The sequence below is a fragment of the Sporosarcina obsidiansis genome (assembly GCF_009651005.1).
In the GTDB taxonomy this organism is placed as follows: domain Bacteria; phylum Bacillota; class Bacilli; order Bacillales_A; family Planococcaceae; genus Sporosarcina; species Sporosarcina obsidiansis.
Genome location: NZ_WHVW01000003.1, coordinates 173,014 through 229,910, shown reverse-complemented (window position 1 = coordinate 229,910; position 56,897 = coordinate 173,014). Strand labels below are relative to the sequence as shown.

54 protein-coding genes and 1 other annotated feature (1 of these 55 running past the window's edge) are annotated in these 56,897 nt (G+C 42.4%); of the genes, 18 read left to right on the top strand and 36 right to left on the bottom strand.

What is annotated here, in order from left to right; all coding sequences use genetic code 11:
• From GD002_RS04645 to thiW, 3 genes are all read left to right on the top strand, one after another.
• The coding region (locus tag GD002_RS04645) for a bifunctional hydroxymethylpyrimidine kinase/phosphomethylpyrimidine kinase (protein WP_194841470.1) at positions 1–283 on the top strand (283 nt) is incomplete at its 5' end.
• Positions 284–937 carry a thiamine phosphate synthase gene (gene thiE / locus GD002_RS04640; protein ID WP_153731168.1) on the top strand — a complete coding sequence of 218 codons (654 nt, stop codon included), beginning with the start codon at positions 284–286 and terminating at the stop codon, positions 935–937.
• Positions 938–1,068: 131 nt separating this feature from the next.
• Positions 1,069–1,557 (top strand): energy coupling factor transporter S component ThiW, encoded by a 489-nt coding sequence (gene thiW, locus GD002_RS04635; RefSeq protein WP_153731167.1) that lies wholly within the window; start codon positions 1,069–1,071, stop codon positions 1,555–1,557.
• A 139-nt stretch (positions 1,558–1,696) separates the two neighbouring features.
• Here thiW and GD002_RS04630 read toward each other — a convergent pair whose 3' ends face one another.
• The 5 genes from GD002_RS04630 to ytxJ all read right to left on the bottom strand — a co-directional run bounded on the left by GD002_RS04630 (position 1,697) and on the right by ytxJ (position 6,562).
• Complete coding sequence (locus GD002_RS04630; RefSeq protein WP_153731166.1) at positions 1,697–3,007, bottom strand: D-serine ammonia-lyase; 1,311 nt, start codon at positions 3,005–3,007, stop codon at positions 1,697–1,699.
• A gap of 54 nt (positions 3,008–3,061) precedes the next feature.
• Positions 3,062–3,679: a response regulator transcription factor gene (locus GD002_RS04625; protein WP_153731165.1), complete on the bottom strand. Its 618-nt coding sequence runs from the start codon at positions 3,677–3,679 to the stop codon at positions 3,062–3,064.
• A gap of 5 nt (positions 3,680–3,684) precedes the next feature.
• The gene (locus tag GD002_RS04620; RefSeq protein WP_153731164.1) at positions 3,685–4,812 is read right to left on the bottom strand and encodes a sensor histidine kinase; all 1,128 of its coding nucleotides are present in this window, start codon (positions 4,810–4,812) and stop codon (positions 3,685–3,687) included.
• Between the two features lie 111 nt (positions 4,813–4,923).
• Positions 4,924–5,970 (bottom strand): fatty acid desaturase, encoded by a 1,047-nt coding sequence (locus GD002_RS04615; protein WP_153731163.1) that lies wholly within the window; start codon positions 5,968–5,970, stop codon positions 4,924–4,926.
• Between the two features lie 262 nt (positions 5,971–6,232).
• Complete coding sequence (ytxJ, locus tag GD002_RS04610; RefSeq protein WP_153731162.1) at positions 6,233–6,562, bottom strand: bacillithiol system redox-active protein YtxJ; 330 nt, start codon at positions 6,560–6,562, stop codon at positions 6,233–6,235.
• 141 nt (positions 6,563–6,703) lie between these two features.
• Between ytxJ and GD002_RS04605 the strand changes: the two genes are divergently transcribed.
• Complete coding sequence (locus GD002_RS04605) at positions 6,704–7,354, top strand: phosphatase PAP2 family protein (RefSeq protein WP_194841469.1); 651 nt, start codon at positions 6,704–6,706, stop codon at positions 7,352–7,354.
• A gap of 6 nt (positions 7,355–7,360) precedes the next feature.
• Here GD002_RS04605 and GD002_RS04600 read toward each other — a convergent pair whose 3' ends face one another.
• Positions 7,361–7,633 (bottom strand): hypothetical protein, encoded by a 273-nt coding sequence (locus GD002_RS04600; protein ID WP_153731160.1) that lies wholly within the window; start codon positions 7,631–7,633, stop codon positions 7,361–7,363.
• Between the two features lie 94 nt (positions 7,634–7,727).
• Between GD002_RS04600 and mscL the strand changes: the two genes are divergently transcribed.
• Complete coding sequence (gene mscL / locus GD002_RS04595) at positions 7,728–8,114, top strand: large conductance mechanosensitive channel protein MscL (protein WP_153731159.1); 387 nt, start codon at positions 7,728–7,730, stop codon at positions 8,112–8,114.
• 21 nt (positions 8,115–8,135) lie between these two features.
• Here the strand turns inward: mscL and GD002_RS04590 are convergent, their stop codons facing one another.
• From GD002_RS04590 to GD002_RS04495, 20 genes are all read right to left on the bottom strand, one after another.
• On the bottom strand, positions 8,136–10,040 hold the full coding sequence (locus tag GD002_RS04590; protein WP_194841468.1) for a DUF2207 domain-containing protein: 1,905 nt from the start codon (positions 10,038–10,040) through the stop codon (positions 8,136–8,138).
• A 419-nt stretch (positions 10,041–10,459) separates the two neighbouring features.
• The gene (locus tag GD002_RS04585) at positions 10,460–11,152 is read right to left on the bottom strand and encodes an ABC transporter ATP-binding protein (protein ID WP_228548298.1); all 693 of its coding nucleotides are present in this window, start codon (positions 11,150–11,152) and stop codon (positions 10,460–10,462) included.
• Positions 11,145–11,513, bottom strand: a complete 369-nt coding sequence (locus tag GD002_RS04580; protein ID WP_153731156.1) for a GntR family transcriptional regulator — start codon at positions 11,511–11,513, stop codon at positions 11,145–11,147. Before GD002_RS04580 ends, GD002_RS04585 begins: the two co-directional genes overlap by 8 nt.
• Positions 11,514–11,515: 2 nt before the next feature.
• Complete coding sequence (locus tag GD002_RS04575; RefSeq protein ID WP_153731155.1) at positions 11,516–12,310, bottom strand: hypothetical protein; 795 nt, start codon at positions 12,308–12,310, stop codon at positions 11,516–11,518.
• Positions 12,311–12,312: 2 nt separating this feature from the next.
• Entirely contained in the window at positions 12,313–13,080 is a 768-nt protein-coding gene (locus GD002_RS04570; RefSeq protein WP_153731154.1) for a hypothetical protein, read from the bottom strand.
• A 131-nt stretch (positions 13,081–13,211) separates the two neighbouring features.
• Positions 13,212–13,691, bottom strand: a complete 480-nt coding sequence (locus GD002_RS04565; RefSeq protein ID WP_153731153.1) for an acyl-CoA thioesterase — start codon at positions 13,689–13,691, stop codon at positions 13,212–13,214.
• A 187-nt stretch (positions 13,692–13,878) separates the two neighbouring features.
• Positions 13,879–14,778, bottom strand: a complete 900-nt coding sequence (locus tag GD002_RS04560) for a C40 family peptidase (RefSeq protein WP_228548297.1) — start codon at positions 14,776–14,778, stop codon at positions 13,879–13,881.
• The gene (locus GD002_RS04555) at positions 14,771–15,880 is read right to left on the bottom strand and encodes a mandelate racemase/muconate lactonizing enzyme family protein (RefSeq protein WP_153731151.1); all 1,110 of its coding nucleotides are present in this window, start codon (positions 15,878–15,880) and stop codon (positions 14,771–14,773) included. The genes GD002_RS04560 and GD002_RS04555 overlap by 8 nt, the downstream gene beginning before the upstream one ends.
• The gene (locus GD002_RS04550) at positions 15,881–16,810 is read right to left on the bottom strand and encodes a S66 peptidase family protein (protein ID WP_153731150.1); all 930 of its coding nucleotides are present in this window, start codon (positions 16,808–16,810) and stop codon (positions 15,881–15,883) included.
• A 163-nt stretch (positions 16,811–16,973) separates the two neighbouring features.
• On the bottom strand, positions 16,974–18,713 hold the full coding sequence (opp4A, locus tag GD002_RS04545) for an oligopeptide ABC transporter substrate-binding protein (protein WP_153731149.1): 1,740 nt from the start codon (positions 18,711–18,713) through the stop codon (positions 16,974–16,976).
• Positions 18,714–18,727: 14 nt separating this feature from the next.
• Entirely contained in the window at positions 18,728–19,627 is a 900-nt protein-coding gene (locus tag GD002_RS04540; RefSeq protein ID WP_228548296.1) for an ABC transporter permease, read from the bottom strand.
• Between the two features lie 23 nt (positions 19,628–19,650).
• A complete protein-coding gene (gene opp4B, locus GD002_RS04535; protein ID WP_153731147.1) occupies positions 19,651–20,619 on the bottom strand; it encodes an oligopeptide ABC transporter permease in 969 nt (322 codons plus the stop codon).
• Between the two features lie 13 nt (positions 20,620–20,632).
• Positions 20,633–21,559: an ATP-binding cassette domain-containing protein gene (locus GD002_RS04530; RefSeq protein WP_153731146.1), complete on the bottom strand. Its 927-nt coding sequence runs from the start codon at positions 21,557–21,559 to the stop codon at positions 20,633–20,635.
• Positions 21,537–22,565 (bottom strand): ABC transporter ATP-binding protein, encoded by a 1,029-nt coding sequence (locus GD002_RS04525; RefSeq protein WP_153731145.1) that lies wholly within the window; start codon positions 22,563–22,565, stop codon positions 21,537–21,539. Before GD002_RS04525 ends, GD002_RS04530 begins: the two co-directional genes overlap by 23 nt.
• 286 nt (positions 22,566–22,851) lie before the next feature.
• Positions 22,852–23,643 carry a tryptophan synthase subunit alpha gene (gene trpA, locus GD002_RS04520; protein WP_153731144.1) on the bottom strand — a complete coding sequence of 264 codons (792 nt, stop codon included), beginning with the start codon at positions 23,641–23,643 and terminating at the stop codon, positions 22,852–22,854.
• A complete protein-coding gene (gene trpB / locus GD002_RS04515; protein WP_153731143.1) occupies positions 23,643–24,833 on the bottom strand; it encodes a tryptophan synthase subunit beta in 1,191 nt (396 codons plus the stop codon). Before trpB ends, trpA begins: the two co-directional genes overlap by 1 nt.
• On the bottom strand, positions 24,814–25,449 hold the full coding sequence (locus GD002_RS04510; protein WP_153731142.1) for a phosphoribosylanthranilate isomerase: 636 nt from the start codon (positions 25,447–25,449) through the stop codon (positions 24,814–24,816). Before GD002_RS04510 ends, trpB begins: the two co-directional genes overlap by 20 nt.
• Entirely contained in the window at positions 25,446–26,234 is a 789-nt protein-coding gene (gene trpC, locus GD002_RS04505) for an indole-3-glycerol phosphate synthase TrpC (RefSeq protein ID WP_153731141.1), read from the bottom strand. Before trpC ends, GD002_RS04510 begins: the two co-directional genes overlap by 4 nt.
• Positions 26,234–27,268: an anthranilate phosphoribosyltransferase gene (gene trpD, locus GD002_RS04500; RefSeq protein WP_153731140.1), complete on the bottom strand. Its 1,035-nt coding sequence runs from the start codon at positions 27,266–27,268 to the stop codon at positions 26,234–26,236. The genes trpC and trpD overlap by 1 nt, the downstream gene beginning before the upstream one ends.
• A gap of 41 nt (positions 27,269–27,309) precedes the next feature.
• The gene (locus tag GD002_RS04495) at positions 27,310–28,692 is read right to left on the bottom strand and encodes an anthranilate synthase component I family protein (RefSeq protein ID WP_228548295.1); all 1,383 of its coding nucleotides are present in this window, start codon (positions 28,690–28,692) and stop codon (positions 27,310–27,312) included.
• Between the two features lie 97 nt (positions 28,693–28,789).
• Positions 28,790–29,029, bottom strand: a binding site (T-box leader).
• A gap of 170 nt (positions 29,030–29,199) precedes the next feature.
• Here GD002_RS04495 and GD002_RS04490 point away from each other — a divergent pair.
• The 3 genes from GD002_RS04490 (at position 29,200) to GD002_RS04480 (ending at position 34,103) form a co-directional block, all read left to right on the top strand.
• Positions 29,200–29,904 (top strand): pseudouridine synthase, encoded by a 705-nt coding sequence (locus tag GD002_RS04490; RefSeq protein WP_153731138.1) that lies wholly within the window; start codon positions 29,200–29,202, stop codon positions 29,902–29,904.
• 271 nt (positions 29,905–30,175) lie between these two features.
• On the top strand, positions 30,176–32,593 hold the full coding sequence (locus GD002_RS04485) for an EAL domain-containing protein (RefSeq protein WP_228548294.1): 2,418 nt from the start codon (positions 30,176–30,178) through the stop codon (positions 32,591–32,593).
• Between the two features lie 202 nt (positions 32,594–32,795).
• Positions 32,796–34,103 (top strand): uracil/xanthine transporter, encoded by a 1,308-nt coding sequence (locus GD002_RS04480; RefSeq protein ID WP_228548293.1) that lies wholly within the window; start codon positions 32,796–32,798, stop codon positions 34,101–34,103.
• A gap of 396 nt (positions 34,104–34,499) precedes the next feature.
• Here the strand turns inward: GD002_RS04480 and GD002_RS04475 are convergent, their stop codons facing one another.
• From GD002_RS04475 to GD002_RS04465, 3 genes are all read right to left on the bottom strand, one after another.
• Complete coding sequence (locus tag GD002_RS04475; protein WP_153731136.1) at positions 34,500–35,111, bottom strand: SAM-dependent methyltransferase; 612 nt, start codon at positions 35,109–35,111, stop codon at positions 34,500–34,502.
• 63 nt (positions 35,112–35,174) lie between these two features.
• Positions 35,175–36,749 carry a sensor domain-containing diguanylate cyclase gene (locus GD002_RS04470; RefSeq protein WP_153731135.1) on the bottom strand — a complete coding sequence of 525 codons (1,575 nt, stop codon included), beginning with the start codon at positions 36,747–36,749 and terminating at the stop codon, positions 35,175–35,177.
• Between the two features lie 138 nt (positions 36,750–36,887).
• Entirely contained in the window at positions 36,888–37,505 is a 618-nt protein-coding gene (locus GD002_RS04465; protein ID WP_153731134.1) for an NAD(P)-dependent oxidoreductase, read from the bottom strand.
• Positions 37,506–37,742: 237 nt separating this feature from the next.
• Here GD002_RS04465 and GD002_RS04460 point away from each other — a divergent pair, with 237 nt between their 5' ends.
• Complete coding sequence (locus GD002_RS04460; RefSeq protein ID WP_153731133.1) at positions 37,743–39,473, top strand: methyl-accepting chemotaxis protein; 1,731 nt, start codon at positions 37,743–37,745, stop codon at positions 39,471–39,473.
• A 39-nt stretch (positions 39,474–39,512) separates the two neighbouring features.
• Here the strand turns inward: GD002_RS04460 and GD002_RS04455 are convergent, their stop codons facing one another.
• The 4 genes from GD002_RS04455 to GD002_RS04440 form a co-directional block, all read right to left on the bottom strand.
• Complete coding sequence (locus tag GD002_RS04455; RefSeq protein ID WP_153731132.1) at positions 39,513–40,964, bottom strand: phospholipase D family protein; 1,452 nt, start codon at positions 40,962–40,964, stop codon at positions 39,513–39,515.
• 92 nt (positions 40,965–41,056) lie between these two features.
• On the bottom strand, positions 41,057–41,833 hold the full coding sequence (locus tag GD002_RS04450; protein WP_153731131.1) for an ABC transporter ATP-binding protein: 777 nt from the start codon (positions 41,831–41,833) through the stop codon (positions 41,057–41,059).
• 65 nt (positions 41,834–41,898) lie between these two features.
• The gene (locus tag GD002_RS04445) at positions 41,899–43,563 is read right to left on the bottom strand and encodes a BCCT family transporter (RefSeq protein WP_153731130.1); all 1,665 of its coding nucleotides are present in this window, start codon (positions 43,561–43,563) and stop codon (positions 41,899–41,901) included.
• Positions 43,564–43,743: 180 nt separating this feature from the next.
• Positions 43,744–44,991 (bottom strand): EAL and HDOD domain-containing protein, encoded by a 1,248-nt coding sequence (locus tag GD002_RS04440; protein ID WP_153731129.1) that lies wholly within the window; start codon positions 44,989–44,991, stop codon positions 43,744–43,746.
• Between the two features lie 481 nt (positions 44,992–45,472).
• Between GD002_RS04440 and GD002_RS04435 the strand changes: the two genes are divergently transcribed.
• The 5 genes from GD002_RS04435 to GD002_RS04415 all read left to right on the top strand — a co-directional run bounded on the left by GD002_RS04435 (position 45,473) and on the right by GD002_RS04415 (position 50,468).
• The gene (locus GD002_RS04435; RefSeq protein WP_153731181.1) at positions 45,473–45,691 is read left to right on the top strand and encodes a spore coat associated protein CotJA; all 219 of its coding nucleotides are present in this window, start codon (positions 45,473–45,475) and stop codon (positions 45,689–45,691) included.
• The gene (locus GD002_RS04430; RefSeq protein WP_194841467.1) at positions 45,688–45,957 is read left to right on the top strand and encodes a spore coat protein CotJB; all 270 of its coding nucleotides are present in this window, start codon (positions 45,688–45,690) and stop codon (positions 45,955–45,957) included. Before GD002_RS04435 ends, GD002_RS04430 begins: the two co-directional genes overlap by 4 nt.
• Positions 45,958–45,996: 39 nt before the next feature.
• Complete coding sequence (locus GD002_RS04425; RefSeq protein WP_153731127.1) at positions 45,997–46,566, top strand: manganese catalase family protein; 570 nt, start codon at positions 45,997–45,999, stop codon at positions 46,564–46,566.
• Between the two features lie 107 nt (positions 46,567–46,673).
• Positions 46,674–48,341: an ABC1 kinase family protein gene (locus tag GD002_RS04420; RefSeq protein WP_153731126.1), complete on the top strand. Its 1,668-nt coding sequence runs from the start codon at positions 46,674–46,676 to the stop codon at positions 48,339–48,341.
• A gap of 69 nt (positions 48,342–48,410) precedes the next feature.
• Positions 48,411–50,468, top strand: coding sequence for a catalase (locus tag GD002_RS04415; protein WP_153731125.1), 2,058 nt, complete (start codon positions 48,411–48,413; stop codon positions 50,466–50,468).
• Between the two features lie 138 nt (positions 50,469–50,606).
• Here GD002_RS04415 and GD002_RS04410 read toward each other — a convergent pair whose 3' ends face one another.
• On the bottom strand, positions 50,607–51,491 hold the full coding sequence (locus GD002_RS04410; RefSeq protein WP_153731124.1) for a LysR family transcriptional regulator: 885 nt from the start codon (positions 51,489–51,491) through the stop codon (positions 50,607–50,609).
• Between the two features lie 112 nt (positions 51,492–51,603).
• On the opposite strand from GD002_RS04410, the gene GD002_RS04405 reads away from it, so the two are divergent.
• From GD002_RS04405 to GD002_RS04395, 3 genes are all read left to right on the top strand, one after another.
• Positions 51,604–52,794, top strand: a complete 1,191-nt coding sequence (locus GD002_RS04405) for a coenzyme F420-0:L-glutamate ligase (protein ID WP_153731123.1) — start codon at positions 51,604–51,606, stop codon at positions 52,792–52,794.
• Between the two features lie 134 nt (positions 52,795–52,928).
• Positions 52,929–53,741 carry an alpha/beta fold hydrolase gene (locus GD002_RS04400; RefSeq protein ID WP_153731122.1) on the top strand — a complete coding sequence of 271 codons (813 nt, stop codon included), beginning with the start codon at positions 52,929–52,931 and terminating at the stop codon, positions 53,739–53,741.
• Between the two features lie 3 nt (positions 53,742–53,744).
• Positions 53,745–54,689, top strand: coding sequence for a GGDEF domain-containing protein (locus GD002_RS04395; protein WP_153731121.1), 945 nt, complete (start codon positions 53,745–53,747; stop codon positions 54,687–54,689).
• A 69-nt stretch (positions 54,690–54,758) separates the two neighbouring features.
• Here GD002_RS04395 and GD002_RS04390 read toward each other — a convergent pair whose 3' ends face one another.
• Complete coding sequence (locus GD002_RS04390; RefSeq protein WP_153731120.1) at positions 54,759–55,949, bottom strand: MFS transporter; 1,191 nt, start codon at positions 55,947–55,949, stop codon at positions 54,759–54,761.
• A gap of 12 nt (positions 55,950–55,961) precedes the next feature.
• A complete protein-coding gene (locus tag GD002_RS04385; RefSeq protein WP_153731119.1) occupies positions 55,962–56,381 on the bottom strand; it encodes a MarR family winged helix-turn-helix transcriptional regulator in 420 nt (139 codons plus the stop codon).
• 190 nt (positions 56,382–56,571) lie between these two features.
• On the opposite strand from GD002_RS04385, the gene GD002_RS04380 reads away from it, so the two are divergent.
• On the top strand, positions 56,572–56,897 hold the 5' end (the start) of the coding sequence (locus tag GD002_RS04380) for a dicarboxylate/amino acid:cation symporter (protein ID WP_153731118.1). The gene runs 910 nt beyond the window's last position; 326 of the gene's 1,236 nt are visible here — the first part of the coding sequence; the start codon lies at positions 56,572–56,574; the stop codon falls past the right edge of the window.

Below are 56,897 nucleotides of genomic sequence, written 5' to 3'. Positions count from 1 at the left end.
CCGTAATGATGTGCTCGAGGCAAAGGATTACTTTGTCGATTGTGATGGTCAATCGTTCACGATGACTACACCTTGGGTCCATACGAAAGATACGCATGGAACAGGCTGTACCTTTGCAGCTGCCTTGACTGGGTTTATTGCCAAGGGCTGTTCTATTTCAGACTCGGTTGCAGAGGCAAAACAATTCATTCAAGCTGCGATTGAAGATGGCTTACGAATTGGCTCAGGCCACGGCCCGACTAACCACTGGGCGTATGCGAAGTTGAAAAAGGAGATGCTCTGATTGAGAAACGATGAAGTGCGAAAAGCATTGAGTCTTTATTTTGTTATGGGGACTCCAAACGCTAAAGAACAAGAGCCCCTAGCCGTTTTAGAAGCAGCACTTCGCGGAGGCATTACTTGCTTTCAGTTGCGCGAAAAAGGAGAACATGCATTAGAAGGAGATGCCTTACTCGGTTTCGCGAAAAAATGCCAGGCATTGTGTCGATTGTACCGCATTCCTTTTATTATCAACGATGATGTGGATTTAGCATTAGCTATTAATGCAGACGGTGTACATGTCGGTCAAGATGATGAGCTAGCGAGCAGCGTCCGCAAGCGTATCGGCCCTGACAAATGGCTAGGTGTTTCCACTCATAATGCTAACGAGGTCCAACTGGCGCAATCGATCGGTGCCGACTATGTAGGACTCGGGCCTATCTATCCTACAGCAACGAAGTTAGATGCTTCGGCTGTTGTCGGTTCTACACTCGTCAAGGATATTCATACATCTTTTCCTGACATGCCAATTGTAGGGATCGGTGGTATCTCCATTGATAATTTTGCTCCTGTTCTGCTAGCGGGTGCTGACGGAGTCGCAATTATTTCTTCTATCGCATCTGCTGATGAACCAATGAAAGCGACGCAGGCCTTTTCTGAAGCCATACAGTCCATCTGAACTAATCCATTACACCTCGGCATAGTTGCAGCCGGAGTTTGAACTCTCACTGAACATAAAAAATGCTTGCATTCTTCCCGCCACTTATAGAAGTGGCGGTCTTCTGCTGAATGCAGATAAATGAGGTCATCATGAATACACGTAAAATGATTTTTATGACAATGTTTGTCGCAATTGCAGTTGCCGGGTCTGCCTTTATTTCATTTCCAGCTGGCATTGCAAGAGCGTATCCAATCCAGCATGCCGTCAATGTGATCGTTGCGATCATCATGGGACCAGGAGCTGCCGTCATCGTCGCTTTTCTGACAGGGCTCGTTCGCGTGCTGACCGGAACTGGGTCACTACTTGCATTTCCAGGTGGTATGATAGGTGCATTCTTGGCAGGCGTTTTGTATCACAAAATTAAAAAACGTTGGAGTGCAGGTATCGGAGAAGTGATTGGAACTGGCTTTATTGCCCCCCTATTTGCTGTTCCATATGCAAAAATCTTGATGGGGACAACAGTGACTACTTTTTTCTTCCTACCACCATTCCTAGTCTCCACAGTCAGTGGTACGATCATCGGACTGTTACTGGCACCTCGGCTTTTAAAATTGAAGGTATTTCGAGATTTACATTGATATAGGCTGAAGGGCAGTCACATAATGTGGTTGTTCTTTTTTATAAATGTAATAAGAACTAACCTCTATAAATTAAAAAAGCCACAGAGAAAAAATTCTTCTCAGTAGCTTTTGTCGATTTCCCGGGAAATAAGGCGAATTAATTTTCTCCTTGCTGGTAATAACTTTGCATTTCCTCTTCTGGCACCATGTTCCCCCCTGTTGCCCATACAAGGTGCGTGGCTTTTGAAGAATCTGCCGATGGTATATTGGACATGATAACTTGTACAGGACCAGCCATTCCGGCAAGTGCAGACGGCTCTAACCAAATGTTTTCACTGTCCGCTAGCTCTTTTAATAATTTGAATAATGTACGATCCTTAACTGTGTAGCAACCTGCCAGGAAAGGTTCCATTGTCTTACCAACAAAGGCAGAAGCTGTGCCAACTGCTAGACCGTCAGCTACTGTTTTATTATCCAAACTGAAATCTGCCACAGAGATTTTATCATGTAGCCCTGTCATCATGCCGATCATCATGCACGGAGAGTGTGTAGGCTCTGCAAACAGACAATGGACATGATCACCAAATACCAATTTTAAACCGAACGCCACACCGCCTGGCCCCCCGCCTACACCACAAGGTAAGTAGACAAAAAGAGGATGGTCTTGATCCACGACAATATGTTGTTCTTTCAATTGAGCTGCAACTCGCTCACCAGCAACTGCATAGCCCATGAATAGATCTGTTGAATTTTCATCGTCTATGAAGTGGCAAGATGGATCCGCGTCTGCTTGGCGTCTACCCTCTTCCACGGCTTTACTATAATCATCTTTATACTCTACGACATGTACACCCTTGGAGCGCAATAAATCTTTCTTCCATTGCTTTGCATCGGCAGACATATGTACCGTTACATTAAAACCAAGTTGGGCACTCATAATTCCAATACTCAAACCCAAGTTTCCTGTTGAACCTACCGCAATTTTATGCTTCGCAAACAATTGTTGAAACTTTGATTCAGCGAATTGCCTATAATCGTATGTATCGGTTAGTAACTGATGCTTCATCGCTAATGTTTCCGCATGCTTCAATACTTCATAGATCCCACCACGAGCTTTTATGGAACCAGAAATAGGTAGTGCATTGTCTTGTTTCAACAGAAGCTGACCCGGAATATTGATATCAAAATCTCTTTCCAATACGTTTTTCATCTTGGGAATAGGAGTTAACGTCGATTCGATAATGCCATCATTAACAGCCGTGTCTGGGAAAACTTTTGCCAAGTAAGGCGCAAATCTTTCCAGTCGTTGACGAGCATCCGTCACATCTTCTTGTGATAAGCTTGTCTTGGCAAGACCTGCAGTTGTGGGTTCTATTAATGGGTTTTTCCATAAGACTTCTTTCTTTTCCATAACTTCCTGTAATAAAGGTAATTTAGAAAGCCATTCACTTTGTGTAAGATTATTCATCCCATTGATCTCTCCCTTGTAGTAACATGCTCGCAAAATCATTGTATGTGGAAGTCAGCAGTTAGTAAACCAGCCTTTCTCCTGAAACATTGAAATGGCTTCAATACGATTTCGCACACCAAGTTTATCTAAAATAGTAGATACATAATTTCGTACCGTTCCCGGTGATAAATACAATTCAGCCGCAATTTGTTTCGTTGTCTTCCCTTCCGACACGAGCTTCAGAACTTGACATTCTCGCTCTGTTAATGGGTTTTTATCTTCCTCTTTCATGTCAAATACCATATCAATTAGTTCAGGAGCGTAAATTCGACGACCATTGATAATGGAGTGAATTGATTTCACGAGCTCTTCTATAGGGTTATCTTTTAGTAGGTATCCACGCACATCTGCATTACGTGCACGTTCGAAATAACCTCCTCTAGCAAATGTTGTCAAAATGATGATCTGACAATCCACATCCTGTAATTCCTCTGCTGCATCTAAGCCTGTTTTAATAGGCATTTCAATATCCATTATACAAATATCAGGCTTCAACTCTTTGACCAAATCTACGGCTTCCTGCCCGTTTTTCGCCATCCCCACTACTTCCATGTCTTCTTCTAAATTTAATAAAGACCCTAATGCACCGAGCAACATTCCCTGGTCTTCTGCTATCACAATGCGGATCACATCTATCATCCTTCCTTTATTTGTTTCAAAACGGCTGGAACGGTAATCGTGACCTGCGTTCCTTCAAGACTCGTGATCGACAGACTGCCATTGACAAATTCTAGGCGTTCTTGCATGCCATCCAACCCATTCCCCGGTAGATTTACACCATTTTGCGCAATTCCAATGCCATTATCTTTCACTTTAATTATGAACTCTTTCGTTGACTGTTCGAAGGCAATGCAACATTGTTTTGCGTAGCTATGCTTTACGACATTATTAATCGCTTCTTTTAAACACATAACTAATACATTTTCCACAATAGGTGACATGTCGGGGAAGTTCGGGTCTCCCTCCAACTTCACTTCTATTTCTGCAGCTTTTAGTAATTGCTGAACACGAACGAGCTCATCTCTTAGCTTTATACGACGCATACCACTGACTAAAACACGGACTTCTTTTAAAGCAGTGCTGGAGATTTGCCGAATATCTTGAATTTCCGCTACTGCTGCCTGTGCATCGCGTTCCATCAAACGCATAGCTAAATCACTTTTTAACCCGATCATGGACAGCTTTTGGCCGAGCGTATCATGAAGATCCCTTGCAATTCGTTCACGTTCCTGCACAATCGTCAACTCTGAAATACGTTCTTGCGCCACTATCAGCTGATCTTGTAGTCGATCGCGTTTCTGCCGATTATATAAGTTGAACGGTAGCAAAACGACACCAATAATAGAAACGATTATAAAATGAATCTGTGGAAGAAACAGATCGATTTCTATAAAAAAACCTGCAACAACTGCACCGATCAAAATCGCAATATGTAAGCCGTAAATAATGAAGAACCCAATTGGATTTCGAATATTCCCAATGAAGAATGCAATAAAAATTGACAAATATACATAACCGAATAACAAGGTCATCACAACTGTAATTACTATTTCAAAACTAATCCACATATACATTAAGCCACTCTGGGACTTCACGGAAAAGTAGTAGGATAGGAAAAAGAATACTAATAGTGTAAAACCGATTGTTAAGTCAATCGGTGAAGCAGTGCGTAAAATAAAAAAGAAAGGTAGTATACAAAATACGACCCATGCATAAATGCTGAGCCATGGACTTTTTGGGAAAATACTGTACCAGCTGTGCATAGGTTCTCATCGCCATCCTTTCATTCATTGTAACAAATATTTGCACTCTTCACCTTCTGAATCGATCGTGCAAATTAAAAAGGCGGAGAAGGAAGTCCTTCTCTCGCCAATTTATTCAAATCTTGTGCGCTTTGCTTTCAAATCAATCGATAAGTTTTTATTTGACATATATCGTTTTGCTTCTTTAAACGTAATGAACTTTTTATTTGCTGGATCATACACACGGTAGCGTAGCGATTCCAGACTTGTTTTCAACGTAATCGTTGTTGCTTTATGCAATGGCGGTGTCAATTCATGTGCCATTTCTAGATTATAATTCGGTACACGTGGAGCTAAATGGTGAACATGGTGAAATCCGATGTTGCCGGTAGCCCATTGCAGAATACGCGGCAATTGGTAGTATGAACTGCCTTCTACTGCTGCTTTTACGTAATCCCAATCAGACTCCTCTTCAAAATAAGAGTCTTCAAATGTGTGTTGGATATAAAATAGCCAAATCCCAAGCATTGCAGCTGTGAACATCATCGTACCTTGGATCAAAAGGAATGCCTGCCAGCCGATGAACCAGATCATCGCGCTATACAGCACAACAAGAATCACATTTATTAAATAAGTGTTCAAACGCTCTTTCTTGCGTGCATCTTTACGGTTTAAACGCCCAGAGATTAATACTAAATACAAAGGCCCTAAGCCAAACAAAACAAGGGGACTACGATAGAAACGATATCCAAGGCGTTCTAATTTAGAAGCTTGTGTATATTCTTCCACTGTCATTACCCAAATATCTCCTACACCGCGTTTATCTAGATTCGAACTAGTTGCATGGTGGATGGAGTGCTCTCTTTTCCATTTTTCATAAGGAAATAATGTCAGCACGCCGGTGATTGTTCCAACAATATTATTTGCTTTTTTATTGGGGAAGAATGAACCGTGCGTACAGTCATGAAAGATAATGAATGTGCGGACTACAAAGAATGCAGCTACGATGGCTAGGGCAACTGTTAAAACTACAGAAACTTTTAAGCTTTGATATGCCAAGAACCATAAAATAAAAACAGGCGGTATCGTGTTCAGTAACTGAATAACGCTCTTCTTTACGTCTGACTTCGCGAAAGGCGCAACATCTTTGTGTAGCTGTTTCGTTTTCTCTTTACTCATATTTGAATGTCCCTCCTATTGGGTTTGCTAGTACATTAAGAATATCTTTTATTTGAAAGCAGGGGTAGACATAGATGTCATAACTTTGAAGTGACAAATGTCATATTGATGATGGTACGAATGAAAACAAAAAAACGCACCCCATTATACCGGAGTACGTTCAGCTCAAAGACAAAAGGATAGGGGTTCGTTACCGTTAATCTAGCGTAATCCTTTTATTATAGTGAGTAACACATTCATTGCTAACTCTTTTTACAAACCATTAAGCATAATATTCTTGGATGGCCTGTGTAATAGCAGGTTCACGAATAGAATAATGAGTAGCTTGCCAGACCACTTTGCCATCTTTCAATAAAAAAAGTTGCGGTGATTCATGGCGAATTTGCATGTCTTGCTCGATTTCTCGTGACAGAGGTCGGCTTTTTTGAACGACTAAATAGTACTTCGGCAAATCTGTCTCTACATGATGATACGCATTAAATGCAGCTGAACTGATCGGGCAGGTAGAGCTGTGCTTCATCAAAAGGACGGGTACTTCATTGGATTGTTCAAGAAGATCATCCCATTCTTCTGTTGTATAGATTTCTTGCATAAGGCAACACTCCTTTTTCATTACTATACCTTTTTAGGCCTCTTTCAAACACTCATTTGGCTTGAAAGTAATTGACGTTTTACTGTACATTTTTTTAGCATTCCTTCACAATATAGTGCAGAAGAAAGGATGTTATTTGTTGTGCGAGGACTATCGTTTCGTTTGTTGCTCACTTGGTTTATTTGTGCTGTTTTAACTGGTTTGTTTGCTTTTGTCGCTAGGTCGATTCATTTACAGACGATTACAAGTTTTGATGAATCCGTTATTGATCTCGTGCAGGGAACTGAATCTCCGTGGCTGACAACCGTAATGAAGATTTTCACTAACGTTGGTTCCACTTCTATCGTTGTTCTCTTTTCATTAACTGGTCTGGCATGGCTTTATTGGAAAGGTTATCGTGCACAAGCCTTTTTGTTAGTCGTCGTTATAGCCGGCACAGGGATTATCAACCAAATAATGAAATTCGTTTTCAAGCGTGAACGTCCCAATTTTCATCGTTTGATCGATATTGGAGGTTACAGCTTTCCAAGTGGTCATACGATGATGGCATTTAGTTTATATACGATACTTGCTTATATTATTTGGCGAAATTTACGGACGACTTGGGGTCATGTAGCAGTCGTTAGTATAGCTACTGTCATGATTATGATGATTGCTGTAAGTCGAATCTATTTAGGGGTGCATTTCCCTAGTGATATTGTCGGTGGCGCACTAGCAAGTGGCGTCTGGTTAATTGCTTCGATCTCCATCTATCAGCATTATCAGCGAAAAAGGCAAAGTACTTTAACCTAATCACTACTACTCATTTTTATTAACTGACGATGACAATCGATTCGAAATTTGGTGTGTAATGTCTATCAGTTCACCAAACCCAATGACCAGGACTCCAATAACAATGGGCTGGAGGAAAATAAGAAAATCTACAGAAGTCCCTATTTCCCCAAATTCCTCCGCCCACACTTGTAAGTCTCTAGAAATCATGACACTTCGGATCAAGCCAATTGGGATGATCAAGACACCTATCCACTTGATCACAAATGCTATGAGATTGGTTTTACTTACTAGTTTCATTATAATAACCTTCCTTCCCACGCCCATACTATGTTACATTTCCATCTGTTAGTACGTATAGGGCTTACTTATTTTAAAAAAGGAATGAATATATATGTGGAAAGATTTTAAAAAATTTGCGTTTAAGGGGAATATTTTCGATTTAGCCATCGGTGTTGTGATTGGTGCAGCTTTCAGCACGATTGTTTCCTCACTTGTCGATAACATCATTACGCCTATTATCGGTATTTTATCTGGTGGACTGGATTTTTCGGGGTTAAGCGTCGACTACAAGGACGCTAAAATCATGTATGGACAATTTATCCAATCCATTATTAATTTCCTAATTGTAGCAGGCTCCATCTTCTTATTCCTTCGCTTGCTCATGAAGCTAAAGATCAAAGAAGCAGAGCCTGTCGAGAAAGAACCTGAAGAAAAACCGTTAGATATTAAAGAAGAGTTACTTACGGAAATTCGGGATTTATTGAAAGAGCAACGGTAAAAAGAACTGTGCAGACGGTGGTCAATCCGCCCCTGCACCACCTCCTCCATCACCACCACCACTGCCAGAATATCCTCCTCCATCGTATGTGCTACCATCCGAACTACTCGCTTGGGCTTTTAAAGAGGGTCCCCAGGTAGAATGAACGAATTGCAACGGGTCTTCCGGCAACATAAATAACGAAGCCAATGCAATTGTTGCGGTCTCCGCTCCTACTATGCGTGGCAATTTCTTATTCGATGGTTTGAGCAAATAAGCTCGAATCAAAAATCGTTGCTGTTCTTCCTCCGATAACCCTACTGGCATTCCATGTTTCATTTGCTTGCGGAATTTATTCATACTCATTTTTGCATGGAGGGCTGTTTTGGAACTTAGAACTGTCGGTGGGATTAAGTAAAATGCGATGAACATCACAATAATGAATCCGCTTAGTGCAACCACTAAATCCTCATACGTTAACGAATTGACTAAAAACAGAAGGACAACAAAATAAATAATAGATGGCCATTTTTGAATCTTCTCTTTTATGCTAAAGAGAGAAACGACAAAGAAGATGGCTGGCAGAACTAATGTCCATCCCCAATCCTCGTCACCACCGATGTACAAAGCAAATGCGGATACCAATCCGGTGACGACTAACATTAGTAGTCTCAAGAAATAGGATAACCGTTTGGACAATGTTCCAGACTCTACTAATAACCCTTTTACTTCGTCATGCCATTTACCATGCTCTATTTCAAATGCATGCTGTTTTTTCAAAGCGGACCTAGATTCCTTGCCTTCCGCAATATCATGCAAATGAAACTTTTTCTGTGATAGTCGCCCCTTAAATAACCAGATCACTAATTGACGTTCAAATTGGGACAGATCCCCTGGTCCCGTATTCAAATGAAACTGGAGAGTTTTCACAGGACGTCCAGGTTGATCTTGAAAACGTTGTGCACTATCCGTCAATTCTACGCCCGCATCGCCTTTATCAACCAAGGAGAACAGACCCGCCAAGAAACTCCCCTTAAACCACATGCCAGAGTGATCGACAAAACTGAGATACAACGGATCTGTCTTCATCACATAGTCAATACTTCCGAAATTCCCATTACCTCGCGAGCGCATCCAGAAGGTAAACAATGCGAAAAGACCGAATAGCACACCTCCTATAATGACGACTTTTTTTAAAGTAGGAATTTGCGCTACTTTCCATGCTTGCTCTTCCACCCTTTGTTCCTCACCTGCCACGACTTCTTCCAATGAAATAGGCGCCTTACTTTTAGTTTGGTTCGTCATAATAGAAGAAGGAAAGAGCATACGCGTTGCGGCCATTGTATTGGCTTCAGATACGGGGGTATAAAATTGAATACCATTGCTATGAATCATTGGATCTTCCGCGTTAGAAGCATACAAATAGCCATGAAGATGTTGTTCCCCTACCTCCTCAGGCAAGACGTAGGATATTTGCACTTGCTCCATATCAACATCATGATTCGAACCTTTCTCAAAGAATGTCATTTGTAGATCACTGTATGTATCATATGAAATAACAGCGTTTTCAACGTAATAAATGTACATCACTTGAATCGTTCCATTTGTTTGTGATATTTTCGTTTCCCAATTTTCTTTGTTCAATGTAACAGGGAGCTTGCGCATATTATTTTCTTCGACAAATCCTACTTTACCTTGACCACCCTGGACTTCAAATGCCAATACTTTATTAATTTGCTGTCGATGCTTAGCTGGAAAGGCTCGTGTTAGCTTTGAAAAGTCTCCATCAAATGAATACGTAAATAATTCATTCACCAGCATCGTTCCATCGCGATCAATCCATCCTCGAATCTGTACCTCATCAATAGAATAAGATTTTGCTGCCACCCAATTGACTGGTAGTCCGATGACCAACAAAAATACACATACTGCTAGAACTCTTTTCAAGGGCATCCACCTCCACTCTAATGAATTCCTTACGAGTTAATTAGCGGAATCGTTTCATCTCTTGGTAAAATCAGGAGTTTCGGTCGACGCTTTCTTATAAATGGCGGTCTATTTCACCAGAAAACCCATCCATGTCTCTCGTCGCACAGCTGACACAGTTGTCCCGCGAACGCCATTGCAACGCACCAGCCCCGGTGGTACAATGAAAGGTAGGATACTGATTAAAGGAGTGGATATTCATGTGGTTCATCTACATTATGTATGCATTGTTCGCATTTATTCTGGGTGGAACAGTACTTGGCCTAGTCCGTACTTTCAGCAGCAATAACTAAAAGAAACAGCAGGAAATGAAGTGGTGGTTGCCATTTCGTCTCCTGCTGTTTTTAAGTTATGAGCGTTGGATATGATTTATGATGATCCTACTCTCGAAAAAGCGATACTAACCAAGAAGTTGCATCCATTCCGTACCTATCACGAATCTCATCTATTTCTTTATGAGCCAGAATCTGTCCACCCTTCAACACAATCAGCTCATCGAGAAGTGGTTCCACTTCTTTAAGTTCATGCGTAGACATCAGAACCGTCTGCCTCTCCGTGTCCGTAAATCGAATTAGCCCTTTTGCAATATCCTCTCGCACCATCGGATCCAACCCAGAAAATGGTTCGTCCAGAAGATAGTATTCCGCTTCCCGTCCGAGTGTGACCGCAATTTTTACACGGCCTCGATTTCCTTTTGAGAGTGTGCGGATCTTAGCATCCATTGAAATATTCAGAAATTCCGCAATCTCCTCTGCCTTTTTCATTTGAAAGTCTTCAAATTGTGAATTATAAAACTCAAATAACTGGCTGATTGTGAAATAAGAATAAAACAAATCGGTGTCGGGCATATAAGCAATAGTCGCTGCAACTCTTCTTGTAATTACCTTGCCATCTAACGCTGCAACTCCAGAATCAGGCGTCAACAAACCTGAAATCAACTTCAGTAATGTCGTCTTCCCACTGCCGTTTTCACCGACTAGGCCAATAATCTTCCCTTTCGGCAATGAAAGTATCACACCATCCAGCGCTTGCTTATGTCCATAACGCTTTGAAACAGCTTGTAATTCAATCATCATTCCCACCCCGTTTCTGTAAGTAGTTGACCATTTCATTCGTCGTAAAACCGAGTGCTTCCAAATTTTGAATAAATGACTGCACAAGCTGCTCCTTCATCTCTTCACGAAGCTCCTGAATCCGCTCTGTATTCTCTGTCACGAAAGATCCCTGCCCCCTTCTGGTCTCCGTAATTTCCATTTGTTCTAGTTCCTTATAGACACGCTGCATCGTATTGGCATTGACGCCGACTGAAACGGCATAGTCACGAACTGATGGCAGTTTCGCCCCAGCGATGAGTGTGCCACGAATGATATCACCGATAATATGATCGATGAGCTGCTGGTAAATAGGTTTATCGGGGAGAAACTCCATGCTCATCGTTAAAACCTCACTTTCTTTTCATACAGCCAAGATCCTGCTAAAACTAATAGGAAGCTGAGGCCAAAGTAAAATACTAGACTGCCAATGGAAAACATAATCCCGTTTGGCACAAATCCTGTAAAAAAGTAACTGGTTTGTTCATTATAAAATGTCACATCCGTTAATTTCAGCGGCAGCAACGAGCGAAGCCAATTAAAGAATCCGGCAACCCGAAGCCACTCCCATAGAAATCCACAAATACTAAAGAGAAACACGGTGATCGGAACAGAAAAGAAACTCGTTCGAGATCGAATCATTTGATACAAGCTCCAGAAGAACAATCCAACTGCCATGAGGAAAATCAATTTCAATGAAATGGAGAGTAGAATACTAAGCAATGCCAATAATCCCTGCCAGGCAGATCCTATTGTCCATTCGCCCAAGAAATATAAGGCAACACTAAGTAACAATCCTCCGAAAAACAACGTACCCGTTGCAATGACCGTAGCGCTCACTAATTTGGCTCCAACTAGCTGAAACATTGACCTCGGAGAATGTAACCAAATCTCAGGACTTTTCATTTCCTTCGTCAAACTGATGAATAAGATTGCAACACCAGCAAACGTATAAAAAGCAAACCAAGTACCCGCCAATACATGTGTATTTTCATACAACTTACCAGGAATCCCTGCCCAGCTACTGATCAAGGAAGGTGCTACACAAATAACCAACACATTTAAAAGCACGATCCAACCTACAACCCACTTTAGAAGTATCCATTCTTTCTGTAACAACCCGCGCCATTCTGTACTCATTCTCATAACCTCACTTTCTTTTCAAATAGCCAAGCCGATGAGAGAAAGAGAAACGCCATGAATCCGACTACCATCAAAATTTCTCCTACATAAAACGTTGTATTGTTTTCAATGAAATAAAAATTTCCCACAGTGATTTCCACTGCATCTGAAGGAGTGTTTAATTTCCCTAGATGAGCGATTTGTTGATATAGTTTTGATTCTAGTACAGTCTGAAACAACCAAAGAGATGCAAATAGTGCAACTAACCAAAGGAAGAAAGCACCGCGACGAACGTACGAATTAATGGTACGATAGACAACCGCTAGGAATAAGCCGATTAGCATTAACATGATCGCACCAAAATACAATGAAGAAACGAAGCTATAGATCATCTTCGCAAACCCCACAACACCCACTTCTGCAAATGAATTATCAACAAATGACGCATATAGAGCCAGCGCAATGCCAGCCACCAGCATACTGATGAATCCGACTACTGCTGAAAATAACACTTTGCTTCCAAACAACTGCAAAATAGACTGAGGGGAATGCAACCACACATCCGGCCGTTTCCATTCGATCCACATACTGTTCAATAGTAAAGATACCGGCATGCATAATACGATCAAGATCCACATCATCAATGCCGTACCAAACATTCCTTCAGCTAGAAATGACAAAGCAAACGACACGAGGAGAATTAACAAAACAGCGATGACCAATGTGGCAAATAACCAGCTTTTCATCATCTGCCATTCTTTTTTCCACAGTCCCTTCCAAGTATTCATATTACAACCAACCCCTTTCGTTCTAGTGTATTAGTTACATAGTACACTATATGTATTGAAGTGGCAAGTAGATACAAAAAAATGCAAGGAAGGAACATTGACCTGTTCCTTCCTTGCATCCTCGCGCTACTTTAATATTTCATTTGACGTCGTTGCTGACGCAATTCTCTTCTAGCAGGGGCTGAGTCAAAAAGTCTTTTTTCTACTTCGGTTTCTGGATAAATCTTTGCAACAGGCACGGGTCGATTCGTATCATCCACCGCCACCATTGTACAAAAAGACTCCGTGGTCAGCTTCACTTCTCCCGTCACCAAGTTTTTAGAATGAACCGAAACGAACACTTCCATCGAGGTACGACCTACGGAAGTAACGATTGCTTCTAGTTCAATCATATCTCCTAATAATGCTGGTGAGACGAAATCAACTGAATCGATCGAAGCCGTGACAGCTGCTCTAGTACCCGCATGTTTCATTGCAGCAATAGCGGCGATTTCATCTATATAAGCAAGCACTTTTCCTCCGAAAATGGATTGAATGTGATTCGTATCGGGCGGTAAGACAAGTTTACTTTGAATCGTTCTGGAATGGCTCATTGATTTTTGTTCAGACATTGTGACAACTCCCTTATGGTTCCTCCTCTTTAGTATAGCGAAATTACCTCCAATGCGCCAAACACTTCCTGCACCGCGAATTTCTTTAAAGGAACCGAGCCAAAGTTGCCTTGATCCGAGCCAAAAACTTCTCTAACCGATCGAAAGGAGAGCAGAAGCGCGCCAAAGTCAGGACGCACCAACCCAATCAGCTATACACCCTGCGCACTCCACATAACTTCACCGCATACGTGGTTAAATTTAACTCTATCTCTTCCACCGATTTTCCCGTAGATGGCGCATGCAGCATCTTTCCATTACCTACATACATACCGACATGGCTAACCGAAGAATTTTCTTCCCCTCTAAAAAACAACAAATCACCAGGCTGCCATTCTGCACGATCTAGAGATACTTGTTTTCCTACCTTTGCCTGATCCGCTGCATCACGAGGCAGTCGAAACCCGTAAGCCTTCCAAAGATTATACATCAACCCTGAGCAATCAAACCCCCATGCGGACATTCCACCCCATAAATAAGGCAGCTTCAAAAACTGTCTTCCTACAGACAGCAATTTGCAAATGGACACTTCTCCCGCATCTTTCATCCTCTCCACATCTACAGAACGTATCCACTTCATCCCATGAGGAGTTCGAACTCTAATGCGCTTACCTAGCTGTCCCTCATAAGGAAGAACTGTATTAAAGGATACACGCAAAAATGACTCGCCTGTTTCCTCCATCACCCAAGCTTTATAGGCAGTCACTCTCACGAATTCTTCTGCACCAACTACACCGCACAATGATAATTGCACGAGCGGCACCCAACCTGGATAGCCGTATGAATTTTTTCGTGATGGCTGCCAACTAGCGATCACTTTCGCCCAGTCTCCCACCACTTCCTCCACGATTACGGGTTCACCATACAAAAGCTGCGTTTGAATTCGACCTTCTTCACTTAACGCCAAGCGCTCCTCAAACGAAAGTTGACCTAACCACTTTTCCAATTGCACTGGCTGATCTAAAGCGGGTACATCCACAAGTCGCGGTACATCCGGATCTGTCCAAACGGTAGCCACACTAACCGCACACACCCACTGCTCATTCACAGGCATGCTCCTTTACCCATTGCATCATCTGTGCTGAATCCAAGCCAAGCCCAGCGTCACTGCCGAACTCCATAACTGCACCATTATACTGAATGCCACCGTTCGCAAACCGATCTGCCAACAAAAGCGGTGCATCCAAATCAATCCGCGTAATATTTGACTGGCTCGCCGCAAAATGAGCAGCTGCTGTCACACCGACAGCCGTTTCCATCATACTGCCTACCATGCATTCGATCCCGTGCGCTTCTGCCATTGTATTGATTTTTAAGGCTTCGCGGATTCCCCCAGACTTCATCAATTTAATATTCAGCAAGTTCACCGCACGCAACTCTAGCAATTTCCTAGCATCCACCGTTGAAAATATTGATTCATCCGCCATGATTAATGTCTGCGTCTGTCGCGTCACTTCGCACATTCCTTCGATATCATCTGCTACGACTGGCTGTTCAATCAATTCAATATTCAGCCCATCGTCTTCAAGCTGTCGGATAATCCTGATCGCTTCTTTCGGTTGCCACCCTTGATTGGCATCGAGACGAAGGATGACATCAGGGCCAATTTCCTGGCGTATCGCTCGAATGCGCTCTCTTTCTTCCTGGAGAGTGCCCGTACCCACCTTCACTTTCAACGTAGTGAAACCCTTCGCCATACACTCTGCTGCTTCATTCGCCATATCTGTTGGAGTCGCCACGCTGACAGTTACATCGGTTGTCAGACTCTCTCGATAACCTCCCAACAATTGTACTAATGGCAATCCACAAAGCTGTCCTAGCAAATCGTGAATTGCCATATCGAGCGCAGCCTTAGCACTCGAATTTCCGACAATTACTCGCTGCATCCGTTCAAATAACTGCTCACGCCTCGTCAAATCTTGCCCAATCAACTCCGGCACTAACACTTGCTCGATAGCGTAGCGAATACTGCCGATTGAATCGCCAGTTATGACATGCGTCGGCACCGCTTCTCCCCAACCAATTAAGCCATTTTCAGCGGTCATTTTCACAATTACCGACTGCACAGTGTGTACCGTCCGCAATGCCGTAACAAACGGTCGGTGAAGGGGAGATTGCACCAAAAATGTTTCTACGGCACAAATCTTCATTCAGTCAACTCCTGGTAAGATAGTTAGCGTCTTTTCATTCGCATCCAAACGTCCTTTCACACCGAGTGGGATGGCGATATTCGGTTCACAATGACCCATTTTAAATCCTTTTACAACTGGCTTACCCAGATTAGCCAAATAGTGATCAAATACTTCATCTAAAGACAATGTCTTATCTGGATTAGATGGTTCTGCCTTTGCAAAATCGCCAATAATAATACCTACCGCTTCCCTAAGCTTGCCTGCCAATCGCAATTGATTTAATAACCGATCTACTTTATACGGCTCTTCTCCAATATCTTCAATGAACAGTAACTTTTGATTCGTCTCGATCTCACGTTCGCTTCCAAGACTGTTCGCTAGTTGCGTCAAGTTACCACCTACCATTTCTCCCTCCGCAACTCCACCATTCAAAGTTTCGAGGGGAGAAATTGCCTCCGAGTAGTGAACTTCCACAGGGGTAAATAGCTGGCCGAACATTTTTCCCGATAGTTCATGAAATTCATCCTTCGCTACACAAGAAGCGAGCATCGGCCCATGAAATGTCACGAGTCCGGTACCTTGACGAATGGCCGTATGTAAATACGTAATATCGCTGAATCCCCAAAATACTTTCGGATGCTGCCGGATCAATTCCATATCAAGCTGATCTGCATAGCGAGCTGAACCATACCCTCCACCGGCGCAGAAAATCCCTTTCACTTCTGGATCCCTGAACATATCATGCAAATCAGCAAGCCGTTCCTCATCAGAACCTGCCAAGTAACCATTTCTCTTATATACAGACTGACCCACTTTATATCGAAGTCCCAGCTGTTCTAAAAATGAAAACGAACGCTCCACATCTTCACGTGCAACCGGACTAGCCGGTGCAACAATTCCTATCAAATCACCATTAGCTAAACGTTTTGGACGAATCATCCTATTCATCACCCTTTCTACGTCCTACTCTATCATATTCAGGAAAAAACATAATTAATACCGCAGCTCCAGATGGAAACAGCGGTAATACTTCGGGATATTTCATTGTCCATGTGTGTGGCACTCATATTATTCTTCTAAGCGATTATAAATCACAACCGCTCATACGAACTCACTCCTCCGACACGCCCCACTTCCACACGTAACGGTTCTCCGATTTTGAATCCATCGAATAATTCACGACCCGCTTATTCACACCTATCAACTCATAGCGGTACAATGTCGGGACAAGCGGTACATCTTCCACCATCAATGCTTGCCATTCTTTATAAATTTCTTGCCGTTTCTCTGTGTCGAACGCCTCTTCAGACGTTCCCGCTACCAACAAAGCATCATTCATTTCATTCGTATATCGTGAATAATTAAACAGCGCAGTGCGTCCATATAAGCCAGATGGATCAGGATCTGAACCGGTCCCCCATGCCCCTTGAAAAATATCCACATTCGGATCATCTGATTTCACCATTTCATAAAACGCATTGAAATCGTGTAAGCGTCCATCCGTCAGCTCCACTTTTAAACCAACGTCCGCCCAGTTTTGAATATAATACTTCGCAATCGGTTCTGCGACATCGCCTCCTGCCATGGAAGCGAAGCGCAAAACAAATGACTTGCCGTTAGGGTCTTCCCGAAAGCCATCACCTGTTACGTCCACATAGCCCGCTTCATCTAATAAAGCCTTCGCTTTTTCAGGATCATATGGACGTCCAGGATTTTCAGCATCATGATATGTTTCAAACACAGGCACAATGAGAGTCGTAGCAGGAAAACGCAAACCGTGATATAAATAAGTGCCGACCGATTCGTTATCCATCGCATGCCACATTGCTTGGCGAACCAGTTTATTTGCCAGTTTCGCATTAGGGTCCATTCGATTTTCTTTCCTTTCTTCATCCCACTTGCCCATTTTAAAACCAATATAACTATAGGCGAGATCAATATCACCAAGCAATTCAATATTGTCTAGTTTTCGAACTGTTTCATATTGATCTGCTGGGATTTTCGCCAAATCGACGTCTCCTTTTTTCAGCGATTCCACAACAATTGCTTCATTCACCGTTTTCAATACAACGGATTTCAATTTCGGACGACCTCTCCAATAGTTTTCATTTCTCTCCAATAAAACCGATTCACCTGGAACAATCTTCACAATTACATAGGGACCGAAACCAATAGGCGAGACGCGAATTTTCTCAGATGACTCCAGTTCTTTCATCGTCAACTCACCTGTGGTCACATCTCCCACATGATGACGTGGAACCGGGACGGACCAAAAACCCGTCATGATGGAAGGTGACGCAGTCTTAAATGTCACACTGATGGTTCGTTCGTCCTCTACTTGAATTCCGGAAATCGTCTTCGTGCGTCCTGCATGATAATCTTCCATCCCCACTATATTTTCAATTGTGAACGTATAGCGCTCACCTGAATAATCGGGATGACCAAGCAATTCATAGGCATACAGCAAATCACTCGCCTGGACAGGTTCCCCGTCATGCCAATAAACGCCATCCTTAATACGTAGTGTAATGGTCCGTTTATCGTTAGACAGCTCATACGTTGCTGCCCCTTCATTCGTAATTTCAAAATTACTATCCGTGGAAAGAAGCGCCTCGTCAAACCAGCTCATAATTTCCGCATCGAATGAACCGCTGTAAAATGCACGGCTCAAAGTACCTTCAAACGGATCCGAGCTAACCAGGGCGACAATCATTTCTCCGTCTTCCATCGCCTCGCCTTGATTGGATACTTCCAATGGAAATGTCGGCGATTCCGTCACTTGAGACCGCGCCTCTGAACATCCAGCCGATACGATGCACATTAATAGAATGACCATCCATTTTCTAAGCAAACGGTTCTCCTCCTTTATGCAGCTCGCTGTCTAGCATCCGAAGCCCTCTTTACTGCTTGACCGATGTAATTAATGCACAGCATGATAACTAAAATAAGTAACGCAGCAGGCAGCCAAACCCACCACTTATTTTGGACAATATCAGGATTTTTCGCTAACGCAATTAATGTTCCCAAGGAAGGCGTTCCGGACGGCAACCCAAATCCAAGAAATGTCAATCCCGTTTCAAGTCCAATATTCCCCGCCAACGTCAGCGTCATATTCACAATTATCAACGAGCTCAAATTTGGCAGCATTTCAAACAGCATAATCTTCCATCCTGGTGTCCCAAGCGTCTTGGAAGCATGAATATAATCCAACTCCCGTTCCGCTAGCCCCCTCGATCGAATGAGACGCGCTTTGCCGAACCAGGCGAAGACACTCATGATGAGAATGAAACTAAACACGTTATAATTAGGTACCATCACCACAAACACAATAATGATCATTAATGACGGTAAAATCATTAGGAAATCGAGTATTCGACAAATGATTTGATCGACGATACCACCGTAATATCCAGCAATCAAGCCAATCGTCAACCCATATAAACTGGCAAGCAACGTAACGCAAACACCGATCGTGAACGAGTTCCGCGCACCGAGCAACAACTGACCAAAGACATCACGCCCCCCGTCATCCGTCCCTAGCCAGTGCGTAGCAGACGGTGCCAAATAAATACTGGATAGCTCGATTCTCGTCACGCGGTCTATTGAAAGGAAGAGAGGTGAAAGATAAGCGATACCTATTATGCAAATTAGCAAGAACGTTGAAATCAACGCCATCCGATCATGGCGGATTTCCCGCCACACCGTTGATAAGAAGGAGCGATTCCCCGCTTTTGCCTGTCGCATTGCTTCATCAGAAAGTCTCATCCTCATCACTCCTCCTCACCCGTTCATCCGAGACGAATCCGCGGGTCCACCATGCGCAAAATAATATCTGACAACATCGTTCCTACAATGACCGCTGCTCCTGAAATGAGAACAAGTGCGGTCACTACTGTAAAATCCCTAGTCATGATGGAATCGATAAAGAGCCGTCCGAGCCCCGGATAGCTAAAAATCGTTTCAATAAATACTGACCCTGCAATTAAGCCAGTAATTTCATATCCTAAAAATGCAGCAATCGGCAAAATCGAATGCCGTAACACGTGTCGCCTATACACCGCATGTTCCGGTACCCCTTTCGCACGAGCCGTCTTCACGAAATCTTTCATTTTCGTTTCAATAATTTCATTACGTAAATACTGCACAGTCGAATAGGTCAGTAGCAACGAACCTGACAACACAGGCAGCACTAAATGTTTCAACCTGTCCCACACGTACTCCGCAGTACCTTCTTCGATCCGAATATCAACACTGCCTCCACTCGGAAACCAATTCAACACAAAACCGAACACATACAGCATCAGTAAGGCGAAGACAAACACTGGCGTCGCAAATGAAACATAGTTATACGTCACAATGAATTGATCCGCCCAACTCCCTGTCCATCTACCTGCAATCATACCAAGCGGAATTGCAATTACATACGTGACAACCAGTGTGGCCACTGACAACCAGATTGTATTTCCAATTCGACCTGCCAACAGCTGCGTAACCGGCTGCTTGTGAACAAACGACTGTCCAAAATCACCTTGAATCGCATCACCGATCCATCGTCCATATTGCACGATCCACGGATCATTCAAACCGTGCTGCTCCCGAATCTTCTCCATTTGTTCAGCAGACACATTAGGTTTCCCCATAAATGCTCCAGTGACCGCATCACCTGGCATCTGCTTAGCCAAAAAGAAAATAAGAATACTTAATAATAGAAGTTGAGGTATCATCAGTAAGATCCTTCTTACAATAAACATCAGCAAATTTCTTACCTCCTCACTTCAACGCTGCCCAGTGTGTATCTGTGATCTTCCGCATCTCGACTACGCGACCTGACGAATCAAAAAATTGCTCATTGGCCAATTCATATTCTTCATTTATTCGAAAACGTTGCTTCATTTTTTCTAGTCTTTTTTCAGGATTCATTTCAGGCATCGCGGCTAATAATCGCTTTGTATACAAATGACTCGGCCGCTCGTAAATGTCTTGAATCGTACCTTCCTCCACGAGCCGTCCTTTGTACATGATGCCGATCCGGTCACACATGTGGCGGACAATTCCTAAGTCATGCGAGATAAAGAGCATCGTCAAGTCAAACTCTTCTTGGATTTCCTTCATGAAATTTAATACTTGCGCCTGTACCGATACATCGAGAGCAGACACCGGCTCATCCGCAATGAGTAACTGAGGGCGTAAAGCGAGTGCACGAGCAATTCCTATCCGCTGTCGCTGCCCCCCTGAAAATTGATGTGGATATTGATAAATCGATTCAGCATTCAAGCCCACTCGCTCCACCAATTCTTGTACTTTCTTTAATTCCTCTGCTCTTGTAAGCCGTTCGAAATTACGCAACGGCTCCGCAATAATATTCCAGACATTTTTTCGTGGATTTAACGAAGAATAAGGATCTTGAAAGATCATTTGGATCTCTTTCATTCGCAATTTACGAGAAGACCGATGCATTTTGGACAAATCGTCGCCTTGGAATAAAATTTGTCCTTTCGCTAACTGGTTCAACCCCATAATCGCTCGGGCTGTCGTCGATTTTCCACAACCTGATTCCCCAACAAGTCCATACATTTCCCCTTGATGAAGCTGCAAGCTCAACTGATCGACAACAGGTGGAGTAGGCATCGTTCGTCTCAAACATCCCGCTGTCTTAGTAAATTGAACGGTTACATCACGTAGCTGTAATAGAGGCATTTATTTCGTCTCCTATTCTTTCCGTGGGCAAGTAGAAGTGCTGATGGCAGACACAGCGGACGAAATGTTGTGGCGCAATTTCATGCAAGACTGGATTGACTTCATGTAATTCATTTGAAATCCACGGAATACGAGGTGCAAAACGGCAGCCACTTCGTTTCAGATGTTCAATGGCTGGAACCATGCCCTCAATGACATGCAGTCTCCCCTTTTGACCGAATGAAGATGGCAGTGAATGAAGAAGTGAACGTGTGTAGGGATGAAGTGGATTATGGAATAACGTATGAATCGGCGCTAACTCCACAATTTCCCCTGCGTACATAACCGCCACACGATCCGCCATTTCCGCTACTACACCTAAGTCATGTGTGATCAATAAAATCCCTGCTTGCGATTGACGTTGCAACTCTTTCATTAATTCCATAATCTGTGCTTGGATTGTTACATCTAGTGCAGTCGTTGGCTCATCTGCAATTAATAGTTCGGGATCACAAGCCAATGCCATCGCAATCAATACCCGCTGTCTCATCCCACCGGACAATTCATGGGGATATTGTTGATAGACTTGTTCATTATTGTGAATACCCACTCTTTCGAGCAACTGAAGTGCCCGCTGTTTCTTCTCTTTTGTGGATAAAGTCAAATGATATTTCATCGGTTCTTCAATTTGTCGCCCAATGATCATCAATGGATGCAATGCCGTCATCGGATCTTGGAAAATCATTGCGAGCCGTTTTCCGCGAATTTGATTGAGTTCGGCTGTAGATAGTTGTAGCAGATTCTGTCCTTGGAACTCAATTGTTCCTTCTATTTTTGTTCGTTCAGGTGGATGCAAGCCCAGGATCGACAAAGCAAGCGCACTCTTTCCACAGCCCGATTCGCCTACGATGGCCAGTACTTCATTTTTGTGGATAGTTAGCGATATACCATCTACTGCTGGATGAAATTCATCGTGAATTCGAAAAGATGTCCGGAGATTGTGGATAGTTAGCAAGTTATCCTCCACACCATCAACTCCTTTGCGGATAGTGTGAATAAATAGTGGGAAATTATGCGTGGTTTTTTAAAAAGTTATCCACGTTTTAGTTTCTGTGGACGGTTTGGGAGATTGTTTCGCGCGGTGCAGTTGAGGTTTGGCTCGGTTGCAGGTTTTTACGCTCGGTTCTCAAGACGTTTGGCGCTGTCCAGTTCCTGATTTGCGCGGTGCACCAAGACTTTCGCTCGCACCACCGACATCGTATTGCCAATAAAAAAACCGAACAACTGAACTTCCCCAGTCATTCGGTCTACTATTATATTGACGTAACTTGATTCTTTGATGCATCAATCAACGTGCGAACCGATGCGAAATCTCCTTTATGAAGCGCAGTCACGATTGCACTTCCGACAATGACCCCATCCGCCAATGCGCCTAATGATTGCACATGTTCAGGAGTAGAAATCCCAAATCCCGCTAACACTGGAACGGAGCTTGCTGCCTTCAACCGTTGTAAATGACCTTCCAATCCTTCCGTAAATGAATCACGAACGCCTGTAATTCCATTTACTGTAACAGCGTAGATAAATCCTTCAGCTGCTTGTGCAATCGCTTGAATGCGTTCTGCAGGACTCGTCAAAGAAACGAGTTGAATTAATGCAACCTCACTATTTTTTAGGGCATCTTTCAGCAAGTCACTTTCCTCTAGTGGCAGATCTGGCACGATTAAACCATATACTCCGCTTTTTTCACAGTCTGCTGCGATCGCTTGCAAACCGTAGCTCAGCACAGGATTCAAATACGTCATGATAACAAGAGGAACCGTTACTTCTTCCTTAAACGAAGCAAGTTCATTAATCACTTTGCGTAGCGTTATGCCCTCTGCTAACGCACGCTCACCCGCTTGCTGAATTACTTCACCGTCTGCTACAGGATCAGAAAAGGGAATGCCGACTTCAATCGCAGTCGTGCCTGCCTCTTGCAAGAATAAAATATTTTCTTTCAACGTTTGCAAACCACCATCGCCTGCCATGATATACGGAACAAACGCCTTATCACCGCGTTCATTACATTGCTCAATGGCTTGTCTCACTTGTAGTTTTGTCATTACGCTTGGCCTCCTAACGCATCCCGTACAGTTTGGACATCTTTATCTCCGCGCCCCGACAAACAAATGACTAGAATTTCTTCTTCTTTCATTTCTTTAGCTAGCTGCACAGCATAATAGACAGCGTGCGCACTTTCAAGAGCAGGAATAATACCCTCCACACGTGATAATAACTGCAAACCTTCCAATGCTTGTTGGTCCGTCACGGAATCGTATTGAACTCGCTTAATATCATGTAAATGACAATGCTCAGGTCCTACTGCTGGATAGTCCAGTCCAGCCGAAATTGAATGGGCTTCCTGAATGAAACCATCTTCGTCTTGTAGTACATACATATAGGCACCGTGTAATACACCTTCTTGATTTCCCGCAATCGCTGCCGCATGTTTCCCTGTCGAAATGCCACTACCCGCTGCTTCGACACCGTACAATTTGACGTCTTCATCGTCGACAAATGGATGGAACATGCCAATCGCGTTACTGCCGCCACCGATACATGCAACTACTGCATCCGGAAGACGCCCTTCCTTCTCCACAATTTGCTGTTTTGTTTCATTGCCGATTACACATTGAAAATCACGAACAATTTGTGGAAATGGATGCGGTCCAAGTGCTGATCCGAGTATATAATGTGTATCCTCTACATTCGATACCCAATAACGTAGTGCTTCGTTCACGGCATCCTTTAACGTTCCCGCTCCTTTATCAACGGAGACAACTTTCGTTCCAAGCAACTCCATACGGAATACGTTTAATTCCTGACGGCGAACATCCTCTTTACCCATGAAAACGACACACTCTAAACCAAGTAGCGCACAAGCTGTGGCCGTTGCTACCCCGTGCTGACCAGCACCTGTTTCTGCAACAATTTTCTTTTTCCCCATACGAATCGCAAGCAACGCCTGTCCCAATGAATTATTGATTTTATGTGCGCCTGTATGATTCAAATCTTCACGCTTTAAATAAATCTTCGCACCGCCTGCATGCTTCGTCAGACGCTCTGCCAAAAATAGCGGATTCTCCCGGCCAACAAAGTCTTTTAAATAGTAATTCAGTTCCTCGGTAAACGCAGGATCTTGTTGCGCTTCCTCATAAGCTACTTCCAATTCCTGTAATGCCGTCATTAAGGTCTCAGGAACAAATTGCCCCCCGAATTTCCCGTAACGTCCTTTAGTTTCTGTAGTTTGCATCTTGTTCACTCCTACCTTTCGCTATGTGAATAAACGTCCGAATACGTTCCTCATCTTTTTGTTTATTAATTTCCACTCCACTCGATACATCGACCATATGCGGATTCACTTGCTCAATGGCTTCCTGCACGTTCTCTGCATGCAAACCACCCGCCAATATAGTCTGTTCTCGTGAGACGCCTGTATCTTCCAACAACGACCAATCAAATGTCCGACCGCTGCCGCCTTTATATTCCACGCCGGGTGTATCAAATAAAAAGTAATCCACCTCATACAAAGCTGCTCGTTTCGCGTCCTCTTCATTTCGAATAGCCAATGCTTTAATGGACGGCAAACCTACTTCTCGAATAAATTCTGGAGATTCATCCCCATGATATTGAATGAAATCTAAGGGCACTTCTTTGAACGTCCGTTGCAATTGCTCTTTTGAAGCATCCACAAACACACCGATTTTCAAAACAGAACTCGGAATTAACGTCGCAAGTTCTGCCGCCTGCTCAATCGTTACCTCGCGACGACTTGGTGCGAAGACGAACCCAATTGCGTCCGCCCCCGAGTCTACCGCTACCTGCACATGTTTTGGCTGCATCAAGCCGCAAATTTTCACTAACGTCATGAACGGACTCCTTGCTTTTCCACTTGTAACGCCTGCAGTGCATCTTTCACCGAATCACTACGCATCAACGACTCCCCAACCAACACGGCACTCGCTCCTGCTTTCGCTGCACGCTCTGCATCTTGGGGTCCCCAGATTCCACTTTCACTGATGAAAACACGCTCTTCATCGAACGGAAATTGCTCCGCGATCAGCTCGGTCTGCGCTAAATCCACTTCAAATGTATGCAAATCGCGATTATTGACACCAATGATTTTCGCATCGATTGCCAATGCACGATGTAATTCCTGCACGTTATGCACTTCTACCAGCACATCCAGTCCACGTTCATTCGCGTACGTGTATAGACTTCCAAGCGTTTCATCATCTAACGCCGCCACAATTAATAAAATAACAGATGCACCCGCACTCTTCGCTTGATCAATCTGAATCGGATGGATCATAAAATCCTTACATAACAGCGCGATAGGAACTGCTTCTGCCACAGCTGCCAAGTCTTCAAATGAACCTTTAAAAAACTCGCGGTCTGTCAGTACAGAAATACATGCAGCTCCTGCTTCATAATAAGCGGTCGCTTGTTTCACAGGATTTGCTCCCTCTGCGATTAATCCTTTTGAAGGGGATGCCCGTTTCATTTCGGATATAACTTGAAGTTGTTCCGCTTTTCGCAGTGTCTCGTACAACGACGGACGCTTGATTTCTCTTTCGGGAAATGTTGCATTGCTCGCAAGTAGCTGTTCTACTTCTATTTTCTTCTGTGCAATAATTTTATCTAAAATCGTCATCAGACAACCGCCTTCTGCCGAATTGTTTCGCTAAATGCGACAACGGCCTCTAATTTTTCTAGTGCTTTTCCGGATAAAATGCTGTCGATCGCGCGTTTAACCCCTTCTTGTATCGTTGTCACTTGACCATTCGCAAATAAACCGATGCCTGCATTTAAAACAACCGTGTCAAACTTAGGACCCCGTTCTCCATTTAAAATCGCTCGAGTAGTCGCTGCGTTTTCTACGGCATTTCCACCTTTAATTGCAGACAGTGGGGCATATTCCAATCCCACATCATCTGCTGTCAATGAAAATGGAATCAAATCCCCATGATCCAATAGGACAAATTCGTTCTGTCCCGCAAGAGAAGCTTCATCCATGCCACCTGCACCACTTACAACAATCGCGCGCTCCCGACCAAGCATACGCAGGACAGAAGCATATTCCATAATGAAATCTGGACGATTGATGCCCGTGAATTGTGTCTCTAGTGATACCGGATTCGTCAAGGGACCGACTAAGTTAAAGATCGTCGGCTTGCCGATTTTATTTCGGATCGCACCCATCCGCTTCATTTTCGGATGAATGGCGGGCGCAAATAAGAACGCAATGCCTTCCTGCTCCAATAACTGTTGCATGTCACTTACTTGATACTCCGAATGAATACCAAGTGCATCGAGTACATCCTGGCTGCCTGCCGCGCTAGATATTTTTCGATTTCCGTGCTTCGCAACTTGTACGCCTGCACCTGCTAGCACGAAGGCAGCGGTCGTGCTGATGTTAAATGTATTCACTCCGTCTCCGCCTGTTCCGCAGTTGTCTAAATATCGCGCGGCAGTTGGAGCAAAATCGATAGCGTATGACTTCATGACAGCTGCTAGTGCGGCAACTTCATGAGAGGTTTCGCCTTTTTTAGATAGGGCAATTAAAAACTGAATAATCAGTTCCTCATCTGTTTGTTCTGTAAAGAGCAGTTCGGCTGCCTCTTTCATTTCTTCGTACATTAAATGACGGTTCTTCTCTACTATGCTCAAAAATTTCTCCATGCTCATCTCTCCTCGTCTCTTCTTACTTCTCCAATTTCATTTGTAGATTATTTCACTAGTTCAATTGCTTCGAGCAATGAACGAGCTTTGTTGGAAGTCTCTTTGTATTCCAAAGCCGGAACGGAGGCTTCTACAATTCCTGCTCCGGCTTGGACGTAGGCTTTGCCCTGTTTGACTAACATGGTGCGGATTGTTAAGGCGAAGTCGATGTTACCGTTTAGTCCGATATAGCCGATTGCGCCTCCATATATACCGCGGTGTTGGTCTTCTAGTTCATCAATGATGGCCATTGCGGCTGGTTTTGGAGAACCTGTCACCGTTCCTGCAGGCATGGTCGCTTTTAACGCGTCTAATGCGTGTAAACCAGGCGCTAGTTCGCCTTCCACTTCGGATACAAGGTGCATGACATGTTCATAGCGCACAGTTTCCAAGTAATTCGATACCTCAATCGTTTCAGGACGGCATACTTGTTCCAGTTCTTTCTTACTCACTTCCACTAACATATCGTGTTCCGACAGTTCTTTCGGGTCGTTTCGTAATTCATTTTCCAACGCCAAGTCTTCTGCTTCATCATGGCCACGTCTGCGAGTACCAGCAATCGGATTGGTCAGTACCTTACCTTCCGAGACGCGCACTAAACTCTCAGGAGATGTACCAATCACCGTATGATCATCAAACTCCATATAGTACATATACGGGGATGGATTACGTCTGCGTAGTTTGCGGTACAATGCGAATGGGTCCCCTGTTATGTCCGCTTCTAGACGGCGAGACAACACGACTTGTTCTGCCTGCCCTTCTTTGATGGCATCGATAACGAGTTGAACACGTCGTTCAAATTCCTCTTTAGATACAGCACATCGATAATCAGAGATCGATACTTCTTCCTCCTGATCAATTGTCCCGTTGACAATCATGTCTTCGATTGCGTCTAGATCTGGTGCTTCGTATACTGGGTTAATCTCTGTATGCAGCAAGGTCACTTCATGTAATTGATGGTCATAAATGACGACAGTATCATAAATGTTGAAATAGACATCCGGTATATGTAGATCATCCGCTGTCCGTTTTTCACCATTGCGAGCAGCTCCATATCCAACATACCCAACTGCGCCACCCGTGAACGGAAATCCTGCATCTTCGGTAATCCGTGGCATCAAGCGTTTTAATAGTGTATATAGATCGCCTTTATGCGTATATGTCTTGTTTGTTGCATAAACGATTTCCTCCACTATTCCATCACGGCCACGGTACGCCTTTTGCGGATTCAAACCAATGAATGAATAACGTCCCGAACCACCCGCCTGCGAAGAACTTTCCAGCAAGAATTTATGATTCCCTTTCAGTCTTCTGAAAATTAATATAGGCGTTAAGGAATCCCCTTCAATCTTTCGTGTCGTCACTCGTAAGTTCTTCTTTTCTGTCGTCATATCCATTCTCCTCTTTTTTGCGAATATCACCTATCTAGGCGGGTTTTTTGCTGAATAAATATAAAAATCCTCTGCAAACAGACAGATTAAGTCTGTTGCAGAGGACGATTGGTAACCGCGTTGCCACCTCAAATTGAAGCGCCAAAGCACTCCCACTTTACGTGTTTTCACACTGCCCATAACGCGGGCGTACGTCTGTTTTATTAAATACACCTTGGCGTAATTGATAAAACAGCTGTCATAAGTCCATTCACGACTGCCGTGTATCAGTTCCCACCAACCACTGACTCTCTTGAAAACACGTACAATCGCTACTACTCTTATTCATATCTTTTCACTATTCTCTTCTCAACTAACTCATCTCGTCTAACGTGGACGACTCCGCTGTCGAAATCTTCTGTCCATCTGGTAAGTATATTTATCTTAATATGCAGAATGTTTAATGTCAACAATTTCTTGGAAATGTTATAATCATCTTATCGTGACAAGCGCGGAAGGAGATTACATATGCGTATCAATAAATTTTTAAGTGAAGCCGGTATTGTATCCAGGCGCGGCGCCGATCAATGGATCACAAACGGTCGTGTCAAAATTAATGGAGAGTTGGCAGAACTCGGTAGTAAGGTAGAAGCCGGTGATCAGGTAGAAGTAGACGGCAAACTAGTTCAGAAAGAAGATCAGTTAGTGTATATTGCTCTCAACAAGCCTGTTGGGATCACGAGCACGACGGAACGCCATATCGAAGGAAATGTAGTGGATTTCATTAACCACCCATTACGTATTTTCCATATCGGTCGATTAGATAAGGATTCCGATGGATTGCTTTTATTAACAAATGACGGAGATATTGTGAATGAAATTTTAAGGGAAGAACATGGTCATGAAAAAGAATATATCGTGACAGTTGACAGTCCTCTAACCTCTTCATTTATCTCACAGATGGAAAGTGGTGTGAAAATCCTTGATACCGTAACAAAACCTTGCACCGTGACAAAACTAGGTCCTAAAACTTTTTCCATCGTCTTAACCCAAGGACTCAATCGACAGATTCGGCGGATGTGCGCAGCCCTTGGCTATCATGTACGTCGTTTGCAGCGAGTACGCATTCTTAATATCGAGTTGGGTAACTTACCAATTGGAGAATGGCGAGACCTAACAGAATCAGAACGCAAGGAATTATTTCATACATTAGGCTACAAACCAAAAAGATAACTTAGGCGGAAGCGGCAACCAACGCTTCCGCCTTTTCTCAAATCAACAAGGGAATTATCATTTATCCTTCATCTTCTACAAAATCCTTTATCATCCTCCAAAACTAGTTCAATACTCTCTTTTAATATGTTATAATTATGAAAATCAGATGCTTTATACAACTTATTACTTAATATACCGATATAACTTTAGAATACATGAATAATTTTTACGAACCACAATTTCGTTCTTATTCTATTCGAGAGACGTCTTAAGAGAGGGGGTTAATATCATGCCCTTACACACACCTACATTCAATCCTTCTTTGTCTACATTATTCGAAGAAACGTTCTGCGTCTCATTGATTGATCCGAATGGTTACCTGACGTATGTGAATCAGAATTTTTGCAGGCTAACAGGCTACAGCGAAGAAGAATTGATTGGTAACACATGGAACATGTTGAACAATAGACTGTCTATTAAACAAACGATTTGTCTCTTTGAAAAACATTTTGCAACCGAAAAAGTATATCAAGAGACGGTGCGGATTTATTCAAAAGACGGTAAGAAATCATGGATGGATGTAACAGTTGTACCTATTTACGGTGTCAACGGGGAATTGACAAACTACTTATCACTCGATATCGATGTAACCGATTCTGAACTAGTTTCTCGTGAGTTCGCAAAGACTCGCACTGATCTTGAAAACTTTAAACAAGCCTTAGATGAAGCAGCTGTCGTAGCAATTACAAATCCACAAGGCATAATTACATATGTAAATGATCATTTCTGCAAACTATCTAAATACTCACGTGAAGAATTGATTGGAAAAACACATCGTGTCGTCAATTCTGGAGTTCATCCTAAAAGCTTTTTTAAAGAAATGTGGCAGACGATACAGCAAGGTAAAGTTTGGCGAGGTGATATCCAAAACCGTTCCAAGGATGGACAGGATTACTGGGTCAACACCACTATTATTCCCTTCGTAGACAAGAAAGGAATACCGTTCCAGTATATATCCATTCGACAGGATATTACAGCACGAAAAGAGACAGAAAAGTCATTGGAAATTGCTCTAAAAAATGATTTCTCCACTACTGTGAAAAATCTTGAGAATGCTATTTTCAAATACTCTTTTGATAAAAATAAACAAATTAACATTACACTGTTAGAAGGTAAAATCACTGAAAAAATTGGAGTCAACCTAAATACTCTTAATCAAATGGTTTACGATAAAAACATAAATATTTCAAATGTCAGACGTCGTTTATTAGAAGGTCTATTAGGTCGCAGCTCTCAATTCGAAATAGAGTATCAGTCTTATACATTCCTTGTCTATTTATCTCCTATTTTTGATAAAGACCAGGTAGTGGAAGTTGTAGGTACTGCCATTGACATTACAGAGCGTAAAGAAGCAGAGCGACTGGTTGAGCATATGGCATTTCACGATCATTTAACGGGTCTGCCAAATCGACGTTTATTGAAGCAATCTGTAGAGCAAGCAATTGAAGTTCGGAAGAAAAGCCAAGAATCATTTGCTCTCTTGTATATTGATTTAGATCGCTTCAAGAACATTAATGATTCAATGGGCCATTATGTCGGAGACCAACTACTAAAATCAGTTGGTGAGCGGTTAAAGCTGCTCGTTCGCCACAATGATATGGTAGCCAGATTAAGTGGAGATGAATTTATCGTGTTGTGCGCACCTACTACCAAAACAGGTATACGATTGGTAGCACAGCGCATAGTCGAAGAAGTATCCAAGTCATTTCAAATTAATCATTTGGAGATATTTATCGCACCGAGCATTGGGATTAGTATGTATCCAGATGACGGTGAAGATTATGATACCCTCATGCGCAATGCGGATTCTGCCATGTATCTAGCGAAAGAATCCGGCAAAAGCACGTTTCAATTTTTTACGAAAGAGCTCTATAATGATTTAGTGGAACGAACCTTAATTGAAATGGAACTAAGACAAGCACTACCGAAGAATGAATTATCCCTTCATTATCAGCCACAGCTCGATTTTATGACAGGACAAATAAATGGAGTGGAAGCCCTCTTGCGATGGAATCACTCTTCGAGGGGAATGATATCACCCGGTCAGTTCATTCCAATAGCGGAAGAGACAGGCTTAATTCTCCCCATTGGTTTATGGGTATTGAAAACTGCTTGCAGACAAGCAAGAGAATGGCAAGATCTTGGGTATCCACCTATTCGCATGAGTGTCAATGTTTCATTGCGCCAGTTTAAGAGTCCAACCTTTATATCCGATGTGAAAGACACATTGCTCATCACTGGACTGCAACCGAACTACCTGAATATCGAAATCACAGAGAGTATGACTTCAGATGTGAATTACTGTCAAAAGATTTTACAAGAGTTGCGAGAGATAGGGATCAAAACAAGCATTGATGACTTTGGAACTGGTTATTCGTCCTTGAGTTATTTGAGCAAGTTCCCGATCACACACTTGAAAATTGATCAGTCATTTGTCAGGGAGCTGACAAATAATAATTCCGTCATCGTCAAAGCAATCATCGATTTGGCTAAGAATTTACACCTTCGAGTCATTGCCGAAGGAGTCGAAACTGTAGAGCAGGCAGAGTTCCTCAAAATGCTCCAATGCGATGAAGCACAAGGTTTTCTTTATTCCAAGCCCCTACCGTGTGAGGAGATTGGGAAGCTATTGGAAAGCAACTTATAACGAGAATTTCGGAAAGATCAGCAGGATGAGCATCTGTTGGTCTTTTTTTGTTCGCCATCAAGATATCCCCTCTCTCGACGTTTCTTCAGCAAGAAACCATACTATTTCATTTGCTAATATGCTATAGTTGTCTCTATATTTAAACTCTTCTAACTTAATAATTGTTTCAAAGGGATGAGTTTTTCACAGGGGGAGATGTTGAGTGGGAACAAATCAGATGCGGTATTCTGTCACCGCGTTAGCAGGGTTTCAATGGCTTTTTTTCATGTTTGCCAATACGGTCGTCATTCCGATATCGGTAGGCGCAGCATTTGAATTGGAGCAAATTGAAATTGTCTCTGCTATACAACGTTCATTTATTTTCACTGGAATTGCCTGTCTACTGCAAGGTACGTTAGGGCATCGATTAGCACTTATGGAAGGACAATCCGGGCTCTGGTGGGGTGTCGTATTGAGCTTAGCGGGCACCGCAAGTGCGATGGGGGTCAGCTTGACGACTGTTGGGGGAAGCATTGCAGTCGGTGCGATGATTTCAGGAGTACTAGTTGCCATTCTTGGAGTACTAGGTATGGGGGAAATACTCAAGAAGTGGTTTACGCCAGCGGTAATGTTCGTTTTTCTATTATTGTTAGCCAATCAACTGATCACAATCTTCTTAAAGGGGATGATTGGTCTCAATGACGGAGATTACATAAATTTGACAACGACACTATTTTCATTCGTTTTGGCCGCACTGACAATTCTAGTGCATGTTAAAGGAAAAGGTATTATAAGTAGTTTGAATCTACTGATCGGCATGACAGTCGGCTGGGTCAGCGCTGCTTTACTATTTCCTCAAGAAGCTACAGAAACGATTAAAACCACCCCTTTTATTCAATGGTTTCCTTGGGGTGAACCGACAATTGAAATGGGGATCGTCATCACAGTGATCATCACGGGGCTATTAAACACGACAAATACAGTGGCTACGTTAAAGGGTGCAGAAGATATTTTCGAGAAAGAGACGACAAAAATGCAATACAAAACGTCTTTTCTCATTACCGGCGGATTGAATGTATTTGCGGGCGCTCTTGGACTTGTCCCGTACGCTCCTTACGCCTCGTCCATCGGATTTTTACAGTCTAGTGGCATTAAAGAACGGCTTCCTTTCTTTATCGGCTCGATCCTCTTTATTGTTCTCGGCTTGGTACCGCCATTAAGTGCATTCTTCTCTACCATTCCTCAAAGTGTGGGGAATACGGTTCTTTTCGTAGCCTACTTACAATTGTTCCGTTCTGCTTTGCGTAATGTAGAAGGATTGACATTTGAGCCCAAGACGATTTATCGCGTGGCGCTGCCAGCCTTACTCGGTCTATCGATTATGACGTTGCCTGCAACTGTGTTTGCATCACTACCAGAATTGCTTCAACCCCTTCTTTCCAGTGGGTTGCTCGTCGGAATTTTAGCAGCACTTTTAATGGAACTCATATTTTGGTTTGGCCAACGCTTCAGCACACGCAGAATTTCATAAGGTTTCATTCTATAACGACCAAGCCCTGATCCATTCGATCAGGGCTTCAGCTTGTAGACAAACACAAAAAAAACTAAAAAACCGGCTCACAATCTTTAATTTTCAATAGGATTAGCACACTAACGTTGTTCTATAATAAGAACTTAACACTTGCTTCTTTTTTATAAGCTGAAGAGGAATGAACTACTTAAAAAATCAATGAATTACGCTAGTTGATCGTAGTGGAGGGTGGCGACTCCGGGAGGATCAGCGTGTGTCTTGAGACCCTGGACTGAGCAAAGCGAGGGAAGCGGCTCAAGCCACGCCCTCCGGAACGCGTCCACCTGGAACGTAGATCAACGGTACCCTGCCCAATTCCTTTCTTTTGTCTATAGTCTGAAGCCCTGATCCATTCGATCAGGGCTTTTTATACGTATACACAAGAAATCGTTCTTGCTCGTCATATACATATAGATGGGGGATAGGGATTTCTACAATCTTTTCGAATAAAGAATGGTCTTGCAGAAACTGTTCATAATCTGCGGTTGGGTAATATAAAATAATTTCCACAGGGCGTGCGGCTAATTCTATAGAACGGATGATATTGTGAATGACCGATCGGAAAATATCTAAAGAAAATGGGTTGAAGAAATAAAACGTGGTCGCGTCTGAAGGGATTTCATAGCGCTCTGCTAAACAGCATTTAAATGACAATGTCCCTCGTTTTTTAGGAAAAGCTTGCCGATAATCCATCAAGTTATTCATAGCATCTTGATGCAATACGTAGTTCATTTCAATGCCTGTCACATCCAATGAATAAAGATAATGCACATAAAATGGAACACGTCCCTTGCCACATCCGAAGTCAATCCAGCCTCCGCTTGTCTGAATCTTATGTCGAGAGAACAGAAAATCTAGTGCTTCATATGGTGTCGCTTCATAACGGTTATAATGTGAGGATTGATGGTTCCACTCACGTATGCCTATAGTCTGAACATGCAAACGTTTATCTATTTCCCTCTCTTCCATCCGTCTAACTCCCTTACTGTTTTCTCTTTCGTCTTTGATCAATCAAGAAACCCTCAGCATGTACTACTCATGCTGAGGTTCATTGGATGCCACGATTGTTTTATTCCGACCCGTACGTTTTGCTTCATATAGACTTTGATCTGCCAATTCGATTAATCGAGCAGGATGGTCTGCATGCAACGGATAGGCAGCCACACCTATAGAGATGGTGACAATCTCCCCGCATGGACTGACAGTACTCTCTAACGTTTCACGAAGCCGTTCTGCCATCAGATAAGCCGTCACTTTATCGGATTTTGGGAATAAAACGACAAATTCTTCTCCACCATATCGGCAGCAGATATCTCCTTTTCTAACGACTTGTTGCATACAATTCGCCAAATAAATCAAGACTTCATCGCCTATCCCGTGCCCATATCTATCATTCACTCGTTTAAATTTATCGATATCGAGAATAAACATGGCAAACGGAGTCTGGCTCGCTACCCACTTCTTCATTAAGTCATCCATCGTCCGGCGATTTGTTAGTTTCGTCAATGGATCTGTCGTCGATTCGTGAATGAAAAAATTCATCTCATTCTTGAAGTAATCCAAGCTATGAAGTAAGGCACCTTTCAGCTGCCTTGCCTCGTAATACCAATCTGAAACCAACTCCATCTTTTCTTTATTATCGGATTCAGTACTCATTTCGGTGTAATACGCCAATTTTTGCAACGGAAGCGCAATTTTCTTCGCCAAATACCACACTAAGAATAAAGCTAACAGCAGCAAAGGCAGTGACTTCCACATCATCTCAAAGACCATGCTTTTCGCAGATGCGACAGAAACATTTACGGGTCGCTGAGATACAATTCCCCAATCAGCAATGGGAACATAAGAATAGCCAGCGAGCATAGGAACCCCTTTCGTATTGACGAGCTCTTGCGCACCACTTTCTCCTGTAATCACCTTTTGAACTACTTCATTTTCAGAAACGTCATCTTTCAGCCGATCCTCAAGTTGATGATAGATTAATGTCCCTTTTCTATCCACAACATAGACGTACGATCCATTTTCATAGAAATGATTCCCTAAAATTTTCTCTAAAATGTTTGGCTTATTAAGGTAGATAGCTCCGCCCAAAAACCCTCGATACACATTATCTTCTGTTAGTAATGGAACACTGATGAAAATTATCAATTCTCCAGTAATTCCTACATACGGGTTAGAAATTAAAGGCTTTTTATCTTTTATCGTTTGCCTAGCCCCTACAGACGTCAACTTTTCCCCTATTAAATCAAGACTTGGAGGTGATACCCCCATTACCACACCATCAGCGGAAGCGATAGCGACAGAGTTAAAAGTACTCGTCTGCGTTCTAATCCGTTCCGCTATACTATTCAGCTTCGGCTGAGAATCTGGATCGTCTAGCAACGGGATAACTTCTTTTGCATTCACTTCAAGTGTTTGAAGGATATCGCGCAAATATGTATCAGTTGTGGAAGACAATTTCTTAGCATATGCTTTATTGGTCTCTAACGTTGTCTGTATTAAGTTTTCTTTGTTTACTCTATAGCCAACAGTTGTACTGGTTAGAAAGGTCAAAATGATCGCTAGTAACGCAACGATCTGAATCAAATTCTTCAAGGACCATCTCATTTATCTTCCCATTCTCCTTCTACTACGATACTATGGACCTATTATATCATAAGACAAAGGAAATGATATCCAATCTTCTATTATTTTAGTTCAAACGTTACGTTTCTTTGTCATGTATTCCTAACTCTTTCATATGTGTCAATAGGATATACCTATTCGATAGCCAATGTGCTTTTTTTCGATTAATTCTTGATAAGCAAACGCTGCCGTGTCACCAGTTGAAATCTGTTTTCCATCGAGTGGCAGTACATCTCGTTCTATACGGTAAGTTCCCACAGCTTCCCCGTCTGGCAGATAAGTGGGACATACAATCGTCCAGTCCAATGATGAACTACGTAGCATCTTAAACACTTTATGATGTTCTTCCGCTGCAAATGTCAGCTTACGATTTGAATCACCAGCCTCGTATCGCAGTTTAGAAAGATCTATTCGGCTTTGGAGTATGCCTGCTGTTCCGATCGTCAGAATGCGCGAGACTCTATGAATCTCCATTCCCTCCATGATTGCTGGCATCGCTTCCGTCAATGTCGTGGTCCGATCTGTTCCCAAGGCACTCACTACAGCATCTGCTCCAGCAATCATTTGCTTCACTGCCTCTGCTTCTCGTACGTCCCCTTGTATAAGAGTCAAGCGTTGATGTGGCACGCACTTCTCTGGCGTTCGTACTAGCGCCTTCACTTCATGACCATCCTGCAATGCACGATGGACAATTTCACTTCCCGTTCGTCCAGTTGCTCCAAAAATCACAAGTCTCATCTGACATCCCTCCTATCTTTCACTTTACAACAGTAATTTGCAACCTTGCACTTTCTTTGCTCTCCCCTAATAAATGTAAGAGAACCAAAATAGTTATAAAGTATCTATCCTGCCTAAACAGCATGCTAATGTTTAACAATTGTTTAAATTGTTTTAAAATTATGTATATTAAGTGAGCATTATAGATTATAATTATTTAATAGTATATTAGTTATACATAAAGGGGGATGAGAGGTAATGAAATCCGTAAGAACAAAACTCGTTTTACTCGCACTAATCGTCATATTAGTGCCTACCATAGCTGTAGGAACTGTCAATTATGTATTGGCTAAAAATGAGTTGGATAAGATGGGGAGATTAGGTCTGGAGAATGGTACGCATGTGTTGCTTTCAGTCATTGAAGAATTGGATAAACAAGTACAAGCAGGTGCCTTGACGTTGGAGGAAGCCCAAGAACGTGCACGCATCCAAATCTTAGGAAAAAAAACTGGGGAGGGCACACGTTCAATTGATAACCCTGCCAAATTCGGAGAAAATTTTTACTTTTATGCGTTTGATGAAAATGGTTTACTGGAAGTCCACCCTTCCATTGAAGGGGAAAGTGCGTACGACTTTCAAACGGACGATGGTCGTTATTTTGTTCGGGAATTGATCGATGCCGCAAAAGCTGGTGGCGGATTTGTCAGCTATGACTGGCCAACTCCAAGCAATCCTGACGAAAAGGCTCCTAAAATTACGTACGCTGAAATGGATCCACAGTGGGGATGGATCATTGCAGCCGGTACGTATGAAATGGATTTTAACGTCGGAGCAAATAAAGTATTATACTATACGTTCATCATGACAATCATCGCTACATCGGTAGGTGTGGCGCTTTATTGGTTCTTCTCTAGCCGCATGATGGAGTATATTAAGCGAATCATGAGCATGACATCTGATATTGCAAAAGGGGTATTATCAGGTCCTACTATTCCTATCATCTCAAAAGATGAACTAGGTGTATTGGCCGAAAACGTCAATAATATGAAAGCTAGTTTGCAAGAAATGGTAGGTAATACACGTGATTCCTCTTCGCAAATGAGAATTTCATCTGAAATGCTTAGTGCGATTACCGAGGAAACAACGGCCTCAGCAGATGAAATCCACCACGCCATCACGGAAGTAGCAAATGGTGCCATTACGCAAGCTGAGGAGGCTGAAGTAGCGATTGGCAAAGTGGAGCACCTATCCGTACTGATCGCAAGCACTACAAGCCAATACGATACGATTATAAAAGAAATGAATGACGTCACTGAATTACAGGAGAATGGCAGCCAAAAAGTAGAGGAACTTGCGGAGAACTCGAAAAAATTTACGATCGTTATTGAAGAGTTGCGTACAAACTTCTCTAGTTTGACCAATCAAATGCAAGAAATCCAACAAGTGATCCAAACGATTACGTCTATTTCAGAACAGACCAATTTATTGGCACTCAACGCTAGTATCGAAGCAGCCCGTGCAGGGGAACACGGAAAAGGGTTTGCCGTAGTAGCTGCGGAAGTTCGGAAATTATCTGAAGATACACATCAAGCAACTGGAAGAGTACGTGATTTACTCGGGCGTATCGAAGCAGGAACAGCCACTTCTGATTCAAAAATGGGAAATACACTCCATTTGTCGCAAGCTCAGTTTGTAGCAATTGAAGATGTTCAAAGCGCGTTTAACCGTCTGTCCACTTCTATCCAGGAAATTACGAGCCACCTTACTTCTTTAGACGGAGAAATGCACCAGATGGATGACAACCGGCTCGTTGTGGTCAATGCGATCAATGAAATCGCTACCGTAGCAACCGAATCTGCTGCCGCCACCGAGCAAGTCAACGCTTCGATCGATGAACAAAAAGAAGCTATCACGTCCATCATGCACTCCTCTGTAGAACTGCATAATGAAGCAGAGAAAATGCATGAATTAGTCGCGCGCTTCACTTAAAGTTAGACGCCGTTCAGTTCGCTGAACGGCGTCTTTTAATTAATAAGTCGTCAGCTTTACCCAACGTTGCAGTGCATAGATGCCTCGCTGGAAGAACGTCAAGCCGTTCTGATATTCTTCTACATCTAACGTATACAGGGCGTCTTCATTATCCCAAAGTCGATCAAAATATGTGTTGATCTCACCCGTTAGTTTACTGTCTGTTGGCGCAATAATTCGCAAATTCGCTTCCAAATTATAATCTCGTAAGGTACGTTCTGTCAGGTTGGATGACCCATTCGAAATATACGTTTTCTCAGCGGTTTGGATCGCCACTAACTTCGTGTGATACTGTCCGATGACGGTGTTGTACCAGCGCACTTTAATCTTGTCGTCAGTATTTTCCCTAATCTCCTGTACAACGGGTCGGTTCGGCAAGCCTGACTTTTTACTACCAAATGAGTTTTCATTCGGATCCAAGATCATTTCCACTTTGACACCACGATTTGCTGCGTCTTCCAAAGGTTGAATGACTTGCTGTTCCGACAAATAAAACATACCGATTCGAATTCTATCGCCTTTTTTCGTTTTGGCTATATCGTCAACGAGGGCATTCAATACTTTACTTTCCGTCAAGTATTGAACTTGATAAGGTCCCCCTTCTTCTTCCGTATTCTCCACACGCGGAAGCTTTCCACCCTCTGAGTATTGCAGAATAGCCTCTTCTGCCTCCAATATGTCGTTTTGCACTAGCCCTTTTACTTTAAACGCCACATTCCCATGACGACCACTGGCAGCGTGTGGATTAGACGATGTCACTAACGCAGCTTGGTCGGTCACCAGTGTTTTTCGGTGATTAGATTTGACATTGAGCAACTTTAAGTAGGAAGTGAATTTCACATCCGGTGCGTCACTAGCAAGAAAATTGGGGAAATGAGCCTTGCCGTCAGTCTGAATCCATTGAAACAAAATGCGGTATAATCCTGAATAAATTGGCATGGAGTCACGTAATGGTTCTAAATCCGTATAGACTACCTGAACATCAGCCTTCTCCAATTCCTTGAACCATCTCGATTCATAAGAACCATATCCTGTATTCAAAGGGTCGGTTATGTAGACGATGGGCATGTCTGGATTTTCTTTCTTTTTCTCCACCAACGCAGTCGTCAACTGATCTGCAAGTTGTGGAAAATCTTCCTTTTCATCATAATAATCGTCCATTAGAAAGAAATCCAAGACAATAAACTGCTTTGCGTCCCTAATCATTTGAAACACTTCATTAAAAATACGTAATTCAGATTTATAGTGTTCTTTAGATTTATTCTGGGAATAGGACAGGTCATAAATGAATTCGACATCCTGTATTTGATGCAGTTCTCCTTCATAAGATACACCTGCGGGCAATGGTTTGTAAGTGTGCCAAAGCATGACACCGGCATAGAGCAATGCGAATAGAAGCAAGGCATATGATGCAATCCTTTTTTTCGTTATCTTACGTTTCTTCTTCGCCATGACGTTTGCCCCCTCCTAACCAGTTCCAGATCGTGAAGTTGTGTATTAGAAACATTCCCTATCTAGCTACTCATAAACTATGCTTGCTAGCTTTATTTTATAGAAAGATACGGACGGTCAAAGCGCCATTCTACTGATACAGGTACGTTGTAAGTTTCAGATAAAAGTTCATCGGTAAGCACTTCATGCTTCGGCCCTGCCGCTACCACTTCTCCTTCTTTCAGCAGCAGTACATGCGTGATCTCAGGGACCAACTCCTCTACGTGGTGAGTAACGTAAACAAGATGTACATTATTTCTCGTAGCGATTTCAAGGACTTCTAAAAATTGTTCTCGTGCTAAGATATCCAATCCAGAGCACGGTTCGTCTAATATCAGCAAATCTGGTTCTCCCATTAATGCTCTCGCAATTAGAACTCTTCGTTTTTCCCCTTCTGATAACACGCTGAACTTCTGTCCTTTGACATGTTCTAGCCGAAATTCTTTCACTATATACTCAGCGCGAACCCAATCCTCATCAACGATTTGATCATAAATACCAAAACTAGCGAACTTCCCGCTGATGATGACACGCTCAATTGTTTCTGTCCAGAAGAAATCCGTAAACTTTTCCAATGAACTGCTAACATATCCAATTTTCTTCCGTAACGTTGGCAAATAGGTACTGCCGAATCGCTTCCCGAGTACTTTCACTTCTCCTGAAGAAGGAATTTCATATGTAGAAATAATTGATAGCAATGAGGTTTTGCCCGAACCGTTCAATCCCAGTATTCCCCATTGCTCCCCCTCTGAAATTTCCCAATCCAGACCTTTGAGGATTTGATTGTCGCCTCTTTTAAAATAAATATCAGACACTTTTACAATTGACATATGTATTCCCCTTTCCAATATGCAGAAAACCGGTTCCTGCTATATCCAGCAGTCCGGTTTCCAGTTTATTGATGTTTTTTTTGTTTTTCAAGTTCCAGGTATTTACGTTCTCTTTTTTCTCTTTCTTTCTGAGCCTTCTCTTTTTCTTTACGCTCTTTCTTCTCTTTCTCACTTTCCTTCCGTTTGCGTTTCTTTTTCACTTCTCCTTCAATATTCTCAAAGCGTCGGATATCGGTCGGCCTGACAGTGATCGGTTCGCGTTGCAACAACTTGGCCAATGAAAAGATAAGCAGCAACAGAAACAACGTAAACGGCAAGGCTGAGACAAGAGAAGCCGATTGCAATGCTTCTAGTCCACCTGCATATAACAAAACTGCTGCAATAGCTGACATTAGGAAGCCCCAGATTAATTTAACAGTCATCGGTGGAAATAAACTTCCTTTTGTTGTCATACTAGCTAGAATATACGTTGCAGAATCCGCAGAGGTGATGAGGAAAGTAAAGATAAGAACGATAGCTAAAAATGAAACAACATTCGTAAAAGGTAAGTGTTGAAGCGTCGCAAAAATAGCCGAAGTTACATCGTTATCGACTGCTTCTGCAATCTGTGTCCCATTGCGCAAATCACTATATAACGCAGTTCCTCCAAGTGTCGCGATCCACATACATGAAAATGCTGGTGGTATGACCATAACCCCCATGATAAATTCTCGTATCGTACGTCCTTTCGAAACACGTGCCACAAATGCACCTACAAAAGGAGACCAGGCAATCGTCCAAGCCCAATAGAAAATAGTCCAGTCCTTTACCCAAGTTCCTCCTTGATATGGTTGTAATCGCAAGCTATATGTAATGAAATTATTAATATAATCTCCAATAGCAAGTGTAAAGGTTTCCAATATAAATACTTTAGGACCGACAAGGAAGAAGAAGGCTAACATCGTTATCGCCATCCCAAGGTTAAAATTTCCTAAGTAGGCAATTCCTTTACTCAGTCCTGAAGAAGCAGACGCCATATAGGCAACAAACACAACCGCAATGATAAGAAGCTGGATCATGAAGGTGCTTTTCATATTAAACACATATTCCATCCCGCCACTCATTTGTAGGACACCCATCCCTAATGAAGTAGCGATCCCCATGACTGTTGCCACAACAGCGAATGAGTCGATTCCAGTTTTCACATATCGATTGCTACCTATAAGCGGCTCCAACGCAGTGGAGATCAAACCGTCTTTTTTCTTTCTGAATTGTAAAAAACCAATTACTAGACCGACAATGCCAAAAATCGCCCATTGCGAAATTCCCCAATGGAAAAATGCATACCCCATTGCTACTCGTGCTGCATCCTCTGTCTGTGATTCCACACTTGCAAGTGGCGAGCTAAAATAATGACTCATCGGTTCCGCCACACCCCAGAATACGAGCCCTACGCCAAAGCCGGCAGAAAACAACATTCCGATCCATGTGAAAAATGGATAGTCCGGACGCTCGGTATCACCGCCTAGACGGATGGCTCCATACTTACTGATGGTTAGTCCCACTAAAAATACAATGACAATAAATACAGCCAGCAAATAAAACCAACCAAAATTATCTGTTGTGAAGTGGTAAAGTTTTTCAGAAACCACTCCGAACGGTCCTGGCATAATTGCACCTAATAGTACAAGTATCAAGATAAATACTGCAGAAATAGAGAACACGGGGTTTTTCCAAAATTTTTTATTCACAGCTAAATCGACTCCTAGTGCTCATTTGGTAACTTCCTTACTACTTCATACCCTAATTCAAGAATATGTAACGTGTTTTCTTCCACATAAAATGCAGAATAAAGTCACCAAATGGGTTATAGCTGTATATGATACACACCGAATAAGGCATCTTCAAGCGAAGATGCCATCTATTCGTATTCAGTTAAAGTTCTCTTCTATTCCTTGCGACCACCGTAATGCATGCAAAAAGATGTCGCTTAGTTTCTTGTTTGGAATGGCTAACTGGCTGGATAATCGTTTCACTTGCTCCCACTCAAAACGCTCTACCGCCTCGATGAGTTGCAGGTACGGAGTCATCTCCGTCTCTTCACCATTCAATGTATTGATAATGACATCCGATAGAGACAAAAGCGGCAAAATTTCTTCCCATTTTCTACTCATAACGGCGTCAATCATCGAAAACATCCCCGTCAAGAAATACTCGTCTTTATTCGACTTCCCCTTGTATTCTGCCAACAGTTCGCATGCTCTGGCACGTCGAAGTGACAGCTCTACAAGTGCAGTCACCCTGCCGCTTTGCAGATCCTTTCCTAAGTCATGAAGCATCAGGACTTGTAGCCATTTTTTCGTTTCATTCAAGCCAATCAGAACGATGGCTTGTTTAATCGAACTAATCCTTCTCGGTATTTCAAAAGCCAAGGAATTGATGAAACGCAACAGTTTGTAAGAAATAGAAACATCTCGCATGATTAAATCAGCGAGCTCATTAATCGACTGCGTGTCACTCTGGAAATATTCAATAATTTGCAAATGAATCAATGTATTACTAGGAATTTCTGCACTCTTTATAATTTCAGGTTTCGCGAAGAAATAACCTTGGAATAAATCATATCCACTTTTCAAAGCCAACTGATAATCGGCTTCCGTTTCCACCTTTTCAGCCAATAAAACAATTGATGGATACTTCTTCAAAAAACCTTTAATCCTTGCTCTTTCTTCTCTGCTGGTCAACAAGAAATCTACTTTTACAATGTCTACGAGCTTGAACAATTGTGGATACGCAATGTATTGATCTTGTAAAGTAAAGTCATCCAGAGCAAGAGTAAAACCAGCTTCTTTAAACATTTGCAAGCGCCGCAAAAGAGCAGGGGTGATTTCTACACCCTCTAGAATTTCAATCACGACCTGATCAGGATTCAAACTCATGAACAAGTCTTGCGCTAAAAGCTCACCGGAAAAATTAATGAAGGAAGGCACACCACTAGTTACTCGATCCACGCCTATAGAAAGAAATGTATTAACCAGCAGGCTAATCGTTGCTTGCTCGGGATTAATATCTGGAAAAACATTTTCTTCACTATTTCTATATAACAACTCATACGCATAAATATTACCTTGCCGCCCTAAGATCGGCTGTCTACCAATGAATATCGAACAATCATTCATTCATTTCCACTCCAAATCCGACTTGAATGTCGATTTCTATATTCTAGACTCGCTTGCTTGTCTTCTCGATGTATACGTAAATGAGCCTAATATCAAGATCTCTACCTACAAAATAATCCTTGAGAACTAGTCGCCAATATAATTTTATGCATGATGGATTAGCACCAAATCTTTACTCCCTCTATTATACTTGATTGGAAGATATTTAGAAATATATTAATTACAAATTACTAATGTATTCCATCCAGACTTTTTTCAATTCTTTCTTGGCGTAAAATTGTTCAAAGAATTCTTGATCGCGTGATGCGGGCCAATCAGGTTTTTTCGTAGATCATGGCCGACTTGGTCTAAAATCCCTGTTGAACCGGTGTTTGGAATCTCCCTGAACAGAAAAAATGGAACCTTACGTTATATTTCAAACCGAAGTATCTGTCATACTCCTAAAACACATCGCATACGTTGAGGGGAGGAGTGATGAAAGCTGGAAAAGCAAGCGTTCAGAGGAAGTTACGAGCCATATGTATCGCCATTTGATCCGTGTCCCCCTGTGACAGTGAAGACTTTTGTGTTGCCACCTCAGCTCTTTTTGGGTTTTCAGCCACCAGGTCTTCCACAATACTCACCTGCCGAAGCACTGCGCCACGGATCCCTATGGCCAGCCTTAGTCGACGGCTACTCGAAAAAGGAGGGGATTTCATGATGTCCGCAGCAGCAGAACAACGCGCCATGCTAAAGGAGGTGCAGCAAGCTGATTTTGTTGTCGTGGAACTAACGCTGTATACAAATACCCATTCAAACGACGAGGAAGCACTAGAGCAATGGCGTCTTGCCATCAAAGAAGCCGCAAGAGCACGGAAAGCATACGAAAAACGATATGGCCCTCTTTCTCTCCTATCGGTTCCGTCAGAGCAAGCTATTGAAATGGGCTGGCGTTGGAACCAGCCACCTTGGCCATGGCAGATGTAGCAGCTTGAATTCAGTATTATTTTACTAGGGGGAACGACAATGTGGGTGTATGAAAAAAAATTACTGTACCCTGTGGAGGTCAGTGAATGCAATCCAAAGCTCGCAAAATATATAGCGGAACAATACGGGGGTGCTGACGGAGAATTAGCAGCAGCTCTTCGCTATATGAATCAGCGGTACACTGTTCCTGATAAAGTAATTGGCTTGCTAAATGATGTCGCAACAGAAGAATTTTCACACTTGGAAATGTTAGCTACAATGATTTACAAATTAACAAAGGACGCCACACCGCAACAACTCGAAGAAGCAGGTCTTGGTGCACATTTTGTCAATCATGGGCATGCCCTATTTTATGAGAATGCAGGAGGGGTTCCATTCACTGCTACGTATATTCAAGCGAAAGGCGATCCGATCGCTGATTTGTATGAAGATATTGCAGCAGAAGAAAAAGCTCGAGCAACTTACCAATGGATTATCGATATATCCGACGACCCGCTCATTAACGATTCGCTCAAATTTCTGAGAGAACGAGAAAATGTGCATTCTCAGCGTTTTAGGGAAGCTGTGGAAGTATTAAAAGAAGAACGAGACCGCAAGAAAATTTTCTGATCTTGAGAAGTACCCTTCTCTCCCACACGGAGGAAGGGTTTTTAGTGTTTAGGAAATCGCATTCAATGGTATGTGTTGTAGAGAGGGTGATCACGGAGGTGTTCTCTATGTTAAAACGAAAAATGAAAAATGCACAACGTTCTCAAGAAATTATAAATATCTTTTTGAAAAATGGTTTTAGTCATGTTTTATTTCGGCTAGGGTTGACCGACCGAAAATTTTCTTCTACAGATGAAAAAGCTGATTTAAATTTATACCATGTAGGGAAAAAATTACGAACCGCGCTAGAGCAGCTCGGCCCTACATTCGTCAAACTCGGCCAGATTGCCAGTGGTCGCAGGGATTTAGTGCCTGAAGAAATTGCTGTGGAACTTGAAAAATTACAAGATCACGTAGAGGCCTTTCCAATTGCGCATGTACGGGACATTATCGAGCAGCAGCTAGAGGGTACCATTGAAGAATTATTCCAGGAGTTTGACGAAGTGCCTCTTGCTTCCGCTTCGATCGGGCAAGTACATAAAGCACGCTTAATCAGTGGTGATATGGTGGCAGTGAAAGTACAGCGACCAAATATTCAGCGACAAGTGGATACAGATTTAGCGATATTACATGATCTGGCAGGCTTTTTGGAGAACAATATGGATTGGGCCAAAACCTATCACCTTCGTGATCTCATCTACGAATTTTCCCATTCAATGCGAGAAGAATTGGATTATCAATTGGAGGCACGCAATGCAGAACGAATTGCACGTCAATTTGCAAAAGTACGGGAAATTCAAGTACCTCGTGTTTATGAGGAGTATTCTACACGAATCGTGCTCACTACTGAGCTAATCACAGGTATAAAAGTGAGCGACACGGAACAATTGGACGCGGAAGGTTATGATCGCCAAATTTTAGCCGAACGCATCGCCCACTCCATGCTCTCACAGGTGATGGAACACGGCTTCTTCCATGGTGATCCACATCCAGGAAATATTTTTGTCACGCCTGGAAATGTCATTTACTATGTAGATTTCGGTATGGTTGGGCAACTCAGTAAAGAAACAACCTACCATTTCGTCTCCCTCATGCTCGCTTTGCAAAAAGGTAATATTGAACGTGTGATCGACATTTTCTCTGACATGGATCTTCTTCATGAAGATACAAATACGGAAGCTTTGTATCGCGATCTACAAATTATTCAGCGAAAATATTACGAAACATCTCTCACCGATTTAAAGCTCGGAGACGTGTTTATGGAAATTTTCTCTATTGCCTATCGCCACCACATCCGACTTCCCAATGACGTTGCAATTCTTTCAAAAGTTATTCTTACGCTAGAAGGTGTACTCGGTAAACTCGATCCTTCCTTCAGTATTATGAAAGCCATTGAGCCATATAGTCGGAGATTGGTGTTGAAACGATTCGATCCTCGCTATGTCATCGAGAATAGTTGGGACACACTAATCAAGAATGCGGAGATCGCAGCAGAACTGCCAAGTGATATTAAGAAAGCTATTAAAACTGTGCAAAAAGGTAAAGTTGATTTGGATATCGGCCTGAAAGAGTCACACATCATATTCCGCCGATTCGATAAAATTGCCAACCGGTTGTCTTTCAGTATCGTCTTGCTGGCATTTAGCATCCTCATGGTAGGACTCATTGTCGGATCCGCAATAGCTGGTCAAACCGCTATGTTCTTCCGGCTGCCGCTCATTGAAGTCGGCTCCATTATTGCGACTCTCATGTTCGCCTATCTACTATTTTCCATCGTACGATCAGGACGAATTTAGTTACTGTTTAGTCCAATCAAATTCGGGAATAGAAGGACAGACTACTATTTTACGACGGGAGGATTTTTTGTGAATAAAGACCACCAAGTAGATGACAACAGCAAAAATAAACAGTTGGAAACATTTCGAGCACGTGACTATGAGAATCCAATGACGACCAATCAAGGATTAAAGGTATCAGAGGATGAACACTCTCTAAAAGCCGGAACACGTGGACCTACACTAATGGAAGACTTTCATTTCCGTGAGAAAATGACACATTTCGATCATGAACGGATTCCGGAGCGCGTCGTTCATGCGCGTGGATATGCGGCTCATGGTGAGTTTGAGTTATATGAATCCATGAAAAAGTATACCAAAGCTGGATTTTTGCAAGAACCTGGTTCGAAAACACCTGTTTTCACACGTTTTTCCACAGTAGCCGGAAGCCGCGGCTCTGCTGAAACTGTGCGAGATGTCCGTGGGTTTGCCGTTAAGTTTTATACAGAGGAAGGCAACTATGATCTAGTCGGAAATAATATACCTGTTTTCTTTATTCAGGATGCGATTAAGTTTCCTGACTTAGTCCATGCCGTAAAACCAGAACCTCACAACGAAATGCCACAAGCTGCTTCCGCCCACGATACATTCTGGGATTTCATCGCAAATAATCAGGAATCGGCACATATGATCATGTGGCATATGTCAGACCGAGCTATTCCACGAAGTTTTCGAATGATGGAAGGTTTTGGTGTTCATACCTATCGTTTTGTTAATGAACAGGGTGAATCACATTTCGTGAAGTTTCATTGGAAGCCTAAACTAGGCGTCCATTCGTTGGTATGGGATGAAGCACAGAAAATTAGCGGGAAAGATCCTGACTTTCATCGCCGCGATCTGTGGGAATCAATCGAAAATGGAGACTTCGTAGAATTTGAACTAGGTGTTCAATTGCTGGAAGAAAAGGACGAATTCAAGTTCGATTTCGATATCCTAGACCCAACGAAAATCTGGCCTGAAGAACAGATACCTGTCAAAATCATCGGGAAAATGACGTTGAATCGCAATGTAGACAACGTTTTTGCTGAAACTGAGCAAGTCGCATTCCATCCTGGCAGTGTCGTTCCAGGGATTGATTTCACAAATGATCCGTTGCTACAAGGACGTTTATTCTCTTACACGGACACTCAATTGATCCGACTTGGTGGTCCGAACTTCCATGAGCTGCCGATCAACCGTCCTGTCTGCCCATTCCATAATAATCAGCGCGATGGGTACGGAAGACAGACGATCAATGTAGGCCAAGTTAGCTATCATAAAAACTCGTTAGCTACTAATAAACCTAACACTTCGTCTGAACAAGACGGCGGCTATGTTCATTATCAAGAGAAAGTGGAAGGGCGCAAAGTACAAGCTCGCAGTGATTCATTTAAAGACCACTTTTCTCAGGCACGCTTATTCTGGAATAGTATGTCCGTTCCTGAAAAACAACATATAATTGAAGCTTTCAGTTTCGAAGTGGGCAAAGTGAAGGATATGAATATCAGACAACAAGTGGTCGACATGTTTGCTAATGTGGATACCGATATGGCAACGAAAGTGGCACAAGCAGTCGGTGTGGACGCGCCTAAAAATGCCACACAATCAACCATCACAGAGTCTTCTCCGGCACTGAGCCAGGAAAATAAAGCGAAGTTGCCACATACGCGAAAAGTAGCTGTCTTGATTGCGGATCAGTTTGACGATGCCGTACTGGAGCCATTCTTAAAAGCTTCATTGGACGCAGGTATGTCAATCGACATCGTGAGCGAACAATTCGGCAAGCTGACTGGTAAAAATGGTGCGACTGTGGAGGTCGACGAAACGTTCTTGACTGTTCATTCGGTTCTATATGATGCACTGTATATCGTAGGTGGACAAGCAAAGCAACCGAAGAAGTTCGAAATGGACTTGGCTGATTTTGTCAATGAAGCCTATATGCATTTCAAACCGATTGGGGCAGCACCGGATGCGCAGAAACTGCTTGATCAGACAAATGTCAAACCAGGACCAGGTGTTCTGACTGACTTAACAGTTTCGGGAGACGGTAAACAATGGGCTGACACTGTTGCCGCGCATCGTTTTTGGGACCGTAAGCTATATGACTGATTGCTAAAAAGAGATCTAGCCGGACAGGAGTTACCTGTCCGGCTTTTGTAGTTGGTATTTGGTATATGATCACTTGTACACTTTTAGGACCGGTTACAGGAATTTATGATCATTCATTAGCTTTTAAGCCACACCAATTCAGACCCTCTCCAGAATCTCAATAAACTTGGACGCAGCAGGCGACAAAGAGACGTCTTTTAAGTAGCACACACCAATGCTTCGTTTCGGGATAGGCTCTAAAAACTCTACTTCATGCAACTTGCCACGTTCCAAATATTTTGCTGCAAATTCTCGTACCACGCAGGCAATCCCTAAATTAATTTGTGCGAATTCCAGTAGCAATTCGTGGGAACCCAATTCAAATTCGGGATAGATCTTCACGCCTTTTTCTAATAGAAAGTCTTCCACATATTGTCGCGAATTAGACTTAGGTTCAAGAAGAATGAGCGGTAATCTAGTCAACTCCTGTAACGGTACTGGTCGAAGAAACAATTTCTTGAATCGTTCTCCATAGACGAATATATCCTGCACATCAAAGCACACTCGTTTTTCCAATGAATCATCTACCACTGGAAAGTTACAAACCGCAATATCTGCTTCTCCTGATTTAAGTGCTGCGATCAACTCTACTGTTGTGCCGTTGATGATTTTAAATCGAATACTTGGATAATTGGTATGAAACGCTTCTAAATAGGGCAATAAATAGTAACGAGAAATGGTATCGCCTACTCCTATTTTCAGCTCTCCAGCTGACAGGTTTTTCAATTCATATAATTTTTCATTACCCGCTTCCAACAAATTCAAGGCTGAATGAACATATTCGAATAACAATGAACCTTCATCTGTCAACGATACCCCTTTGGATGTGCGATTAAAAAGACGTGTATCCAATTCTCGTTCTAACTGAGAAATGATCTGACTAACGGCTGGCTGGGTCATAAACAATTGCATAGCGGCCTTGGAAAAGCTTTCATTTTGACCGACTGTGCGAAACACTTTGTACCATTCTAGATTGATCGACATATAACTACCCCTTATATCTACTATTAGGTATATTAATTTTACTTATATCACAAAAGCACGCTATAATACAAAGAAGAATGATCAAATTGATTTTCACTAAGGAGCGATTGATTTGGAAAGAGTAGTAGGAACCGTTGTCAGAGGGCTACGTTGCCCCATTATCAATGAAGGCGACAATATTGAACAAATCGTTGTAGACAGTGTCTTAGAAGCTTCTAGAATTGAAAACATTTCATTTCAAGATAAAGATATCGTATCCATAACAGAATCCATCGTTGCACGTGCACAAGGTAACTACGCAACGATTGACCATATTGCAAAAGATATTGAAGCCAAATTCGGCGATGATACAATTGGTGTCATTTTCCCTATTCTCAGCCGCAATCGGTTCGGGAACTGTTTGCGCGGCATAGCAAAAGGTGCAAAAAAGATCGTCTTAATGCTTAGCTATCCTTCCGATGAAGTCGGCAACCACTTGGTGGAGCTTGATCGCTTGGATGAAAAAGGAGTTAACCCTTGGACGGACGTTTTGACAGAGGCAGAGTTCCGTGCGCATTTTGGAGATAACAAACACCCATTCACTGGTGTGGATTACATTGAATACTATAAATCTTTGATGGATGAATTCGGTGTGGAACATGAAGTAATTTTCTCTAATAACGCTCGAACGATCTTAGATTATACAAAAACAGTCTTAACATGTGATATCCATACACGTTTTAGAACAAAGCGCATTCTCGAAGCGAACGGTGCTGAAAAAGTCTACAGCTTGGATGATGTACTTTCAAAATCCATCAACGGCAGTGGTTTTAATGAGCAATTCGGATTACTCGGTGCGAATAAAGCGCAAGAAAATAGCATTAAACTGTTTCCTCATAATTGCCAGCCTGTTGTGGATCAAATACAAGCTATGCTGAAAAAAGAAACTGGTAAACATATTGAAGTCATGATCTATGGAGATGGCGCGTTTAAAGACCCGGTCGGAAAGATTTGGGAATTAGCGGATCCTGTTGTATCTCCTGCATATACTGACGGACTAGACGGAATTCCAAATGAAGTAAAACTCAAATACTTGGCAGACAATGATTTCTCTGATCTCCGTGGAGAAGAGCTGAAGAAGGCGGTATCCGAGTATATTGAGAAAAAAGATATGGATCTTATGGGCTCCATGGCTTCGCAAGGCACTACTCCACGTAAGTTAACGGACTTGATTGGCTCGTTATCCGACTTAACTTCCGGTAGTGGTGACAAAGGTACACCGATTGTCTTTATCCAAGGCTATTTCGATAACTATACAAACTAAAGTAGATTGTCGCCTGTGAGTTTCTAACTCACAGGCGTTTTTTTGTAAATGTTCAGTCGTTTTGGAAATTTGCGCTATTTATATGCTACAATAAAAATAATTTGACATCTGTTGTTTAGAAAGGACTTGATTCTATGGCTATGGATATTTTGAAGCGAAATAATATCACTATAACTGGTTCTGGAGAGCAGACAATTTTATTTGCCCACGGTTTTGGCTGTGACCAAACTGTATGGAAAAACATAGTTCCTGCATTTGAACAAGACTACCGTATCGTATTGTTCGATTATGTAGGTTCAGGCCAAAGTGATAAACTTGCCTACTCATCGGATCGCTATGGAACGTTGCACGGCTATGCACAAGATGTGATTGATGTCTGTGATGCATTAGATTTGCAAAATATTTTGTATGTAGGACACTCCGTCAGTAGTATGATCGGTGCGCTTGCTTCCATTCAACGACCTGACTTGATGGAAAAACTAATCATGATTGGTCCTTCCCCTCATTATCTGAATGAACCTGATTATTATGGTGGTTTTGAACGCGAAGATATCGATGAGTTGCTCGATATGATGGAAATGAATTATAAGGAATGGGCAAAGTATCTGGCACCAATCTCCATGAAAAATGAAGATCGCCCGCATCTGTCTGAGGAATTCGAGTCCATGCTTTATACGAATGATCCGCAAATTGCCCGTCAATTTGCTGAAGTGACGTTTACATCGGATATTCGTGCAGAGCTGCCACAGGTATATACAAAAACTCTAATTTTACAGCCAACTGAAGATTCGATTGTACCCATAGAAGTTGGAGAATACATTCAACGCCAAACACCAAATAGTGAACTAGTCATCATGAAAGCAAAAGGACATAATCCGCACATTAGCCATCCAGAAGAAACTGTCCAGGAGATTACACGTTTTATCGAAGCGAATAGGAGCGTATAAATAATGGATGAGCAGTTGAACGTGTTACCCTGTGGATATTTCGTCTTGACGAGCGACTGGGAATTTGTTGAAATGAATCAGACTATGAGAAATATTTTGTGCATCGAAGAGATCCCACGTCATATGCATGACATCCTGACCGTTCCTTCGAAGGTTTATTTCCAGACATATTTCATACCTGCTATTTCAGTACATGGCGAAGTACGAGAGATGTATTTGAATTTAAAAGTAGAGAAACGTCCCGTTCCCGTACTCATGAATGTAAATGAACGCAACGGGCGATATGAAGGTGTCATTGTACAAATCAAAGTACGCGATGAATATGAAAACCAGCTACTCCAATCAAAAAAAGATGCCGAACGGATCCAGAAAGAGACCGATGTTGCCTACAACAAGCTACTCGGATTGCTACAAGAAGTCGAGAACAAACAGCAGCAATTGCTCGAACTCAATGGAGAACTACAAGAATTGGCAACGCGCGACGAATTGACAGGGCTCTTTAACCGGCGTGTCTTCCGCAAAAGTTTAGATGCAGCGATCGACCGCGCCCAGCTTTTCGATTCGTATTCGTTTTCCCTGTTGCTATTCGATATTGATCATTTCAAAAAAGTAAATGACACGTATGGCCATCAGGTTGGGGACGATGTGTTGAAAGAGTTGGCCCGCAAACTGGAACAAATGGTGGACGTACCGGATATAATAGCTCGCATTGGTGGTGAAGAATTTGCCATCATTTACGATGATCCCAATCATCAAAATAACATAAAAAAAGCAGAAGAACTTCGACGCTACCTGGAGGAATCAGTATGGGCCAGTATAGCCATCACGGTCAGTATGGGTATCACCACATTCACATGCGGCGACACGTCTAGCCATATTTATGTAAGGGCGGATGATGCACAGTATACATCTAAACGAAATGGAAGAAATCAGTTGACCTCTATTTAATAAGACACTGTGCAGTTTTGCACAGTGTCTTATTTGTGGCTTTATCATTATGTTGGTTGGTGCGTTTATTTATTCTGCATATACAGATGCAGAGTGCTGCATTTTGCTAAACAGCATGAATAAGCCAAGTGCTATCATTACAACAACCGTCAGCACTACATATAACTCCCGGTAACCAATGATTGGCACGAGTAACCCGAGCACGTAAGGACCAAAACCAAAGCCAAAGTCTAAAAAGATGAAAAATGTAGAAGTGGCGACACCAAGACGTTCAGGGCGCACTCCTTGCAATGCAATAGCTTGTGCACACGATTGAAGGTTACCGAAACCAAGACCTAGAATACCCCCTGCTAGAAGTAGCATCCAGCCTGCTTGAGCTCCACTCAACAATAAAAGTCCTCCTGCAAACAGGATGAGTGATGGATAGACGACAAATCCATTTCCTTTTACATCCAATAACTTCCCCGAATAAGGTCTAGAGAGCAGCACGGCAATCGCATACACTAAAAAGAAAAAACTCGCGGCACTCACCAAATGAACTTCTTCTGCATAAAACGAAATGAACGATAATACACCTGAATATGCAACCGCTGCTAGAAGTGTCACAAACGCAATGGGGAGCGCTCGTTTTTCCAATAAATCACGTACTCCCATTTTTTCTCCTTTTACCTGCAAATCTTGTTTCGGCATGACTGCTGGCGTCTTCTTAACAAAAAAGAACATTGCGGCACAACATATGCTTAACACTAAACAAAATAAGAACAGCACTTGATATTCATAATGTTGGCTCAAGAAGATACCAAAAAAAGGTCCGATTGCCGTTGCCAACACTGTGCTTAAGCTAAAATAACCGATTCCTTCCCCTCTTCGTGATGGAGGCAACATCTGCGCCACCATCGTACCCGTCGCTGTGGAGGAAATCCCCAATCCAATTCCATGAAAAAAACGGTTCGTCATCAATAACGGTAAATTGACTGCTCCAAAATAGAAGACAGATGCAAGAACGGTCACTACCAATCCGATCAATAAAATTTTACGACTACCAATCTGCTCAATCAAACTACCGACTGCAAGCCGAGCAATAAGTGTTCCAATGATAAATATACCCGAAACAAGTCCCGCCATACTTGTCGATACACCATATTCCTTTACTGAAAAAGGTGCAATGGTTACCATTAACAAATACATGACTAGCATGAGAATAAAATTGATAATAGAAATTACAATAAAGTCCTTTGACCATATAGTTTTATTGTCCATTTGATCACTCTCTTAGTTGTTCAGATTTTTTCTGGCTAACTCCATAACTCGAATTGCGGTTTCCATATCCTCCTGCTCTACGCCTTCTAATATTTCACAGTACAATTCTTGTAGCTCACTTAGAATACGATCAACTGTGTCTTGTCCCGCTTCTGTCAATCCAATCCACTTTTCACGGCGATCCATTCCCGGACGCACACTGATCAAGTTCATTTCCAATAAACGCTGGACAATTTTCGTGACACTCGGCTTTTCTACTTGTTGACGTAAAGCGATTTCTGCAGAAGTCATCTCTCCCTCTATTTTCAGTAGTTTTAAAATACCCCATTGTGAATGAAATAGACCATACGGTGAAAGTAGCGTGTTCAATCGATTAAGTACTGGCCGATAAATTTTAATGTACTCTGCAAAAAACTGTTGCTGATGCCTCATTCTTAAACCTCCTTAAATGATTAGTTAGGTTAATTAATTACTTAATTTAATCATATATTCTTATACTAGTAAAGTAGGACAACTTAGAGTTGATGAATCAACTTTTTGAGCTGCCTATGATATGATAAAATAATGCAATCTTATCCGATTGCTTGAGATCAGCAAGGAGAATAAAGAGGCCATTAGGAGCGTGAATTCTATTTGGAATAAATATAAGAACACACCATTTGTTGTGAAGATTACAATTGGTTTTATTGCTGGTACACTCATCGGTATCTTTTTCAATGAATATACAGGATTTCTAAAGCCGTTCGGCACATTGTTATTAAACTTGTTGAGCCTGATCGCTATACCTGTCATTTTTTTGACGGTCGTACTAGCCGTCAATCAAATGAATCTAGTGCAGCTTGGCAAAATGGGCGGCAAATTAATTTTGTATTATGCAGCCACTACAGCTGCGGCCGTCTTGATCGGACTATCATTGGCTTTATGGCTAAAGCCAGGACAACACTTATC

Excerpts from the sequence above, each read along its gene's own strand:
- GD002_RS04570 (WP_153731154.1), bottom strand. The coding sequence starts at position 13,080 with ATGAATACTTGGAAGGGACTGTGGAAAAAAGAATGGCAGATGATGAAA.
- GD002_RS04440 (WP_153731129.1), bottom strand. The coding sequence starts at position 44,991 with ATGAATGATTGTTCGATATTCATTGGTAGACAGCCGATCTTAGGGCGG.
- GD002_RS04495 (WP_228548295.1), bottom strand. The coding sequence starts at position 28,692 with ATGACGACAGAAAAGAAGAACTTACGAGTGACGACACGAAAGATTGAA.
- GD002_RS04530 (WP_153731146.1), bottom strand. The coding sequence starts at position 21,559 with ATGCCTCTATTACAGCTACGTGATGTAACCGTTCAATTTACTAAGACA.
- GD002_RS04600 (WP_153731160.1), bottom strand. The coding sequence starts at position 7,633 with ATGAAACTAGTAAGTAAAACCAATCTCATAGCATTTGTGATCAAGTGG.
- ytxJ (WP_153731162.1), bottom strand. The coding sequence starts at position 6,562 with ATGCAAGAAATCTATACAACAGAAGAATGGGATGATCTTCTTGAACAA.
- GD002_RS04510 (WP_153731142.1), bottom strand. The coding sequence starts at position 25,449 with ATGACGTTAGTGAAAATTTGCGGCTTGATGCAGCCAAAACATGTGCAG.
- thiW (WP_153731167.1), top strand. The coding sequence starts at position 1,069 with ATGAATACACGTAAAATGATTTTTATGACAATGTTTGTCGCAATTGCA.
- GD002_RS04620 (WP_153731164.1), bottom strand. The coding sequence starts at position 4,812 with ATGCACAGCTGGTACAGTATTTTCCCAAAAAGTCCATGGCTCAGCATT.
- GD002_RS04410 (WP_153731124.1), bottom strand. The coding sequence starts at position 51,491 with ATGTCGATCAATCTAGAATGGTACAAAGTGTTTCGCACAGTCGGTCAA.
- GD002_RS04475 (WP_153731136.1), bottom strand. The coding sequence starts at position 35,111 with ATGGAAGAGAGGGAAATAGATAAACGTTTGCATGTTCAGACTATAGGC.
- GD002_RS04385 (WP_153731119.1), bottom strand. The coding sequence starts at position 56,381 with ATGAGGCATCAGCAACAGTTTTTTGCAGAGTACATTAAAATTTATCGG.
- GD002_RS04585 (WP_228548298.1), bottom strand. The coding sequence starts at position 11,152 with ATGATTGAATTACAAGCTGTTTCAAAGCGTTATGGACATAAGCAAGCG.
- GD002_RS04490 (WP_153731138.1), top strand. The coding sequence starts at position 29,200 with ATGCGTATCAATAAATTTTTAAGTGAAGCCGGTATTGTATCCAGGCGC.
- GD002_RS04395 (WP_153731121.1), top strand. The coding sequence starts at position 53,745 with ATGGATGAGCAGTTGAACGTGTTACCCTGTGGATATTTCGTCTTGACG.
- GD002_RS04555 (WP_153731151.1), bottom strand. The coding sequence starts at position 15,880 with ATGAAGATTTGTGCCGTAGAAACATTTTTGGTGCAATCTCCCCTTCAC.
- GD002_RS04465 (WP_153731134.1), bottom strand. The coding sequence starts at position 37,505 with ATGAGACTTGTGATTTTTGGAGCAACTGGACGAACGGGAAGTGAAATT.
- mscL (WP_153731159.1), top strand. The coding sequence starts at position 7,728 with ATGTGGAAAGATTTTAAAAAATTTGCGTTTAAGGGGAATATTTTCGAT.
- GD002_RS04455 (WP_153731132.1), bottom strand. The coding sequence starts at position 40,964 with ATGGCGAAGAAGAAACGTAAGATAACGAAAAAAAGGATTGCATCATAT.
- GD002_RS04430 (WP_194841467.1), top strand. The coding sequence starts at position 45,688 with ATGATGTCCGCAGCAGCAGAACAACGCGCCATGCTAAAGGAGGTGCAG.
- GD002_RS04460 (WP_153731133.1), top strand. The coding sequence starts at position 37,743 with ATGAAATCCGTAAGAACAAAACTCGTTTTACTCGCACTAATCGTCATA.
- GD002_RS04425 (WP_153731127.1), top strand. The coding sequence starts at position 45,997 with ATGTGGGTGTATGAAAAAAAATTACTGTACCCTGTGGAGGTCAGTGAA.
- GD002_RS04630 (WP_153731166.1), bottom strand. The coding sequence starts at position 3,007 with ATGAATAATCTTACACAAAGTGAATGGCTTTCTAAATTACCTTTATTA.
- GD002_RS04575 (WP_153731155.1), bottom strand. The coding sequence starts at position 12,310 with ATGAGTACAGAATGGCGCGGGTTGTTACAGAAAGAATGGATACTTCTA.
- GD002_RS04420 (WP_153731126.1), top strand. The coding sequence starts at position 46,674 with ATGTTAAAACGAAAAATGAAAAATGCACAACGTTCTCAAGAAATTATA.
- GD002_RS04580 (WP_153731156.1), bottom strand. The coding sequence starts at position 11,513 with ATGAGCATGGAGTTTCTCCCCGATAAACCTATTTACCAGCAGCTCATC.
- GD002_RS04470 (WP_153731135.1), bottom strand. The coding sequence starts at position 36,749 with ATGAGATGGTCCTTGAAGAATTTGATTCAGATCGTTGCGTTACTAGCG.
- trpA (WP_153731144.1), bottom strand. The coding sequence starts at position 23,643 with ATGACAAAACTACAAGTGAGACAAGCCATTGAGCAATGTAATGAACGC.
- GD002_RS04550 (WP_153731150.1), bottom strand. The coding sequence starts at position 16,810 with ATGAATAGGATGATTCGTCCAAAACGTTTAGCTAATGGTGATTTGATA.
- GD002_RS04540 (WP_228548296.1), bottom strand. The coding sequence starts at position 19,627 with ATGAGACTTTCTGATGAAGCAATGCGACAGGCAAAAGCGGGGAATCGC.
- trpD (WP_153731140.1), bottom strand. The coding sequence starts at position 27,268 with ATGAGCATGGAGAAATTTTTGAGCATAGTAGAGAAGAACCGTCATTTA.
- GD002_RS04450 (WP_153731131.1), bottom strand. The coding sequence starts at position 41,833 with ATGTCAATTGTAAAAGTGTCTGATATTTATTTTAAAAGAGGCGACAAT.
- trpC (WP_153731141.1), bottom strand. The coding sequence starts at position 26,234 with ATGACGATTTTAGATAAAATTATTGCACAGAAGAAAATAGAAGTAGAA.
- trpB (WP_153731143.1), bottom strand. The coding sequence starts at position 24,833 with ATGCAAACTACAGAAACTAAAGGACGTTACGGGAAATTCGGGGGGCAA.
- GD002_RS04400 (WP_153731122.1), top strand. The coding sequence starts at position 52,929 with ATGGCTATGGATATTTTGAAGCGAAATAATATCACTATAACTGGTTCT.
- GD002_RS04615 (WP_153731163.1), bottom strand. The coding sequence starts at position 5,970 with ATGAGTAAAGAGAAAACGAAACAGCTACACAAAGATGTTGCGCCTTTC.
- GD002_RS04565 (WP_153731153.1), bottom strand. The coding sequence starts at position 13,691 with ATGTCTGAACAAAAATCAATGAGCCATTCCAGAACGATTCAAAGTAAA.
- GD002_RS04390 (WP_153731120.1), bottom strand. The coding sequence starts at position 55,949 with ATGGACAATAAAACTATATGGTCAAAGGACTTTATTGTAATTTCTATT.
- GD002_RS04485 (WP_228548294.1), top strand. The coding sequence starts at position 30,176 with ATGCCCTTACACACACCTACATTCAATCCTTCTTTGTCTACATTATTC.